This is a genomic window from Mesorhizobium sp. B2-4-14, assembly GCF_006442155.1.
Classification (GTDB): domain Bacteria; phylum Pseudomonadota; class Alphaproteobacteria; order Rhizobiales; family Rhizobiaceae; genus Mesorhizobium.
On sequence record NZ_VFVA01000002.1, the window covers coordinates 173015 to 230685 of the forward strand.

At 63.6% G+C, this 57671-nt stretch carries 51 protein-coding genes and 2 pseudogenes (2 of these 53 running past the window's edge); 30 read left to right on the plus strand and 23 right to left on the minus strand.

Annotation, left to right across the window (positions count from 1 at the left end; all coding sequences use genetic code 11):
* From FJ938_RS02500 to FJ938_RS02510, 3 genes are all read left to right on the plus strand, one after another.
* Positions 1–863, plus strand: the 3' portion of a protein-coding gene (locus tag FJ938_RS02500; protein WP_140606697.1) for an aromatic ring-hydroxylating dioxygenase subunit alpha. 385 nt of this gene lie to the left of the window's left edge; the window shows 863 of its 1248 coding nt (coding positions 386–1248); its start codon lies beyond the left edge, outside the window; its stop codon occupies positions 861–863.
* A 20-nt stretch (positions 864–883) separates the two neighbouring features.
* A complete protein-coding gene (locus FJ938_RS02505; protein WP_140606696.1) occupies positions 884–1984 on the plus strand; it encodes a hybrid-cluster NAD(P)-dependent oxidoreductase in 1101 nt (366 codons plus the stop codon).
* 412 nt (positions 1985–2396) lie between these two features.
* Positions 2397–4031, plus strand: coding sequence for a hypothetical protein (locus FJ938_RS02510; RefSeq protein WP_140606695.1), 1635 nt, complete (start codon positions 2397–2399; stop codon positions 4029–4031).
* Here the strand turns inward: FJ938_RS02510 and FJ938_RS02515 are convergent.
* From FJ938_RS02515 to FJ938_RS02525, 3 genes are all read right to left on the minus strand, one after another.
* Positions 3994–4611, minus strand: coding sequence for an alpha-ketoglutarate-dependent dioxygenase AlkB (locus FJ938_RS02515; RefSeq protein WP_140606694.1), 618 nt, complete (start codon positions 4609–4611; stop codon positions 3994–3996). The two genes, FJ938_RS02510 and FJ938_RS02515, sit on opposite strands and share 38 nt — an antisense overlap.
* Before the next feature lie 99 nt (positions 4612–4710).
* Positions 4711–5148 (minus strand): alternative ribosome rescue aminoacyl-tRNA hydrolase ArfB, encoded by a 438-nt coding sequence (gene arfB / locus FJ938_RS02520; protein WP_140606693.1) that lies wholly within the window; start codon positions 5146–5148, stop codon positions 4711–4713.
* A gap of 97 nt (positions 5149–5245) precedes the next feature.
* Positions 5246–6871, minus strand: a complete 1626-nt coding sequence (locus FJ938_RS02525; RefSeq protein WP_140690816.1) for a phosphoenolpyruvate carboxykinase — start codon at positions 6869–6871, stop codon at positions 5246–5248.
* A 337-nt stretch (positions 6872–7208) separates the two neighbouring features.
* On the opposite strand from FJ938_RS02525, the gene FJ938_RS02530 reads away from it, so the two are divergent.
* The 14 genes and pseudogenes from FJ938_RS02530 (at position 7209) to FJ938_RS02600 (ending at position 25636) form a co-directional block, all read left to right on the plus strand.
* A complete protein-coding gene (locus FJ938_RS02530) occupies positions 7209–7910 on the plus strand; it encodes a response regulator transcription factor (RefSeq protein ID WP_010912942.1) in 702 nt (233 codons plus the stop codon).
* A gap of 151 nt (positions 7911–8061) precedes the next feature.
* Positions 8062–9846, plus strand: coding sequence for a sensor histidine kinase (locus FJ938_RS02535; protein ID WP_140690819.1), 1785 nt, complete (start codon positions 8062–8064; stop codon positions 9844–9846).
* Between the two features lie 21 nt (positions 9847–9867).
* The gene (locus FJ938_RS02540; protein WP_181168923.1) at positions 9868–10314 is read left to right on the plus strand and encodes an HPr kinase/phosphorylase; all 447 of its coding nucleotides are present in this window, start codon (positions 9868–9870) and stop codon (positions 10312–10314) included.
* A gap of 163 nt (positions 10315–10477) precedes the next feature.
* Positions 10478–10879 (plus strand): PTS sugar transporter subunit IIA, encoded by a 402-nt coding sequence (locus FJ938_RS02550; RefSeq protein ID WP_140690825.1) that lies wholly within the window; start codon positions 10478–10480, stop codon positions 10877–10879.
* Positions 10876–11172: an HPr family phosphocarrier protein gene (locus FJ938_RS02555; protein WP_140606689.1), complete on the plus strand. Its 297-nt coding sequence runs from the start codon at positions 10876–10878 to the stop codon at positions 11170–11172. Before FJ938_RS02550 ends, FJ938_RS02555 begins: the two co-directional genes overlap by 4 nt.
* Positions 11173–11354: 182 nt before the next feature.
* Positions 11355–12755, plus strand: coding sequence for an adenosylhomocysteinase (ahcY, locus tag FJ938_RS02560; protein WP_140606688.1), 1401 nt, complete (start codon positions 11355–11357; stop codon positions 12753–12755).
* Between the two features lie 199 nt (positions 12756–12954).
* Positions 12955–15510, plus strand: a complete 2556-nt coding sequence (locus FJ938_RS02565; RefSeq protein ID WP_140606687.1) for a PAS domain-containing sensor histidine kinase — start codon at positions 12955–12957, stop codon at positions 15508–15510.
* 8 nt (positions 15511–15518) lie between these two features.
* Positions 15519–17030: a tRNA (adenosine(37)-N6)-threonylcarbamoyltransferase complex ATPase subunit type 1 TsaE gene (gene tsaE, locus FJ938_RS02570; protein WP_140690828.1), complete on the plus strand. Its 1512-nt coding sequence runs from the start codon at positions 15519–15521 to the stop codon at positions 17028–17030.
* A gap of 20 nt (positions 17031–17050) precedes the next feature.
* Positions 17051–17755: a nucleotidyltransferase family protein gene (locus tag FJ938_RS02575; RefSeq protein WP_246671398.1), complete on the plus strand. Its 705-nt coding sequence runs from the start codon at positions 17051–17053 to the stop codon at positions 17753–17755.
* Positions 17752–20886 (plus strand): double-strand break repair protein AddB, encoded by a 3135-nt coding sequence (gene addB, locus FJ938_RS02580; RefSeq protein ID WP_140690830.1) that lies wholly within the window; start codon positions 17752–17754, stop codon positions 20884–20886. The genes FJ938_RS02575 and addB overlap by 4 nt, the downstream gene beginning before the upstream one ends.
* Positions 20883–24389: a double-strand break repair helicase AddA gene (gene addA / locus FJ938_RS02585; protein WP_140690832.1), complete on the plus strand. Its 3507-nt coding sequence runs from the start codon at positions 20883–20885 to the stop codon at positions 24387–24389. Before addB ends, addA begins: the two co-directional genes overlap by 4 nt.
* Positions 24390–24467: 78 nt before the next feature.
* Entirely contained in the window at positions 24468–24794 is a 327-nt protein-coding gene (trxA, locus tag FJ938_RS02590; protein WP_140606682.1) for a thioredoxin, read from the plus strand.
* A 132-nt stretch (positions 24795–24926) separates the two neighbouring features.
* Positions 24927–25208, plus strand: coding sequence for a cupin domain-containing protein (locus FJ938_RS02595; protein ID WP_140606681.1), 282 nt, complete (start codon positions 24927–24929; stop codon positions 25206–25208).
* A 129-nt stretch (positions 25209–25337) separates the two neighbouring features.
* Positions 25338–25636: pseudogene (locus tag FJ938_RS02600) on the plus strand (plasmid stabilization protein).
* Here FJ938_RS02600 and FJ938_RS02605 read toward each other — a convergent pair.
* The 5 genes from FJ938_RS02605 to FJ938_RS02625 form a co-directional block, all read right to left on the minus strand.
* Positions 25588–26913, minus strand: coding sequence for a folylpolyglutamate synthase/dihydrofolate synthase family protein (locus FJ938_RS02605; RefSeq protein ID WP_140690835.1), 1326 nt, complete (start codon positions 26911–26913; stop codon positions 25588–25590). The pseudogene FJ938_RS02600 and the gene FJ938_RS02605 overlap by 49 nt on opposite strands.
* Before the next feature lie 120 nt (positions 26914–27033).
* Entirely contained in the window at positions 27034–27960 is a 927-nt protein-coding gene (gene accD, locus FJ938_RS02610) for an acetyl-CoA carboxylase, carboxyltransferase subunit beta (RefSeq protein ID WP_140690838.1), read from the minus strand.
* A 101-nt stretch (positions 27961–28061) separates the two neighbouring features.
* Positions 28062–28901 (minus strand): tryptophan synthase subunit alpha, encoded by an 840-nt coding sequence (trpA, locus tag FJ938_RS02615; protein WP_140606678.1) that lies wholly within the window; start codon positions 28899–28901, stop codon positions 28062–28064.
* A gap of 2 nt (positions 28902–28903) precedes the next feature.
* Positions 28904–30154, minus strand: coding sequence for a tryptophan synthase subunit beta (trpB, locus tag FJ938_RS02620; protein WP_140606677.1), 1251 nt, complete (start codon positions 30152–30154; stop codon positions 28904–28906).
* An 85-nt stretch (positions 30155–30239) separates the two neighbouring features.
* Positions 30240–30899 carry a phosphoribosylanthranilate isomerase gene (locus FJ938_RS02625; RefSeq protein WP_140606676.1) on the minus strand — a complete coding sequence of 220 codons (660 nt, stop codon included), beginning with the start codon at positions 30897–30899 and terminating at the stop codon, positions 30240–30242.
* Positions 30900–31026: 127 nt separating this feature from the next.
* Here FJ938_RS02625 and FJ938_RS02630 point away from each other — a divergent pair, with 127 nt between their 5' ends.
* Entirely contained in the window at positions 31027–31254 is a 228-nt protein-coding gene (locus tag FJ938_RS02630) for a hypothetical protein (protein WP_140606675.1), read from the plus strand.
* Between the two features lie 40 nt (positions 31255–31294).
* Here FJ938_RS02630 and FJ938_RS02635 read toward each other — a convergent pair whose 3' ends face one another.
* The 5 genes from FJ938_RS02635 to FJ938_RS02655 all read right to left on the minus strand — a co-directional run bounded on the left by FJ938_RS02635 (position 31295) and on the right by FJ938_RS02655 (position 35707).
* A complete protein-coding gene (locus FJ938_RS02635; RefSeq protein WP_140690841.1) occupies positions 31295–31930 on the minus strand; it encodes a macro domain-containing protein in 636 nt (211 codons plus the stop codon).
* 404 nt (positions 31931–32334) lie between these two features.
* The gene (locus FJ938_RS02640) at positions 32335–33093 is read right to left on the minus strand and encodes a M48 family metallopeptidase (protein ID WP_140606674.1); all 759 of its coding nucleotides are present in this window, start codon (positions 33091–33093) and stop codon (positions 32335–32337) included.
* A 98-nt stretch (positions 33094–33191) separates the two neighbouring features.
* Positions 33192–33674: a DUF2852 domain-containing protein gene (locus FJ938_RS02645; protein WP_140606673.1), complete on the minus strand. Its 483-nt coding sequence runs from the start codon at positions 33672–33674 to the stop codon at positions 33192–33194.
* 90 nt (positions 33675–33764) lie between these two features.
* Positions 33765–34934 carry a benzoate/H(+) symporter BenE family transporter gene (locus tag FJ938_RS02650; RefSeq protein WP_140691034.1) on the minus strand — a complete coding sequence of 390 codons (1170 nt, stop codon included), beginning with the start codon at positions 34932–34934 and terminating at the stop codon, positions 33765–33767.
* 2 nt (positions 34935–34936) lie between these two features.
* Positions 34937–35707: an alpha/beta hydrolase gene (locus tag FJ938_RS02655; protein WP_140606672.1), complete on the minus strand. Its 771-nt coding sequence runs from the start codon at positions 35705–35707 to the stop codon at positions 34937–34939.
* Between the two features lie 234 nt (positions 35708–35941).
* Between FJ938_RS02655 and infC the strand changes: the two genes are divergently transcribed.
* The 11 genes and pseudogenes from infC to FJ938_RS02715 all read left to right on the plus strand — a co-directional run bounded on the left by infC (position 35942) and on the right by FJ938_RS02715 (position 47080).
* On the plus strand, positions 35942–36478 hold the full coding sequence (gene infC / locus FJ938_RS02660; RefSeq protein WP_140606671.1) for a translation initiation factor IF-3: 537 nt from the start codon (positions 35942–35944) through the stop codon (positions 36476–36478).
* 296 nt (positions 36479–36774) lie between these two features.
* Positions 36775–37401 (plus strand): isoprenylcysteine carboxylmethyltransferase family protein, encoded by a 627-nt coding sequence (locus tag FJ938_RS02665; RefSeq protein ID WP_140606670.1) that lies wholly within the window; start codon positions 36775–36777, stop codon positions 37399–37401.
* 464 nt (positions 37402–37865) lie between these two features.
* A complete protein-coding gene (rpmI, locus tag FJ938_RS02675) occupies positions 37866–38069 on the plus strand; it encodes a 50S ribosomal protein L35 (protein ID WP_006201248.1) in 204 nt (67 codons plus the stop codon).
* A gap of 93 nt (positions 38070–38162) precedes the next feature.
* The gene (rplT, locus tag FJ938_RS02680) at positions 38163–38564 is read left to right on the plus strand and encodes a 50S ribosomal protein L20 (protein ID WP_006201247.1); all 402 of its coding nucleotides are present in this window, start codon (positions 38163–38165) and stop codon (positions 38562–38564) included.
* 125 nt (positions 38565–38689) lie between these two features.
* Positions 38690–39793: a phenylalanine--tRNA ligase subunit alpha gene (gene pheS / locus FJ938_RS02685; RefSeq protein ID WP_181168987.1), complete on the plus strand. Its 1104-nt coding sequence runs from the start codon at positions 38690–38692 to the stop codon at positions 39791–39793.
* Positions 39794–39836: 43 nt separating this feature from the next.
* Positions 39837–42245: a phenylalanine--tRNA ligase subunit beta gene (pheT, locus tag FJ938_RS02690; protein ID WP_140690843.1), complete on the plus strand. Its 2409-nt coding sequence runs from the start codon at positions 39837–39839 to the stop codon at positions 42243–42245.
* Positions 42246–42283: 38 nt separating this feature from the next.
* Positions 42284–42885: pseudogene (locus FJ938_RS02695) on the plus strand (nucleotidyltransferase family protein).
* Positions 42886–42968: 83 nt separating this feature from the next.
* Positions 42969–43541, plus strand: coding sequence for a cytochrome b (locus tag FJ938_RS02700; protein WP_140606667.1), 573 nt, complete (start codon positions 42969–42971; stop codon positions 43539–43541).
* A gap of 68 nt (positions 43542–43609) precedes the next feature.
* The gene (locus FJ938_RS02705) at positions 43610–44185 is read left to right on the plus strand and encodes a YceI family protein (protein WP_140606666.1); all 576 of its coding nucleotides are present in this window, start codon (positions 43610–43612) and stop codon (positions 44183–44185) included.
* 167 nt (positions 44186–44352) lie between these two features.
* Positions 44353–45339, plus strand: coding sequence for a Gfo/Idh/MocA family oxidoreductase (locus tag FJ938_RS02710; protein ID WP_140606665.1), 987 nt, complete (start codon positions 44353–44355; stop codon positions 45337–45339).
* Positions 45340–45421: 82 nt separating this feature from the next.
* On the plus strand, positions 45422–47080 hold the full coding sequence (locus FJ938_RS02715) for an FAD-binding dehydrogenase (RefSeq protein WP_140690846.1): 1659 nt from the start codon (positions 45422–45424) through the stop codon (positions 47078–47080).
* 64 nt (positions 47081–47144) lie between these two features.
* On the opposite strand, the gene FJ938_RS02720 is transcribed toward FJ938_RS02715, so the two are convergent.
* The 7 genes from FJ938_RS02720 to FJ938_RS02750 all read right to left on the minus strand — a co-directional run bounded on the left by FJ938_RS02720 (position 47145) and on the right by FJ938_RS02750 (position 55121).
* Entirely contained in the window at positions 47145–48086 is a 942-nt protein-coding gene (locus tag FJ938_RS02720) for an alpha/beta hydrolase (RefSeq protein ID WP_140690849.1), read from the minus strand.
* A gap of 209 nt (positions 48087–48295) precedes the next feature.
* Positions 48296–49078, minus strand: coding sequence for a carnitinyl-CoA dehydratase (locus tag FJ938_RS02725; RefSeq protein ID WP_140690852.1), 783 nt, complete (start codon positions 49076–49078; stop codon positions 48296–48298).
* Positions 49071–51149, minus strand: coding sequence for an acetate--CoA ligase family protein (locus FJ938_RS02730; RefSeq protein WP_140690855.1), 2079 nt, complete (start codon positions 51147–51149; stop codon positions 49071–49073). Before FJ938_RS02730 ends, FJ938_RS02725 begins: the two co-directional genes overlap by 8 nt.
* A gap of 86 nt (positions 51150–51235) precedes the next feature.
* Positions 51236–52399, minus strand: a complete 1164-nt coding sequence (locus tag FJ938_RS02735) for an acyl-CoA dehydrogenase (RefSeq protein ID WP_140491110.1) — start codon at positions 52397–52399, stop codon at positions 51236–51238.
* Between the two features lie 4 nt (positions 52400–52403).
* The gene (locus FJ938_RS02740; protein ID WP_140690857.1) at positions 52404–53498 is read right to left on the minus strand and encodes a carnitine 3-dehydrogenase; all 1095 of its coding nucleotides are present in this window, start codon (positions 53496–53498) and stop codon (positions 52404–52406) included.
* Complete coding sequence (locus FJ938_RS02745; RefSeq protein ID WP_140690859.1) at positions 53495–54124, minus strand: HD domain-containing protein; 630 nt, start codon at positions 54122–54124, stop codon at positions 53495–53497. Before FJ938_RS02745 ends, FJ938_RS02740 begins: the two co-directional genes overlap by 4 nt.
* A gap of 79 nt (positions 54125–54203) precedes the next feature.
* Positions 54204–55121, minus strand: a complete 918-nt coding sequence (locus FJ938_RS02750; RefSeq protein WP_140690861.1) for a 3-keto-5-aminohexanoate cleavage protein — start codon at positions 55119–55121, stop codon at positions 54204–54206.
* A gap of 78 nt (positions 55122–55199) precedes the next feature.
* Between FJ938_RS02750 and FJ938_RS02755 the strand changes: the two genes are divergently transcribed.
* Positions 55200–56180: a GlxA family transcriptional regulator gene (locus tag FJ938_RS02755; RefSeq protein WP_140690863.1), complete on the plus strand. Its 981-nt coding sequence runs from the start codon at positions 55200–55202 to the stop codon at positions 56178–56180.
* A 64-nt stretch (positions 56181–56244) separates the two neighbouring features.
* Here the strand turns inward: FJ938_RS02755 and FJ938_RS02760 are convergent, their stop codons facing one another.
* The 3 genes from FJ938_RS02760 to xylA form a co-directional block, all read right to left on the minus strand.
* A complete protein-coding gene (locus FJ938_RS02760) occupies positions 56245–57042 on the minus strand; it encodes a TIGR01458 family HAD-type hydrolase (RefSeq protein WP_140690865.1) in 798 nt (265 codons plus the stop codon).
* Between the two features lie 65 nt (positions 57043–57107).
* Complete coding sequence (locus FJ938_RS02765) at positions 57108–57311, minus strand: hypothetical protein (protein ID WP_140690867.1); 204 nt, start codon at positions 57309–57311, stop codon at positions 57108–57110.
* Positions 57312–57513: 202 nt separating this feature from the next.
* On the minus strand, positions 57514–57671 hold the 3' end of the coding sequence (gene xylA / locus FJ938_RS02770) for a xylose isomerase (RefSeq protein WP_140606652.1). It continues 1168 nt past the right edge of the window; 158 of the gene's 1326 nt are visible here — the last part of the coding sequence; its start codon lies off the right edge, out of view; the stop codon is at positions 57514–57516.

The window sequence follows — 57671 nt, forward strand, 5'->3', positions numbered from 1 at the left end:
ACAAAGGCCAGTTCGGCCTGAAGCCGGTCGCCTGCGAGAGCGTGGCCGGCTACGTCTTCATCTGCCTGGCCAGGGAGCCCGCCGACTTCGCACCGATGCGGGCGATGATCGAACCCTATCTCAAGCCGCACCGGCTGAGCGAAGCAAAGATCGCTTTCCAGAGCACCATCGTCGAGAAGGGCAACTGGAAGCTGGTCTGGGAAAACAACCGCGAGTGCTATCATTGCGCCGGCAGCCATCCGGAGCTTTGCAAGACCTTCCCGGAGGCGCCGACCGTGACCGGTGTACAGGGCGCCGACAGCGATCCTGAGATGATCGCGCACTGGGCGAAATGCGAGGCCGTTGGCCTGCCGAGCAAATTCCGCATCGATCCGGCCGGGCAATATCGCGCCACCCGCGCGCCGCTGCTGCGCGACGCGGTCAGCTACACGATGAGCGGCAAGCGGGCGGTGAAGAAGAACCTCTCCGACAGCGTCTCGGCCGACCGCATCGGCACCCTGATGCACTATCACTATCCGACCACCTGGAACCACATCCTGATCGATCACGCCGTTACCTTCCGCGTGCTGCCGATCAGTGCCACGGAAACGGCGGTAACGACGAAATGGCTGGTGCACAAGGATGCGGTCGAGGGCGTCGATTACGATCTCGCCGAACTCACCCATGTGTGGACCGAGACCAACGATCAGGATCGCCGTATCGTCGAGGAAAACGCCTTCGGCATCCTGTCGCCGGCCTACGAACCAGGCCCGTATTCGGAGCTGCATGAGGGTGGCGTCATCCAGTTCGTCGACTGGTATGCGCGTTTCATTGGTCCGCGCCTCGCCGAGGATGGTCGACCAGCGCTCCGCAGTGTCGCCTGAGAGGCCAAAGGATGAACGCGATGACTGATCTTGGCCTTTACCGCCATCTCGACCAGATGGCGCCCTGGAACGACCGGCTCCAGGTGCTGGAAGTGATTGGGGTCAGCGACGAGTCTCCTGACGTCAAGACCTTCACCTTCCGCTCCGACAACCAGACCTGGTTCCGCTACAAGCCGGGCCAGTTCGTGACGCTGGAACTGCCGACAGATGACGGGCCGCTGATGCGCACCTATACATTGTCATCGTCGCCATCGAGGCCGTTCTCGATCGCGGTGACGGTGAAGGCACAGGCCGGCAGCATTGGTACGCGCTGGATGTTCGATCATCTGGTGCCTGGCTCACACGTCAAGGCCTACGGGCCGGCCGGCGACTTCTCGCTGCACAGCCATCCGGCAGCCAAATATCTGTTCATCTCGGCAGGCTCGGGCGTGACGCCGATGATGTCGATGCTGCGCTGGCTGAACGACTGCGCGCCATGGACCGATGTCAGCTTCGTCAACTGCGCGCGCCGACCCGAAGAGATCATCTTCCGCAAGGAACTCGAACTGCTCGGCGGCCATATGCCCGGCCTGTCGCTCGGCTTCATGATCGAGGAGCGCTCAAGCCGTGAGGGCTGGTACGGCCATATGGGCCGTATCGACGCCATAAGGCTGCCGCTGCTGGCGCCCGATTTTCGCGAACGCGAGATCTTCTGCTGCGGTCCGGATCCTTTCATGCGGGCCGTGCGCGGCATGCTGGAAGCCGCCGGCTTCGACATGACGAAATACCACCAGGAGAGCTTCGCCGCGCCGGTGGTGGAGGAAATCCCGGCGCCGTTCGCAGCGCCCGCACAGGACGGCGCCCCTGTTCCCGCCGAAGCCGCGACAGCGATTCGCTTCGCGCTTTCGGACGTCGATGCCGAATGTGTCGCCGGCCAGACCGTGCTGCAGACGGCGCGCGCCTCGGGCGTGCGGATACCCGCGGCCTGCGAATTCGGCCTGTGTGGAACCTGCAAGGTCAAGAAGGTCTTCGGCGATGTCGAAATGAGCCACAATGGCGGCATCCTCGATCACGAGATCGATGACGGCTTCATCCTGGCCTGTTGCTCCAGGCCGCTGTCGGCGTTGGAAATCGAGGCATAATCGGTTCAAGGCCTCAACCGATCCGGGAAACAGTCGGTGCCTTGCCGGCCCTGGTTGCCTGCGACGCGGTGCCACCGAAAATCCGGCTGAACCGCGCAGACTGTAATGGCGCGATTAACCGCACTTTAGGCAATCCCGGCTAGCTTTCGGTGTCAGTTCCAGTGGCGGGAGCAGCCGGTGATCGATGTCAGCACTGCCGCTGGGCGAGCGGCGCGAGCACCGGTCGTGCCCATTTCGACGCTGCTCGACACAGTGGGCGCGCACGCACGATCGGCTTCTGCTTCCGACCATATTGGCTTGTATTCCTCAGAACCGGATCAACTGCCACCCTTGGCACTGAGGCCGGCACAGCTGTGTTCCCGTCCATGATTTCGTCATTCTGCGTAAAAGTCATCTTTGTTGGGGCGGTCCGATGAGCATGGGAAATGTAAGAAACATCAGTACTGCGACTGGCTTTGCGTCCGCGGTTGGAAGCTTGTCGCCGGTATGGCTTGTTGCGACCGTAGTGGTGTTCTCTTTTTTTATGCCGTGGACCGCCGGCGACAATACCGACGTCAGCTGGCTCATCGTTATCTGCGAAAAGGTTCTGGATGGTCAGAGGCTCTATGTCGACATTCTGGAAACCAATCCGCCTTTCTCCGTGGCCCTCTATATTGGGCCGGTATGGCTGTCCCACAGGCTCGGCATCTCGCCGGAATCCGCAATCGAGTGCTTCATCTATCTGATCTTCTTCGTTTCGATTGCGCTGTCGGCTGTCGTCATCGAGCGAAGTCGAATCTTCGTCGATCTGAAGACGCAATGGATCTATCCCGCATTAGCGGTTTTGCTTCTCATCATGCCTGGGAATGTTTTCGGCCAGCGCGAGCATATCGGTACGATGCTGTTCATGCCGATGCTGTTCCTGATGATGTGGCGGATCGACAACCGCGCAGATGCGCCGGTTCCTCTTGGCCTTGCCGCAGCGGTTGGCTTGGCTGGAAGCGTACTGCTTCTGGTCAAACCACATTGGGCAACTGGTATCATACTGCCCTATTTCTACATCGCTTGGCGCAAACGCTCGCTGACGGCGTGCCTGACGGCTGAAAACGTCGTCATCTTCACGGTTTGCACTGCCTATCTCGTCAGTGTGTATGTATGGTTTCCCGAGTTTTTCGGCACTTTCCTGCAATTGCTGATGCGCTACTATGTCAGCTTGCGAGCCAACATCAACATTTTCGCGGCATTGCCGACTTTCGCCGTCTTCGTCGTTTTCGTGGTTTTCCAGATGCGCAAATCTGTCTGGCGAGACGGCGTTGCGCTGGCGGTGGCGAGTGCCGCCGGCTTTTTTGTGTCCATGCTGTACCTCGGGAAATACTGGCCCAATCACCAGTATCCCTACCAGGCTACGATGCTGGTCGCGATGCTGCTGGCGGTGGCATCACGATGGCGAATAGCGGTTGGCCTCGCAAACCCACAGGCCGCCTCTGAGATCGCCAGTGTCAGGCTCCATGCGGCAGCCGCGCTGGCCGTGGTCGCCGCACTTTCGGTGACGCATCACCAGTTCTACCAGCTGCCTGAGAAAGGTCTGGTCGATGCCATCAACAGCCGTTACGCCTCGCCATCGATCGTTCAGGTCAGTTCCGACCTTTCCGTCGGCAATCCGCTGACGAGAATGGCCAATGGTCGCTGGCTATCGGCCTATGCCCATGATTGGCTTGGCACCTATGCGCTTTGGGGTTTGATGCGGGGTAAGTATCAAGGCGAAGACGAGCGCATCGCGCGGCAAGACCTTGATAATTATACTCGCTACGTCAATTCCCTGATCCGTGACAACAGGCCCGATATCATCCTGATGGACCGGATGAACAAGAAAAAGTCGACGTGGTCGCTCACGGCGGACTTTCCGCCAATTTGGATCGTGTGGATGCGTCGGAATGCGGATTTCCAAACCCTGATGGACGACTACGTGGAAATCGCGACTGGGGACTACATTGAAGTCTATGCGCGGCGCTCGGATGCCCGCAACTCGCTCACTGAGCTTTCGTCACCCGGCGCAGCGTCAGATTGATCCTGCCGCCGTTTTTGAGCAAAGCCGAGGTTGAAGGATAGATGCGGTCGACGCCGTGGAAGGCGAGGCGGCCCTCGCCGCCAAGCACGACGACGTCGCCGCTCTTCAGCCTGAACGATTTGGTGGCGCCGTCGCGTGTCGTCTGGCCGACCCTGAACAGGCAGTCGTCACCCAGCGAGACGGAGACGACGGGGGCGGAGAAATCGACCTCGTCGCGATCCTGGTGCAAACCCATCTTGGCTTCGGCCGTGTAGAAATTGATGAGGCAGGCCTGCGGCGGATGCGGATAGCCCGACACCTGCTGCCAGAGATCGAGCAAGCCTTCGGGGATCGGCGGCCATGGCTCTCCGGTCACCGGATGCATCGGCTGGTACCGATAGCCCCCTTCCTTGTCGGTGACCCAGCCGAGCGGGCCGCAATTGGTCATGCGCACGCTCATCTCCTTGCCGGTGCGCGGCATGGCCGGCACGAACAGCGGCGCCTGCTGGACGATGCGCCTGACATCCTCGACCAGCGCCTCCTGGGCGATGCGCGGCAGATAGGCCGGCATGTGGCGGACGCCCTTGGGCAGAACGAGCATGGGTTGCCTCGCATGGCGATGGTTGATCGCCGCAACATGCCACTCTCAAACGCGAACGGCGACCCGAAAGCGTCAAACAACGCGACCTTGGTGTGGTGCTTAATCGTTCTCCACCCGGCCGCGCAGTTTCTTGATCGTGCCGCGTCCGGCCTTGCTCTTCAGCCGCCGCTCGACCGCGCCTTTCGAGGGCCGCGTCTTCTTGCGCGGCGGCGGCGGCGGTTCCGCCGCTTTGGCGACCAGCGCCGTAAGCCTTGCCCTTGCATCCGCCCGGTTCTGCTCCTGCGTGCGGAAGCGCCCGGCCTCGATGACGATGACGCCGTCCTTGGTGGCGCGCTGGCCGGCGAGCTTGATTGTCCGCGCGCGCACGCGTTCCGATAGCCCCGCTGCGTTGGCCGCGTCGAAGCGCAGTTGCACCGCCGTCGCCACCTTGTTGACGTTCTGGCCGCCCGGACCGGACGAGCGGATGAAATCCTCGTGCAAGTCGCCCGGGTGGATCACGGCTTCGTCCGATATGATGATGTTGTCGTCGGTCGGCATGCCGCAGTCATGGCGCGGCGGACCGAAAAAGAAAAGGCCCGATCGAAACCGGGCCTTCAATGGTGCCGAGCGGCAATGATGCTCAGCGATTCGGCGGTTACTCCGCCGCTTCCTGCATGCGGGGCGCTGCCCCCATGACGGTTGCATCGACGTGCTGCTCGAATTTCTCGAAATTGATGGCGAACATGCCGACCAGCCTTGCCGCCTGCCGGTCATAGGCTGCCTTGTCCGCCCAGGTCGCCCGGGGGTCCAGAATCATCGGATCGAGAATGGCGCTGTCGACGCCAGGCACGGCTACCGGCACCTCGAAGCCGAAATTGGCGTCGGTGCGGAACACGCCTGTCTTCAGCGAGCCGTCGAGTGCCGCGGCAAGCAGGGCGCGCGTCGCCTTGATCGGCATACGCGTGCCGGTGCCGTAGGCGCCGCCGGTCCAGCCGGTGTTGACCAGCCAGCAATCGGCGCCGTGGCGGGCGATGAGCTCACGCAGCAGATTGCCGTATTCCGAGGGATGGCGTGGCATGAAGGGTGCGCCGAAGCAGGTCGAGAACGTCGCCTCGGGTTCGGTGACGCCCTTTTCGGTGCCTGCGACCTTGGCCGTATAGCCGGAGAGGAAATGGTACATCGCCTGCGCCGGGGTCAGCCGCGCGATCGGCGGCAGCACGCCGAAAGCGTCAGCGGTCAGCATGATGATGTTTCTGGGATGACTGGCGCGCCCGGTCTTCGAGGCGTTGGGGATGAAGTCGAGCGGGTAGGCGCAACGGGTGTTTTCGGTGAGCCGGCCGTCGTTGAAGTCCGGCACGGCGTCGGCATCGAGCACGACATTTTCCAGCACCGTGCCAAAGCGCTGCGTGGTGGCGAAGATCTCCGGCTCGGCTTCCGCCGACAGCTTGATCGTCTTGGCGTAGCAGCCGCCTTCGAAGTTGAAGATGCCGTGCGGACCCCAGCCATGCTCGTCGTCGCCGATCAGTGTACGCGACGGGTCGGCCGACAGCGTCGTCTTGCCGGTGCCCGACAGGCCGAAGAAGATGGCGGCATCGCCGGCGGGGCCCTCATTGGCCGAGCAGTGCATCGGCATCACGCCGTTTTCCGGCAACAGGTAGTTGAGCATGGTGAACACCGACTTCTTCATCTCGCCGGCATAGGAGGTGCCGCCGATCAGCACGATCTTGCGGGTGAGATCGACCGCGATCACAGTTTCGGTGCGGCTGCCGTGGCGAGCAGGGTCAGCGCGGAAGGACGGCAGGTCGATGATCGTCATCTCGGGTACGAACTGCTCGAGTTCGGCGCTGTCCGGGCGGATGAGCAGATTGCGGATGAACAGCGAGTGCCAGGCGAATTCGGTGATCACGCGGGTGGGCAGCTTCAGCTCCGTGTCGGCGCCGCCGACCAGGTCCTGCACGTAGAGATCCTTGTCCGCGGCATGGGCGCGGAAATCGGCGAGCAGCGCGTCGAACTGGGCCGGCGAAATCGCCTTGTTGTTGTCCCACCAGACTTCAGGTTCGGTGGCGCCGTCACGGACGACGAACTTGTCCTTGGGCGAGCGGCCGGTGTGCTGTCCGGTTTCGGCGACCAGCGCGCCATGGGCGGTCAGCCGGGCCTCGTTGCGCCTGATTGATTCCTCATAAAGGGCGGCCGCGCCGAAATTGTAGCGCACCACGCCGGAGGTTTTGAGACCGATACGATCGATCGCACAGGCAGGATTGCGTTTGCCGACTTCCGACATTGGTGACCCTTCTTCGATTTGCCGCATCTTTGCTGACGTGTTCCAGCATGCCCGCTGTCCGGGCAAGATGGAAAACCAGAAAAGCTAAATGATATCAAATCATTAATCGATTTAAAAAATTTGAAAGTTGTTTAAATCGTTTATATGTGCAAAAAGTTTCGTGGTTGCCCAAAGGATTGGCCGTGTTCGTTCTCCAATCCCTGTCGAGGTAGGATTGTGGCCGCCGGCCGCCGCCCGTGACACCGGACAAGGCCTATGCCACATTTTGTACCTAATTTGTCCTGCAAAAGCCCCTTCTCTGCGAAAGAAGGGACAGCTCATGAGGGAGCCGCTTGAAATGGCAACAATCGCGCTTGTCGATGACGACCGCAACATTCTGACGTCGGTGTCGATCGCCCTCGAATCCGAGGGGTATCGCGTCGAGACCTACACGGATGGTGCGTCCGCGCTGGAAGGCCTGGCGGCGCGACCGCCGAATCTTGCCATCCTCGACATCAAGATGCCGCGCATGGACGGCATGGAGCTTCTGCGCCGGATGCGCCAGAAATCCGACCTGCCGGTGATCTTCCTGACCTCCAAGGACGACGAGATCGATGAATTGTTCGGCCTCAAGATGGGCGCCGACGACTTCATCCGCAAACCGTTCTCGCAGCGCCTGCTGGTCGAGCGGGTGCGCGCCGTGCTGCGCCGCGCCAGTGCCCGCGAGGCTGCGGCAAAGGCGCCTAGCCAGCAGGCCCGCTCGCTCGAGCGCGGCCAGCTCGTCATGGACCAGGAACGCCACACCTGCACCTGGAAGGGCGAGCCGGTGACGCTCACCGTCACCGAATTCCTGATCCTGCATTCGCTGGCGCAGCGTCCCGGTGTCGTAAAAAGCCGTGATGCGCTGATGGATTCGGCCTATGATGAGCAGGTCTATGTCGACGACCGCACCATCGACAGCCACATCAAGCGGCTGCGCAAGAAGTTCAAGGCCGTCGACGATGACTTTGAAATGATCGAAACCCTTTACGGAGTCGGATACCGGTTCCGCGAAGCGTGAATAGGCGGTAGGCAGTAGGAAATAGGCGGTAGGCAGTAGGAAATAGCCGGTAGTCAGTTTCGAATGGTGCGAGCGGTCACGCGATCCCAGGCATCCATTTCTCCAATCCCTGCTGTCTACCCACCACTTGCTAAGCAGGATCTGCTATTCGATGGCAGTTGAAGCACAACGAAGCAGACCGACGGGCGCCACCAGGCGGCCGTCGCGTATCATGCCGTCCTTCGTTTCGAGGATCACGGTGCCGATGCGCCGCTTCCTCGGCCATCACATCTTTTCCAGCCTGACGCGGCGCATCCTCTTCCTCAACCTCGCCGGACTGGCTGTTCTCGTCACCGGCATCCTTTACCTCAACACCTTCCGCGACGGGCTGATCGACGCCCGTGTCGAAAGCCTGATGACGCAGGGCGAGATCATCGCCGGCGCGATCGCGGCGTCGGCGACCGTCGAGACGGATTCGATCAGCATCGATCCGGAAAAGCTGCTTGAGCTGCAGGCCGGCGAAAGCCTGGGGCCGGGCTCGGACCAGCTCGACAACCTCGACTTCCCGATCAATCCCGAGCGCGTCGCCCCGGTGCTGCGCCGGTTGATCTCGCCGACCCGCACCCGCGCCCGCATCTACGACCGCGACGCCAACCTGCTGCTGGATTCGCGCCATCTCTATTCGCGCGGCCAGATCCTGCGCTACGACCTGCCGCCGGTCGACGAGGAAGAGCCTGACCTTGTCGAGCGCATCCAGAAATTCATCTTCGACTTCTTCCGCAACACCGATCTGCCCGTTTACCACGAACAGCCGGGCGGCAATGGTGCCGCGTACCCGGAAGTGATCAAGGCGCTGACCGGCAGCCCCTCGACCATCGTGCGCGTCAGCGAACAGGGCGAGCAGATCGTATCGGTGGCCGTTCCGATCCAGCGCTTCCGCGCCGTACTCGGCGTGCTGATGCTGTCGACCGAGGGCGGCGACATCGACAAGATCGTCGCCGCCGAACGCAAGGCGATCCTGCGCGTCTTTGGCATCGCGGCGCTGGTCACCGCCATCCTGTCGATGCTTCTGGCCTCGACCATCGCCAACCCGCTGCGGCGGCTGTCGGCGGCGGCGGTGCGGGTGCGGCGCGGCGTCAAGAGCCGCGAGGAGATCCCGGATTTTTCCGACCGACAGGACGAGATCGGCAACCTTTCGGTCGCGGTGCGCGACATGACCAACGCGCTCTATGCGCGTATCGAGGCGATCGAAAGCTTCGCCGCCGATGTTTCACATGAGTTGAAGAACCCGCTGACCTCGCTGCGCAGTGCGGTGGAAACACTGCCCTTGGCGAAAAATGATACTTCACGCGCGCGGCTGATGGAGATCATCCAACACGACGTCAAACGGTTGGATCGCCTCATCACCGACATTTCCGACGCCTCCCGCCTCGACGCCGAGCTGGCGCGCGACGACGCCGGACCCGTGGACCTGAAGAAATTCGTCACCGACCTCGTCGCCGTGTCGCGCGAGACCACCCGAAACAAGAAGGCTGTCGAGATCGAACTTCGGGTCGCCAAGCTGCCGCTGGGAGTCAAAGGCTATTTCGTCGTCGGCCATGACCTGCGCATCGGCCAGGTCATCACCAACCTGATCGAGAATGCGCGCTCCTTCGTTCCCGAGGACCATGGCCACATCATCCTGTCGCTGGCGCGCGCCGGCAAGTTCAACATCCTGACCGTCGACGACAACGGTCCCGGCATCCGCGCCGACAACATCGACCGCATCTTCGAGCGCTTCTATACCGACCGGCCGGCCGGCGAGGCGTTCGGCCAGAATTCGGGCCTCGGCCTGTCCATATCCAGGCAGATCGTCGAGGCGCATGGTGGCACGCTGACCGCCGAGAACATCCCCGGCACCAAGCCCGGCGAGATCAAGGGCGCGCGCTTCGTCGTGACGCTGCCGGCCGAAGCGTGACGCCGATCAAAGATTCAATTCGTGAAACCTGAAAACATTCACGCAACGGCGGTCCTGATCGGCGAGCGCGGCGTGCTCGTCAGCGGCGCCTCCGGGTCGGGCAAGACGACGCTGGCGCTGGCGCTCATCGACCATTGCCGGCAGCGCGGAATGTTTTCGCGACTGGTCGGCGACGATCAGCTTTTCGTCGCGGCGCATGCCGGGCGGCTGGTGTGCCGCGCGCCCGCGACCATAGCAGGCTTGGCCGAAGTGCCGCGGCTGGGTCCACGGCCTCTGACGTTCGAAACGGCCTGCGTCGTCGACCTGCATCTGCGCCTGCTGCCGGCTGATGAAATCGCACGTTTCCAGGTGGACGCCAGCACCGACATCGCCGGCTGCGCGGTGCCGCGGATCGATGTGGCCGAGCGCAATATCGCTGCGGCCCTGCCTGCCGTGATGGCGCGGTTGTCGATCTCGCCTTTTTTATGATCCGTCCGGGTTTTTTTCTGCAATGCGTCAAAATGGCGTGGGCCGTCGCAATTTTGGGCTTGTCAACGGGCCGCGCGTCGACAAGATAGCGCTCCCGCCGCCCGGAATGGCTGGCGAGCATAAAATGCGCCTGTGAAGCGGCGATGACGGGAGCCACCAAAGAATGATCGGACTCGTGCTTGTAACGCACGGTCAACTGGCCACCGAGTTCCGACATGCCGTCGAACATGTCGTCGGGCCACAAGACAGTTTCGAAACCGTGGCGATCGGTGCCGACGACGATATGGAGCAGCGTCGCCGCGACATCGTCGATGCGGTGGCCCGGGTCGACACCGGCGCCGGCGTCATCGTGCTGACCGACATGTTCGGCGGCACGCCATCGAACCTCGCGATCTCGGTGATGGAGTCCGGCCGCACCGAGGTGATCGCCGGCATGAACCTGCCGATGCTGATCAAACTGTCCTCGATCCGCAAGGGCGACAACATGGCCGCCGCGCTCGATGAGGCGCAGGCCGCGGGCCGCAAATACATCAACGTCGCCAGCCAACTTCTGAGCAGCAAATGAGCATGGTTTCATCGGAAAAGGACCAGATCGTCCGCGAGTTTCCGATCGTCAACCAGCGCGGCCTGCACGCACGTGCCTCTGCGAAATTCGTCCAACTCGCCAGCGGCTTCAACGCATCCGTCCACGTCGAGAAAGACGGCGTCAAGGTCGGTGGCACCTCGATCATGGGTCTGATGATGCTGGCCGCAAGCCCTGGATTATCGATCCGCGTCACCGCCAGTGGGCCGGAGGCGCTCGAGGTCATGGACGCCTTGGAACAACTCGTTGCCTCCCGATTCGGCGAGGAATGCTGATCCCGTGCGCCGCCAAGGCATGTCCGAGAGACATGCAGGGATAAAGATTTCTTTATATCCCATTGTCGTCTGGATGCCGATCTGCTAGTCAGGCCGGCAATTCGCGCCCTTCGATGTGCCTGCCAGCGCGGGCGCATCCGCAACCAATTCGCAAGCATAACAATTCGCATCGGAGTACTGCCATGACGGGTAGCAAGGATTATGTGATCGCCGACATCTCGCTTGCCGGCTGGGGCCGCAAGGAACTCGATATAGCCGAAACCGAAATGCCAGGCCTGATGGCCTGCCGCGAGGAGTTCGGCGCCAAGCAGCCGCTCAAGGGTGCGCGCATCACCGGCTCCCTGCACATGACCATCCAGACCGCGGTGCTGATCGAAACGCTGAAGGCGCTTGGCGCCGATATCCGCTGGGCTTCCTGCAACATCTTCTCGACCCAGGATCACGCCGCGGCAGCTATCGCAGAGGCTGGCATTCCGGTCTTCGCCGTCAAGGGCGAGAGCCTCGAACAGTACTGGGACTACACCGACCGAATCTTCCAGTGGGCCGATGGCGGCCTCTCCAACATGATCCTCGACGATGGCGGCGACGCCACCATGTATATCCTGATCGGCGCCCGCGCCGAAGCCGGCGAGGACGTGCTGTCCAATCCGCAGAGCGAGGAAGAGGAATATTTCTACGCCCAGGTCAAGAAGCGCCTGAAGGCCTCGCCCGGCTTCTTCACCAAGCAGAGGGAAGCGATCCGTGGCGTCACCGAAGAGACGACCACCGGCGTCAACCGGCTGTATCAGCTGCAGAAGAAGGGCCTGCTGCCCTTCCCGGCCATCAACGTCAACGACTCGGTCACCAAGTCGAAGTTCGACAACAAATATGGCTGCAAGGAATCGCTGGTCGACGGCATCCGTCGCGGCACCGACACGATGATGGCCGGCAAGGTCGCGGTCGTCTGCGGCTATGGCGACGTCGGCAAGGGTTCGTCGGCCTCGCTCAAGGGCGCCGGCGCCCGCGTCAAGGTCACCGAAGTCGACCCGATCTGCGCCCTCCAGGCGGCGATGGACGGCTTTGAAGTCGTCACGCTGGAGGATGCGGCTCCGACCGCCGATATCGTCATCACCACCACCGGCAACAAGGATGTCGTCACCCTCGACCATATGCGGTCGATGAAGGACATGGTGATCGTCGGCAACATCGGTCACTTCGACAACGAGATCCAGGTGGCGTCGCTGCGCAATTTGAAATGGACCAACGTCAAGCCGCAGGTCGACATGATCACCTTCCCGGACGGCAAACGGATGATCCTCTTGTCGGAAGGCCGCCTGCTCAATCTCGGCAACGCGACCGGCCATCCGAGCTTCGTCATGTCGGCTTCCTTCACCAACCAGGTGCTGGCCCAGATCGAGCTGTTCACCAAGGGCGAGCAGTACCAGAACCAGGTCTATGTCCTGCCCAAGCATCTCGACGAAAAGGTCGCCCGCCTGCATCTCGACAAGCTCGGCGCCCGCCTGACCGAACTGTCGGGTGAGCAGGCCGCCTATATCGGCGTCACGCCGCAAGGTCCATTCAAGCCGGAACACTACCGCTATTAACCAAATCTAAATTTACTACCAGATATTGAGGCCGGGCGATTGACTTTTTGCCCGGCTTTATTTTTGCGCAAGACCAGCCTTCACGGCGATTCGGCGAGGGTTTATTGTCACGTGATTCGCGACGCTTCCAGCCCAAGAGGGGATCAGAGAGGCGCGTTTCAGGGCGGTCCTGCATTCAGGCGGCGGAGAGGACCAAGACATGCCGGGGCAATACCCGCACGGAGCGGGACGGGCCGTTTCCGGCGGCCATGACGATTCGGGGGCCACAGGCTCCGCAACACGGCGCGGGCGTCTTTCATGGCGTGGCCGCGCTGGACTGTTGCTTGCCGGCTCCACGCTTGCCTGTCCGTTGGCTAGCGCGGTGGCACGTGCCCAGGGTGCTGGCGTGTCGGCAGCGGGTCTATCGATCAGCACGATCGAGGTGATGCAGCTTGCCGTGTTCGTCGGCGTGACGGGCGCGGCCTTTCTGTCGGCCATCGTTCTCATCCGCGAACGGGCCCGCACCTCGGCGGAAAATGTCGAACTGAGAAGCCGCATCGCCGACGTCAACGCGGCGCTGCGCCGTTCGGAAGCGTTGCTCAATCTGCGCGACCAGCGTGTGGTCGTCTGGGCTGCCGAGAACAAGAAGCCCGAACTCATCGGCACCTTGCCGGTCGAAAGCGGCGCGCCCGAGGAACGGGCGGCATTCCTTGCCTTCGGCCGCTGGCTGATGCCGCGCTCGGCGGCAGCGCTCGAGCATGCCATCGCTGGTTTGCGCGAAAAGGCGAGGCCCTTCGACCTCATCATCGAATCCCAAGCCGGCGCTCCGCTCGAAGTGCACGGCCGCAAGAGCGCGGCGCACATACTGGTGCGGTTTGTCTCGCTTTCCGAGACACAGCGCAGCCAGGCCCGGCTGAAGATCGACAACCAGCGACTGGCCGCCGATCATGACACGATGATCGGTCTGCTCGAGGCGCTGAAGATGCCGGCATGGCTGCGCGACGAGCACGGGCGGCTGAAATGGGTCAACCGGGCCTATGCCGACGCGGTCGAAGCCGAGAGCCCGGAAGCCGCCGTCCGTGATGCCAAGGAGTTCCTCGGTGGCCAGGCACGTGAGACAATCGCCGCGCAACACAAATCGCACCCGGTTTTCGAGCAGTCGCTTTCGACGGTGATCGAGGGCGACCGCCGGGTGTTCACGGTGACCGACTTCGCCGGCGCCGACGGTTCGGCCGGCCTTGCTTGCGACACCAGCGCCATCGAGACCATTCGCGGCGAATATGAGCGCACGGTGCGCAGCCACGCCGACACGCTCGACCAGCTCAACACCGCGGTCGCCATCTTCGACACCGACGAGAAGCTGCGCTTCTTCAACCAGGCGTTCCAGAAACTGTGGGGGCTCGACAGCGGCTTCCTACACAGCGCGCCCGACAATGCCCTGCTGCTCGACCGGCTGCGCAGCGAGGGCAAGATCGCAGAACAGCCCGAATGGCGTCGCTGGAAGGAAGGCCTGCTCGGCGCCTACCGCGCCGTGGAATCGCAGGAACACTGGTGGCATCTGCCCGACGGCAAAACCATTCGCGTCGTCGCCAACCCGCAACCCAAGGGCGGCGTCACCTGGGTGTTCGAGAACCTGACCGAGAAGATGGACCTGGAGAGCCGCTACCGCACCGCGGTGCGTGTCCAAGGCGAAACGCTCGACAACCTCGCCGAAGGCGTGGCGGTGTTTGGCCCTGACGGCAGGCTTCGGCTGTCGAACCCGGCTTTTGCCGCGCTATGGGGACTGGAGGCAGACGCCGCCAAGCCCAATGTGCACGTCTCCACGATCCGTGACCTTTGCGACCGGCAGACGGCGGACAGCCCCTGGCCCGGTTTCGTCGCCGCCATCACCGGTTTCGACGACGAGCGCCGCGACCGCCATGGCCAGACCGAGCTCAACAACGGCACCGTGCTGCGGTACGCCATGATCCCCTTGCCCAACGGGCAAGTGATGATGACCTTTGTCGACGTCACCGACAGCGTCCATGTCGAACGCGCGCTCAAGGACAAGAACGAAGCCCTGGAAAAGTCGGACCAGCTCAAGAACGATTTCGTCCAGCACGTGTCCTACGAGTTGCGTTCGCCGCTGACCAACATTATCGGCTTCACCGAACTTCTGTCCTTGCCGACGACCGGCCCGCTCAATCAGAAGCAGCGCGAATATGTCGAGCATGTCGGCTCGTCCTCCTCGGTGCTGCTGACCATCGTCAACGACATACTGGATCTCGCAACCGTCGATGCCGGCATCATGCAACTCGATATTTCCGAGGTTCATGTCGACCGCACCATCGCGGCCGCCGCCGAACTGGTTTCCGACCGGTTGCAGGAGCATTCGATCCGTCTCGAGGTCAATGCCGCGGCGGCACCCAGGACGTTCCACGGCGATGAAACCCGCATCCGCCAGATCCTCTACAATTTGCTCAGCAACGCCGCGAATTACGCCCCGGAGGCCAGCACCATCCGGCTCGCCTGCCGCCAGCTTGCGGACGGGGTGGAATTCTCGGTTCATGACGACGGTCCCGGCATGCCGCCGGATGTGCTCGATTCGGTGTTTCGCCGCTTCGAACCGCGCACCAATGGCGGCCGCCGGCGCGGCGCCGGCCTCGGCCTGTCGATCGTGAAGAGCTTCGTCGAATTGCATGGCGGCGGCGTGCGCATCGAAACCGGCAAGGACAAGGGCACGACCGTCATCTGCACCTTCCCCGCCATGCCGGGCATCCGCGCCGCGGCCGAGTAGCGCGTTCGATGACGGAACCGGTGCTGGAGCGTTTGCTCGCCGACGAGACAGAGACAGCGCGGCTGGGCGAGGATCTGGCATTCGCGGTGCGTGCCGGCGACGTGCTGGCGCTCAAGGGCGATCTCGGCGCCGGCAAGTCGACGCTGGCGCGGGCGCTGATCCGGACGCTGGCGGACGATGCCCGCCTTGATGTGCCGAGCCCGACCTTCACGCTGGTGCAAAGCTACGACACGCGCATTCCGGTCCATCATTTCGACCTCTATCGCCTGTCGTCGGCAAATGAGCTCGACGAACTCGGCTTCGAGGAAGCCCTGACGCAAGGCGCGGCTCTTGTCGAATGGCCGGAACGGGCCGAAGGCGAGCTGCCGAAAACGACCGTTCTGATCGAACTCGTCCAGCATGGCGAAGGCCGCCTGGCGCTTCTGTCGGGGCAAGGGGCGGCCTTCGACCGCGCGGCGCGATCTCTGGCCATGCGCGGTTTCCTGGAAAGCGCCGGCTGGGGCGAAGCCCACCGCCGCCATTTCATCGGCGATGCCTCGGCCCGCTCCTACGAGATCGTGACGCTCGCCGGCCAGGAACCGCGAGTGCTGATGAATTCGCCGCGACTGCTGCTCGGCCCTCCGGTGCGTGACGGCAAACCCTATGCGGTGCTTGCCCATACTGCCCAGTCGGTGTCCGCTTTCGTCGCCATCGACCGCGCCTTGAAAGCCCGCGGTGTCAGTGTCCCCGAAATCCTTGCCGAGGACCTGGACCAGGGCTTCCTCCTGCTCGAACATCTCGGCTCGGAAGGGTTTCTCGGCAAGGACGGCGAACCGGTGGCCGCGCGCTACGCCGCAGCGGCCGAACTGCTGGCCATGATGCATGGCAAGAGCTGGCCGCGGCGTCTGGAAGCGGGACCGGGCCGCTTTCACGAGGTGCCGCCCTTCGACCGTGACGCCATGATGATCGAAGCCGACCTGCTGGTCGACTGGTATGTGCCGGCAATATCGGGCGGCCCGGCCAGCGACGATCTGACGACGGGCTACACCAGGGAATGGAACGCGCTTTTCGACCGGCTGCGGGGCAGCGAATACACGCTGATGCTGCGCGACTTCCATTCGCCCAACATCATCTGGCGCGGCGACCGTTCCGGGCATGACCGGCTGGGCATCGTCGATTTCCAGGACGCGTTGATCGGGCCTGCAGCCTATGACGTCGCCTCGCTCGCCATGGATGCCCGCGTCACTGTCTCGCCCGACATCGAGAGACAAACATTGGATGCCTATGTCGCGGCGCGCCTGGCCGCCGGTCCATTCGACACGGACGCTTTCCGCGAAGCCTACGCAATCATGGCAGCGCAGCGCAATTCCAAGATCCTCGGCATTTTCGTGCGCCTCGAAAAGCGCGACAGCAAACCCTATTATCTCAGACACCTGCCGCGCATCCGCGACTATCTGCGCCGGGCGCTGTCCCACCCGGCGCTCGCCAGCCTGAAGGATTTCTACGACACGCATGGGCTGCTGGAGGAACGCGCGCTGTGACAGCAACACCGGATACTGCCATGGTCCTTGCCGCAGGGCTCGGCAAGCGCATGCGGCCGATCACCGACACGATCCCCAAGCCGCTGGTCAGGATCGCCGGCAAGACGCTGCTTGATTGGGGCCTCGACAGCCTGGCCGCCGCCGGCGTCGCCAAGGCCGTGGTCAACGTCCATTATCTTCCCGAGCAGATCGTCGCCCATGTCGCCGCGCGTCGCGCGCCACGGATCATCATCTCCGATGAGAGCGAACGGCTGCTCGATTCAGCCGGCGGTATCGTCAAGGCATTGCCGGAATTGGGACAAAATCCCTTCTACATCCTCAACGCCGACACATTCTGGATCGACCACGGTCCGCTCAATCTCGGCCGGCTCGCCCTTGCATGGGACGCGGCGAAAATGGATATTCTGCTGATGCTGGCGGACCACCATCAGGCGACAGGACACTGTGGCAGCACCGATTTCCTGGTGGCGCCGGATGGTGCCTTGCGGCGTTCAAAAGGCGATCCGGCAGGCCTGATCTATGCCGGCGCCGCGATCATCCATCCGCGCCTGCTCAAGGACGCACCCGCCGAACCGCATTCGCTCAACGCCTATTTCGACAAGGCCATTGCCGCCCACCGCCTGTTCGGCATGCCGATGCAGGGCCGCTGGATCACCGTCGGCACACCCGATGCCATCGCGCTGGCCGAAACGGCGGTCGCGGGCGCGCTAACCGAGCCGCAATGAGCGGCCCAAGCCGCGTTTTCTCGATCCCCCCTGGAGCGCCGTTTCTGCCGACGCTGGCCGAGGCGCTGCTTGCCGGCCGGCTGATTCCGGGGTTCCGTTTCGGTGGCGATCCGCTCGCCTTGGCCGATGTCACCATCTATGTGCCGACGCGCCGCGCCGCGCGGGCTTTGCGTGGTGTCTTCGTCGACAGCTTGAAGGCACGCGGTGGTGGCGGTTCGGCGATCCTGCCGGTCATCCGTCCGCTCGGCGAGTTCGACGAGGACGAGGCCGCGTTCGACGCCGAGCCGTCGGCTGCAATCGATCTTGCGCCACCGATCGCCGCTACCGAGCGCCTGTTGCTGCTGACGCCGCTTGTGCGGGCATGGAAACGCAGGCTGCCCGCTCATGTCGCGGCCCTCTTCGCCGAGGAAATCGTCATCCCGGCCTCGACCGCCGATGCGATCTGGCTGGCGCGCGATCTCGCTGCATTGATGGACGAGATCGAGACGGAAGGCACCGACTGGAGCAAGCTCGCCGATCTGGTGACCGGCAACCTTGCCGGATGGTGGCAGGTGACGCTCGAATTTCTCGGCATCGTCACCGATGCCTGGCCGAAATTTCTTAAAGAGAGCGACCGCTCCAATCCGGCCGCGCACCGCAGCGCGCTGATCCGCACCGAGGCAGCGCGGCTGCGGCGCAATCCGCCGGCCGGGCCGGTCATCGCCGCTGGGTCCACCGGCTCGATACCCGCCACGGCCGAATTGCTTGCCGCGATAGCTGGCTTGCCGGGCGGCGCCATCGTGCTGCCCGGGCTCGACCGGACGCTGGACGAAGCGTCCTTCCAGGCGCTTGTCGCCCGTGGCGCGCGCCCGGCCGTGCTTGGCCATCCGCAATATGGCCTGGCCAGGCTGATCGGCAAGATCGGCATGCTGCGCTCGGATGTCGAGGAGATCGGCACGGCCGAGCCGCAGCTTGCGCTTCGCGCCGCCCTCGTCGGCGAGGCGCTGCGGCCGGCCGAGACCACCGAATTGTGGGCCGAGACCCGCAACAGGTTTTCGGCAACCGAGATTGCCGGCGCCTTTGCCGATGTGACGCTGCTCGAAGCGGCCAGCGAACGCGACGAAGCCATTGCCATCGCCGTTGCGCTCAAGCACGCGGTCGAGGCGCCGGGCCAGAGGGCGGCTCTCGTCACCGGCGATCGCGCGCTGGCGCGGCGCGTCTCGGTCGAGCTCAAACGCTTCGGCGTCGTCGCCGACGATTCCGGCGGCACGCCGCTCGCCAACACGCCCGCGGCCAGCCTGCTCCGGCTGACGCTTGAGGCGGTATTCCGGCCGGGGGACCCGGTCGGCCTGCTGTCGTTGCTCAAGCATCCGCTGCTCGGCCTCGGTCTCGAACGCGCTACTGTGCGCCATGCGGCGGAACTGGTCGAACTGGTGGCGCTGCGCGGCGGCACGGGCCGCCCCGACATTGCCTTGCTGCCGGACTTGTTCGAGGCCCGCCTCACAGGCCTCGGCGATGACAGCCGGCCGCCCTTCTGGTTTGCCCGTCTCACCGTGCGCTCCATCGAGGATGCACGAACCCTCCTCGCACGGCTGGCGCAGGCGCTGGCGCCGCTTTCGGCCTTTCGCGGCCAGCCGGATGCCGATCTTGCGGCGCTGGTCAAAGCCAGCGTGGTGGCCCTCGAGGCTCTCGGCCGCTCCGCCGATGGCGGTCTTGGAGACCTCTACGCCGGCGATGCCGGCGACAAGCTTGCCGAGCTGCTGCGCGGGCTTGTGTCGGCTTCGGCGTCGCTGTCGTTCGTCGCGAGCGAATGGCCCGATGTCATGGACGCGCTGATCGCGCCCGAGACGGTCAAGCCGGCGCAGGGTACCGACAGGAACATCGCGATCTGGGGCGCGCTCGAAGCGCGGCTGCAGGATGTCGACACGATGGTCATCGGCGGCCTCAATGAAGGCGTTTGGCCGCGCAAACCCGAGAGCGACCGCTTCATGTCGCGGCTGATGAAAACCGGCATCGATCTCGAGCCGCCCGAACGGCGCATCGGCCTCGCCGCGCATGATTTCCAGATGGCCATGGGCGCTAAGAAAGTGGTGCTGGCGCGCTCGGCCCGCGCCGGCGACGCGCCCGCCGTGCCATCGCGCTGGCTGCAGCGGCTGCTGACCTTCATCGGCAACGACCAGGCGGCAACACTGCGCCGGCGCGGCGACGAGTTGCTCGCCTGGGCGCGCGCACTCGATACCGGCCCGAAGCTGGATTTCGCGCCGCGACCGCAGCCGAAGCCGCCGCTGCCGGTGCGCCCAAGCCATTTCTCGGTCACCGAGATCGAAACCCTGCGCCGCGATCCCTATGCCGTCTATGCAAGGCGGATACTCGGCCTGATGCCGCTCGATCCGCTCATCCGCGACCCTGGTGCTGCCGAACGCGGTACACTGTTCCATGCCATCCTGCATCTGTTCTCGTCGCGCGTGGCCGATCCACGGGCGCCAGACGCGCTCGCCGGCCTCATCGCCGCCGGCCGCGCCTGTTTTGCCGAGGCTGCCCTTCCGGCCGATGTCGAGGCGGTGTGGTGGCCGCGCTTCGAGAAGCTCGCCGCCAACATCATCGAGTGGGAGCGCACGCGCGCCGATGCGGTGGTCCGGCGCCATGCCGAGGAGCGAGCCGGCAAGACCATCGTCGACCAGTCCGGCGTGACACTGTCCGGCTACGCCGACCGTATCGATCTGCTGGCCGGTGGCATGGCCGACATACTGGATTACAAGACCGGCTCCTCGCCATCAAAGGCGCAGGCGCATATGCTGCTGGCCCCGCAACTGGCGCTGGAGGGCGCGCTGCTCAGGCGCGGCGCCTTCAAGGATCTGGGCGCGCGCGAGCCCTCGCAGCTGGCCTTCGTGCGGCTGAAGCCCAATGGCGAGGTCTTCGAGGAGTCCATACTCGAACACAACCGTCAGCCGCGGAGCGCGACCGACCTCGCCGAAGGGGCTTGGGCGCGGCTGGAAAAGCTGCTGATCCACTATGCCGACCCGGAGACCGGCTACCTGTCGCGCGCGCTGCCGTTTCGCGAAGGTGAGACGGATGGCGACTACGACCATCTCGCCCGCGTGCTCGAATGGTCGGCCGGCGGCGATGCCGGTGACGAGGGAGGAGAGGCATGAAGAAGGCCTATCCCATCCCGAGCGACACCGCTTCAAGCCAGGCTCGCGCCGCCGATCCCGGTAATTCCGCCTGGGTGTCGGCCAATGCGGGATCGGGCAAGACCCATGTGCTGGCCCAACGCGTCATCCGGCTGCTGCTCAATGGCACCGATCCGTCGAAGATCCTGTGCCTGACCTATACGCGCGCCGCCGCCGCCAACATGTCGAACCGGGTCTTTTCCACGCTGTCGGACTGGACGGCGCTCGGCGACGCCGAGCTGGCCGTGAAGATCGAGGCGCTCGAAGGGCGCCGGCCCGACCGCGACACGATGCGCCGCGCGCGCCGCCTGTTCGCCGAGGCATTGGAAACCCCCGGCGGACTGAAAATCCAGACCATCCACGCCTTCTGCGAATCCGTGCTCCACCAGTTCCCGCTGGAAGCCAATATCCCCGCCCATTTCGAAATGCTCGACAGCCAGATGGAGGCATCGCTTTTCGCCACCGCGCGCCGCGAGATGATTTCGGCCGCCGGCGACAGGGACCTGGCCGACGCCTTCGCCACCGTGCTGGAACGCGGCGGTGAAGCCGGCCTCGATGCCCTGCTCGGCGAGATCGTGCGCAAGCGTGACGGGCTGCGGCCTTTCCTCGATGCGGTCGGGCTTGATGGCTTCCAGCCCTTGTTCGATGAATTCCATTTCCGCCCCGGCCAGACCGCCGAGGGCATAGCGGCCTCGGTGTGGCCGCTGCCGGGCTTCCTGCCCGACTATTTTGCCGGCTTTGTCCAGGCCGCCGAATCCACCGACGCCAGATCGGTGCTGAACAACATCCTGCCCTATGCGCGCCAGGCCTTCGCCGAGAGCGATCCGATTCGCCGGCTGCAATTGCTTGCCAGAGCCTTCCTCAAGACCGATGGCGCGCCCTACGATCCGGCAAATGCCTTCAAGAAAGCGCTGACCGACCTGTTGCCGGACCTCGCCGATCGATATCGCTCGGCGTCGGGCGCCATCATCGAAACCGTCGACCGGCTGGCGCTGTTCCGGATGCTGGAAGGCACGCGCGCGGCGCTCACCATCGCCGACTGGCTGATCGCCCGCTATGAAGTGCTGAAGCGTGGGCGCGGCTTTCTCGACTTCAACGACCTGATCACCCGCACGGTCAACCTGTTGGCGCGGCCCGATGCCGGTCCGTGGGTGCAGTACAAGCTCGATCAAGGCATAGACCACATCCTGCTCGACGAGGCGCAGGACACCAGTCCTGACCAGTGGGAGGTGGTGAAGCGGCTGGCCGAGGAATTCTTTGCCGGCTTCGGAGCGCGCGACAGGATCCACCGCACTGTGTTTGCCGTCGGCGACGAGAAGCAGTCGATCTATTCCTTCCAGGGTGCGGCGCCCGACTCCTTCGCCGATAGCCGGTTGTTGTTCGCCGGCCGGGTGCGCGACGCCGAAGCGGCGTTCGCCGACCTCAAGCTAACCTGGTCGTTCCGTTCGACCGATGACGTGCTGGCCGCCGTCGACCGCGTCTTTGCCGATCCTGTCGTTCGGCGCGGCATCAGCCACGATCCCGATCCGCTGAGCCACAAGGCCATCCGCACCGATGCGCCGGGCTATGTCGAGGTGTGGCCGTCGATCGGCGCCGATATCGTCGACGAGCCCGACGACTGGACGCAGGCTATCGACCATGCCCATGCCCCCGCGGTGCGCGTTGCCGAGAATGTCGCGGCCACCATCGCCGGCTGGATCGGCAGCGGCGAGATCATCGAAGGCCGCGGCAAGCGGCTGCGGCCCGGCGACGTGCTGGTGCTGGTGCGCAAGCGCGACAGTTTCGTCCACGCCCTGACGCGGGCGCTCAAACGCCGCGACATTCCGGTTGCTGGCGCCGACCGGCTGAGCCTGCCCGGCCATATCGCGGTCAAGGACCTGATCGCGCTCGGCCATCTCCTGATCCAGCCGCAGGACGATTTGTCGCTGGCCGCAATCCTGCGCAGCCCGGTCTTCGACCTGCCGGAGGAGGCGCTTTTCACGCTCGCCGCGCAGAGGCCGCCCGGCCTCTCACTGGCCGCGTCGCTGCGCCAGCACGCCGGCGAAAGCGACGCCCTCGCAGCGGTCGTCGAACAGCTCGACATCTGGGCCAACGAGGCGGCCTTCAAACCGGTGTTCGAGTTCTATGCCGGCCTGCTGGCACGCGATGGCGTGCGCCGGAAGATGATCGCCCGGCTCGGGCCGGAAGCCGGCGATATTCTCGACGAGTTCCTGAGTTTCTGTCTTGCCGAGGAGCGGACTGGCCTGCCAGGGCTGGAGGCCTTCCTGTCGACGCTCGAGAATGCCGGGCCCGAGATCAAGCGCGAGATGGACCAGACCCGCGACGAGGTCCGCGTCATGACTGTGCATGCGGCCAAGGGCCTGGAAGCGCCGGTCGTGTTCCTGGTCGATGGCGGCTCCGCCCCGTTCAGCGACCAGCATTTGCCGCGCCTGATGCCTTTCGACGGCTCAGGCCGACATTGGCCCGGCAAGGGCTATCTCTGGCGGTCGGCCAGCGATGTCGCCAACGGCTTTTCGAAAACGGCCGCCGCTCGCGCCCGAGAGCTCGCCGACGACGAGTATCGCCGGTTGCTCTATGTCGGCATGACCCGCGCCGAGGACCGGCTGATCGTCTGTGGCTATCACGGCAAGCGGGCACCGAATGCCGGCACCTGGCATTCGATCGTTAGCCGCGCGCTGACCGGCGCGCCCGAAAGCGAACAGCGTGCGCATCCCGCCAGCGGCGAGCCGGTGCATCGTTTTCATGTCACCAATCTGCCACCGGTCGCGACGAGCTCCGGTGAGCAGGCGCGGCAGGCCGATGCGTTCGGCCCGTTGCCATCGACCTTGTTCCGTGCCTTGCCGCCCTTCGAGGACCTGCCGCGTCCCCTGTCCCCGTCGGGCGCCTCGGCGCTGATCGATGAGGGCAAGGAAGCCGTCGTCAACAAGGCTTCGCCGGTGCTGGACGGCGACGCCGAGCCCGGTTTTGCCGTGCTGCGCGGGCTCGCGCTGCACAAGCTGCTGCAGATGTTGCCTGGCATGGCCGAGGACGGACGCAAGGGCGCGGCCGAGCGCTACCTGGCGCGCGTCGGTGCAGGCTGGCCCTCGTCAGAGCGGGAAAAAGCCCTGGCATCGGTTATTGCCATACTTGCCGATCCTAGCCTCGGTCAGCTGTTCGCGCCCTCCTCTCGAGCCGAGGTCGCAATCATGGGCAGTCTGGAGGTAAGGGGAAAAAAGCGCTCCATTTCCGGCAAGATCGACCGTTTGGCGGTCACCGCGGACACGGTCTCGATCGTCGACTACAAGACCAACCGGCCCGCACCCGCCTCTCTCGCCGAAGTCCCGCCGGCCTATCTGCTGCAGCTCGCGCTCTATCGCGCCCTGCTGCAGCCGCTTTATCCCGGGCGGGAGGTCAAGGCGGCCCTCCTGTTTACCGAAGCGCCAAGGCTGATCGAACTGCCGGCCCGGTCCATGGATGACGACCTTGCCCGACTCACGGGAGCGTGACACAAGACCTGCTTGAAGAAGGGCGCGACAACCACCACATTTGGGTGCGACAAAGAACTCTCGAAAGGATTTTTCCGCATGGGTGCCACCGTCAAGGTCGACAAGAGCAATTTCCAGGCCGATGTGCTCAACGCCAAGGAGCCGGTCGTGGTCGATTTCTGGGCGGAATGGTGCGGCCCGTGCAAGATGATCGCGCCGGCGCTCGAAGACATCGCAGTCGAACTCGGCAGCAAGGTGAAGGTCGCCAAGCTGAACATTGACGAGAATCCCGAGCTTGCCGCGCAATTCGGCGTGCGCTCGATCCCGACACTGATGATCTTCAAGGGCGGCGAAGTGGCCGACATGAAGGTCGGTGCCGCGCCCAAGACCGCGCTGTCGCACTGGATCAACGGCAACCTCGCCTGAGGTTCTTAAAAACCGGATCGATAAGCCCGGCCTCGCGCCGGGCTTTTTTGTTGGCGTCATCGGTGAACTGCTCTGGCCCTCACACAAGGGCTTTCCATGTCTTCTGTTGTGAGCAGAAGCAGGGAGAGAAAAATGACCGGATCCGCCAAGGCCACCGTCTTCATCGACAATGAGCGCGTCATCGTCACCGAATACCGCTTCCAGCCCGGTGACAACACCGGTTGGCACCGCCATGGCCACGACTATGTCGTCGTGCCGCTGATGGACGGCAAGGTGAAACTATTGACCAAGGACGGTGAATCCTTCGCCGAGATGAAGAAGGGCGCGCCCTATTTCCGCAAGGAAGGCGTCGAGCACGACGTCATCAACGCCAATGAGGGCGAATACGCCTTTATCGAGATCGAGCTGAAGTAACCGGCGTCTCGACGGCTGATTGCACATGGGAAATCTGGAAATCCCATGCGCACGGATGCGCATGCCATCAGCAGCCGTCTTGATGGCTGGAGCGGATTGGCACATATCTCTTTCAAACCGGAGTTTGAAATGGCCGAATCACAGCTCTCAGTCCGCAGTGCAAAAGCACGCGATCTGGCTCATCGCCTTGCCGTCGCGAGAATCGCTCTATAGCCGATGTGGTCGAACGCGCGCTCGAAGCCTACGAGATACGAGAAGCGGGCCGAGAACCCGCATCCACCTTCTATGCCCGCCTGACTGCAAGCAGCGGCGCCGACATTGATCTGGAGAAAGTCATCCGCGAAGGCCACGGGCGACGAAGCAGTTCAGGAGACAGCACTCAGGTCGGCGGCGTGCCGTTTTCGGCCAGCACCGCGCCGGCCAGATAGAGCGAGCCGCCGATCAGGATGCGCGGCGGCGGGCCGTCCCAGGTGTCGCGCAGCAGCATCAGCGCGCTGGCGACGGAACTGACCGGCTCTGCCGACAACCCGGCTTCCGTGGCGCGGATCGCCAGTTCGTCGTTCGGCACGCCGGCGTCGCTCATGCTCACCGGCACGGTGTAGACATGCCGGACCAGGCCTTTGAAGGCGCGGAAATAGCCACTCTGGTCCTTGGTGTTGATCATGCCCGAGATGAGGAAGAGCGGGCGCGGGTTCTTTTCTTCCTGCTCGGCCAAGGCTTCGGCGACGACCACCCCGGCGCCCGGATTGTGGCCGCCGTCGAGCCAGATGTCGGCGCCCTTTGGCGCGAGCTCCGCCAGCCGGCCTTGCATCAGCTTCTGCATGCGGCCGGGCCAGGCGACACTGGTCATCGCTTTTTCGGCGGCGCGATGGCTGATCTCGAAGCCGGCCGCCTTGATCGCGGCGATCGCCGCGGCCGCATTGGCGAACTGGTGACGACCCGGCAGCCGCGGCGACGGCAGGTCCATCAGGCCGTCCTCGTCCTGGTAGACCATGCGGCCGTTTTCCTCGAAGGCCAGGAAATCCTGGCCGTAGACGAAGGTCGGGCATTCCAGCCGCTCGGCGGTTTCGATCAACACCTGCAGCGCCGTCTCGCTTTCCTGCGCGCCGATCACCACGGGGCAGCCGCGTTTCATGATGCCGGCCTTTTCAGCCGCGATCAGTTCGACACGGTCGCCGAGATAGGCCTCGTGGTCCATCGAGACAGGCATGATCACCGACACGGCCGGCCTGGCGATGACATTGGTGGCATCGAAGCGGCCGCCGAGACCGACCTCGATGATGGCGGCTTCGGCGGGATGCTCCGAAAACAGGATGAAGGTGACGGCGGTGAGGATCTCGAAGACGGTGATCTTCTGGCCTTCGTTGGCCATGGCGACGCGGCCAATGGCCTCGGCGAAGACATCATCGTCGACCAGCCTGCCACCGCCTTCGGCGGCAAGCCGGTAGCGCTCGTGCCAGTTGACCAGATGCGGCGACGTGTGCACGTGCACGAGACGCCCGGAAGCCTCCAGCAATGCCCGTGAGAAGGCGGCGCAGGAGCCCTTGCCGTTGGTGCCGGCGATATGGATGACCGGCGGCAGCAAGTCCTGCGGATTGCCCAGCCGCTCCAAGAGCCGCGTGATGCGTTCGAGCGAAAGGTCGAAGCCTTTCGGGTGAAGCGCCATGAGGGCTTCGATTTCGCGGTCGGCGGCGAGCGTCGTCATGACAGAATCCTGGCGCATGGCCCGAGAACCAGAATCAATCCCGGAATAGCCATGGCAATCAAAAGGCTACAGCGCGCCATGGACATGACGCAATCATTGTTCGCGGCGGCTGGTGTCGCGTCAGGCCTGCGGCCTGGATTCGCCGGCAACCACGGCTGGCGGCAAGATTTCCGGTTCCAGCGGGTTTTCAGCCTCCGGCATCTTGAGCAGCATCTTCAACAATCGTGCGATGGTTTCGCGCAGTTCGAGCCGCGACACCACCATGTCGACCATGCCGTGCTCCATCAGATATTCGGAGCGCTGGAAGCCGTCCGGCAGTTTCTCGCGGATGGTCTGTTCGATGACGCGCGGCCCGGCAAAGCCGATCAACGCGCCGGGCTCGGCGATGTGCACATCGCCAAGCATGGCGTAGGAGGCGGTGACGCCGCCGGTGGTCGGATTGGTCAGCACGACGATGTAGGGAAGGCCGGCTTCCTTGAGCCGGTCGACGCCGACCGTTGTGCGCGGCAATTGCATCAGCGACAGGATGCCTTCCTGCATACGGGCGCCGCCCGAAGCAGCGAACAGGATCAGCGGCCGCTTGCGCTGCAGGGCGACCTCGAAAGCGTGCACGATGGCATCGCCGGCCGCCATGCCGAGCGAGCCGCCCATGAAAGCGAAATCCTGCACCGTCACCACCACCGGCAGGCCGTCGATGGTGCCGAGCGCGTTGACAATCGCATCTTCCAGGCCGGTCTTGGCCTTGGCGTCCTTAAGCCGGTCGGTGTAGCGCTTCTCGTCGCGGAACTTCAGCGGATCCTGCACGACCTTCGGGTTCTCGAGCTGCTCGTACTTGCCGTCGTCGAGGAAGTATTTCAGCCGCTCCTTGGCCGAGATCTTCATATGATGGCCGGAGGACGGGATGACGAACTGGTTGGATTCCAGATCCTTGTGGAACACCATCTCGCCGGTCTCGGGATCCTTGATCCAGAGATTCTCGGGCATGTCTGTGCGCCGGCCGAGCATCGAATTGATCTTCGGGCGAACGTAATTGGTGATCCAGTTCATCGCTTCGGCTCCTGTCCTGACGAAGAGTTGTTAATGCATGCCGCCCAAAAGTGGGAACCGGTTTTGGGATATCGGCATGCACGAAACCAGAGGTAGGAGAACTATTCGGCGGCAGCAAGGCGGGCCGAACGCACGCCTTGTGCAAGGCCGCTGACCAGCGTGGCGACGGCCTCGGCCGGATCGGCGGTCTTTTCACCCTTCGGCCCCAGCACATTGGCGACCGCATTGACAATCGCGGTGCCGACGACGACGCCATCGGCATTGGCGCCGATCACGCGCGCCTGCTCGGCGGTCTTGACGCCAAAGCCGACGCAGACCGGCAGGTCGGTATGGCTCTTGATGCGCTTCACCGCCGACGCCACCTTGCCGGTATCAGCCAGCGCCGAGCCGGTGATGCCGGTCATGGAGACGTAGTAGACGAAGCCGGATGTGTTCTGCAGCACCTTGGGCAGCCGCTTGTCGTCGGTGGTCGGCGTCGCCAGGCGGATGAAGTTGATGCCCGCCTTCAGCGCCGGAATGCAGAGTTCCTCGTCCATCTCGGGCGGCAGGTCGACGACGATCAGCCCGTCGATGCCGCTGGCCAGCGCGTCTTTGAGGAAACGGTCGACGCCGTAGATGTAGATCGGGTTGTAGTAACCCATCAGCACGATCGGCGTTTCATTGTCGCCTGCTCGGAACTCTGCCGCCATCTTCAGGGTCTTGACCAACGTCTGGCCGCCTTTCAGCGCGCGCAGGCCCGCCGCCTGGATCGCTGGGCCGTCGGCCATCGGATCGGAAAACGGCATGCCGAGCTCGATGATGTCGGCGCCGGCCGTGGGCAGCGCCTTCATGATCGACAGCGAGGTGTCGTAGTCCGGGTCGCCGCCCATGAAATAGGTGACGAGCGCCGGGCGGCCTTCGGTCTTCAGCTTCGCCATGCGGCGGTCGATGCGGGTCGTCATGATCAGATCTCCATGCCCAGCATCGAGGCCACCGTGTGCACGTCCTTGTCGCCACGGCCCGAAAGGTTGACGATGACGATCTGGTCCTTGCCCATGGCAGGCACGATCTTCACCGCATGCGCGATGGCGTGCGCGGATTCCAGCGCCGGAATGATGCCTTCGACGCGCGTGGTCAACTTGAAGGCTTCCAGCGCCTCGTCATCGAGGATCGGCACATATTCGACGCGGCCGGAATCGCGCAGCCACGAATGCTCCGGCCCGACGCCGGGATAATCCAATCCGGCCGAGATCGAATGCCCATCCATGATCTGGCCATCCGCGTTCTGCAGGAGATAGGTGCGGTTGCCGTGCAGCACTCCGGGCGAACCGGCATTCATCGAGGCGCAATGCTCGATGCCGTCGAGACCGCGACCGCCGGCCTCGATACCGATGATGCGCACATCCTTGTCATCCAGGAAGGGGTGGAACAGGCCGATGGCGTTGGAGCCGCCGCCGACAGCGGCGATGATGGTGTCCGGCAGCCGGCCTTCCTGTTCGAGGATTTGCGCGCGCGCCTCCGAACCGATCACCGACTGGAAGTCGCGCACCAGCTCCGGATAGGGATGCGGGCCCGCCGCGGTGCCGATCAGGTAATAGGTGTCCTCGACATTGGTCACCCAGTCGCGCAAGGCTTCGTTCATGGCGTCCTTGAGCGTGCCGTGGCCAGCAGTGACCGGCCGCACTTCGGCGCCGAGCAGCTTCATGCGGAAGACATTGGGGCTTTGGCGGGCAACGTCGGTGGCGCCCATATAGACCACGCAGGGAAAGCCGAAGCGGGCCGCGACGGTGGCCGACGCCACGCCATGCTGGCCGGCGCCGGTTTCGGCGATGATGCGCTTCTTGCCCATGCGCTTGGCGAGCAGGATCTGGCCGAGGCAGTTGTTGATCTTGTGCGAACCGGTATGATTCAGGTCCTCACGCTTGAAATAGACCTTGGCGCCGCCCCCGAGGCCCTTCGCCGAAGAAATCTCACGAAGATGCTTGGTCAGCCCTTCCGCGAAATAGAGCTTCGACGGCCGCCCGGCATAGTGGGTCGAAAGATCGGTCAGCTCGGCTCTGAAATCCGGATCGTTCTTGACCTCGTTCCAGTTCTTTTCCAGATCGAGGATCAGCGGCATCAGCGTTTCGGCGACGAAACGGCCGCCGAAAATGCCGAACATGCCCTGCTCGTCGGGTCCGGTGCGGAAGGAATTTGGTGTCGCCGGCTTGTTCATCGCCGATCTCCTGGCATCTTGTTGAGCATGTCCTTGTCGGAAAACCGGGTTCCACTTTTCCGGGACATGCTCTGGTTTGAGCCGGTCAGGCGGCGCGGTCGTCGCGTGCTGCCCGGACGGCCCGGAAAAACTGTTCGATCAGCCCCGGATCCTTGACGCCCGGCGCGCTTTCCACGCCCGACGAAATGTCTATTCCGGGCGGGTTTGCAAGCCGAAGGGCATCGCCGATATTGGCGGCGTTGAGCCCACCGGAAAGCATGTAATCGACGCCGGCGTCAAGGCCGGCGAGAATGCGCCAGTCGAAGGCCACACCATTGCCGCCCGGCAGTTCGGAGCCTTTCGGCGGTTTGGCATCGAACAGCAAGCGGTCGGCAACGCCGATGAACGGCCCTATGCGGCCGAGGTCGGCGGCCTCGCTGAGCGGCAACGCCTTGATCACCGGCAAGCCATGGCGGGCCTTCAGTTCGGCCACCCGTCCGGGTGTTTCCGAGCCGTGCAACTGCAGCATGTCGGGCTGCATCGCCGTGACGATCTCGTCCAGGAAGGCGTCGCTGGCATCGACCGTGACGGCGACCGCCAAAGCCTTGCCGCGCGCCGTTTCGCGCAGGCGGCCGGCTTCAGCCGGCCCGACATAGCGAGGGCTTCTAGCGAAGAAAATAAAGCCGACATGGCTGGCGCCGCCGGCCAGGGCCGCGGCCATAGCCTGGTCGGTCTTCAAACCGCAGATCTTGATGTCGAGCGCCATGGCGCGGGAATTGGCACGAAAAGCGATGAGAGTCGAGAAAAAGCATGCTGTTTGCCGGCAAGGCCAAAGGCGCTACCTATTGATGGAGGGCACGTTGATGAACAGCATGCCGGGCGGGAGAACAACCATGAGCGATACAACCGACCCAACCGTTGCCGAACTGAAGCAGAAGATCGCGCAAGCGCGTGAGGTCATTGCCCACCTGATGGACAAGGCCGCCTTCAACGGCGCCGAAGCACACCGCGCGCTGGAGTATTTCGGCAGCGACGCCTTCGACCGCAATTTCCTGCCCTGGCCGCATCATGGAAATGAGGGGCTGAGGCCGGAGGAGCTCAATGCGGCGAATGACGATTGAGGCCGTCCATATCGGTGTGGGTAAGCTTGCGAAACTCGAACTACTGCAATCCGCGGGGCCGATCCGTGTAAAGAAGCTGGTGTTCCTCACTAGCCTCGGCCCAACTGGAGGGCAAAACGATTGATTCTTGCCGCGCCTGGTCGAATGCTGCCCGCATCTGCCTGGCACACCGCGCGGCGGGAACGCGGCCAACGCCGGTTCCCATCCCGGGGAAGGCAATCGTCCGGACATGCTCCCGCACCTTCGCCCCGGAAAGGGCCTCGGTATGGAACGTCCCATGCCGGACCAGTAGCAAGGTCGCCCGGGTGGCGAGGAACGGGTTGACGGTGTTTTGATCGAGCACCATCGGCACCCGCATGGTCGGTGCTGCGATTAGATAGGGATGGTTGTGATTTCCCGTCGAGACGATTTCCGCGGCTCCAACCAGGAGCTCCCCATAGTGATGGTCGACAATGACTCGGCGCAGTCGAAGCTGGAGATCCCAGCCAAAAACGCGAGAGTACTGAGCATCAATGCCACCATCCATAAAGCCGTAGCTGTTGGCTGGGCTGACAAGCGCGTCCGCCTCAACGTCGAAAATAGACCCCCTATGAATTTGCACATTGGCTACGCCACGAAATTCCTTCGCCCAGGCGTCAGCTAGGTTCGGTTCCATCGCCGTCAGGATCAATTTCAAAACAATCCTCCCTTCATGAGCGAGCGCCAACTTTCCTTATGCGGATCGATCCCGTAGGTTAGCTAGCCGCAGGCGCAGGCAAACTTCATGTCACGAAAATCAAGTCGCGCATTGCCTCCGCCAAATTATTGTCCCCGAAACCCTCGTCAAACTCTATGTAAAACGGCCTAAATTCCGGCGCTGGCTGCGGCAATGGAAGATCGAGTTAATCGAAAGGCCAACACGGAGTGGTTTGAGCTCTTTCCTGGAACCGGGTGCGCTCCGTTTCCTGCACCGCTGGAGCATAAGCATCAGCGTCGCGGCATGGATCCTAGGGTCTGCGCCGCGTCGCTTCGCTCCTTGCTTCGCCCTAGGATGACGAAATTGAGATGGGTTCGCCAATCCCGAACGCTTGCGCTAGCGCCCTATTCGAACACGATCGCCTGCAGGGCGCCGCCATTGCGCTTCAGCCAATCCTTGCAACGGTCAGTATCGGGGCAAAGTTTTTCGCAAAGTTTCCAGAATTTCGGGCCGTGGTTCATCTCTTTCAGATGCGCCACCTCGTGCGCGACGAGGTAGTTTATGACTGGTGGCGGCGCCATCATGATACGCCAGGAGAAGGACAGATTGCCTTCCGAGGTGCAGGAACCCCAGCGGCTTGACGTATCCTTGTAGCGGATCGCCTTGGCGCGCTTGCCAAGCGCCTCGGTGTGCCTGACCACTAGCTTTTCGATCTCCTTCTTGGCCTCGCGCTTCAAGAAATCGGCGATACGGCGCGGGAGGTGCACACGCTCGCCATGCACGATCAGCAGCGGGCCGCGCTCGTCGCGCGACACGGTGACGGTGCCGCGCTTTGACGGTTCATGGACGATGCGGTGCGGCACGCCCCGAACTGGGATCTTGATGCCGGGCCGTACCTGAGGCCGCGTCGGCACCTTGGCCAGCCGCTGCTCCAGCCAGTCCTGATGGCGGTCGAGGAACCGCTCCACCTCGCCACGGCGCAAGCCAGGCGGAACGGTGATGCGCAGGCCCTGGCCACCGGAATCGATGCGCAGCGTCAGACGTCGCGCCCTGGCACTCTCGACGATCTTGAGCGGCAATGTGCGGCCGGCGACGCAATATTCACGCTCGACGACGGGCGTCGGCTTGGGCTTTGTCAGATTGCGAAAGAATCCGAGGGTCATGGCGGGACGATACGCGATTCGGGAAAAACGAATAGAACAAAAAAGAAACGGCGCCGCTTGCGCGACGCCGTCATCATACCTCAGCCTGTCGCGCGGCTTCAGTCGTCGAGCAGGTTCGAGCCCTTGCCACGCTTGGCGGTCGACGTTCCGGCGCTCGGGTCGGCCTTGGTCGGAGCAGTCGACTTGTTGCGGTTCGCCATGAAGCGATCGAACTCGTCCTGATCCTTGGCACGACGCAATTCGCGGGCATAATCGTCGAATTCGGTCAGCATGTCGTCGAGCTTGCGGCGTTCCTCGGCGAGGCGCTCAAGCTCCTTTTCGCGCCAGTCGTCGAAGGCGACATTGCCGGTGCGGGCGGAGCCATTGCCCCAGCGCGCGGCCTTGTCGGAGCCGCGGCGGCAACCGGCGAAGATGCCGTCGGTCGCGCGGTTGACGTCACGCTTGAAGCCTTCAAGCCGGTCGCCCCAGATGATGTAGGCGAGCATGGCGAAGCCGAGCGGCCAGAACACCATGAAGCCGATCACCATCAACGCGATGGTTGCCGGCGTCCAGGCCGGGCGGATCAATGCAGATGTGTTCATTTTCTCCCATTCCTTCGGTTGGAGACAGCCAGGACCGGCTGCGTGGAATCGAAATGGGAAGGCAAAAACAGCGATTCAAGACAATGTCCGCTAAAACCGGACAAACTTCTGAAATGATTGTCGCTTTTTGAGCATATCGAGGAAAAGCACGGTCAGCCCCGCGATCAGCCCCCAGAAAGCAGCACCTACGCCAAACAATGTCAGCCCGGAAGCGGTGACGGCAAAGGTGACGGTGGCGGCCATGCGCTCGCCCTCATCCTTGAGCGCGATCGCCAGCGCGTTGGCGAGCGAGGCCATCAGCGCGAGACCCGCCACCAACACGATCAGGCTTTGCGGCAGGACGGCGAAGATCGCCACCAGCGACGCGCCAAAAATCGCGAAGATGAGATAGGCAAGCGCGTAGAACGGGCCGGTCTTCCAGCGCTCAGCGGGGTCGGGATGGACATCCGGCCCGGTGCAGATCGCCGCCGAGATCGCGGCCAGATTGGTGGTCGAACCGCCGAACGGCGCCGACAGAAGCGAAAACAGACCGGTGACGCCGATCAGCGGACCGGGTTCGGGATGGTAGCCGGCGGCGCGCAGCACGGCGAGACCCGACAGGTTCTGCGAGGCCATGGTGACAAGGTAGAGCGGCAGTGCCAGACCTATCATCGCCTTGACGGTGAAATCAGGCGCGATCAGCGTCAGTGTGGACAGCTCTGGGGTGGGCAGGCCGCCGACACGGCCAGTGAGAAAAGCACCTAGTCCGCCGCCGATCAGCACCGCCAGAACCGACAGCGCCGGGTTGAACAGGCGGATGATGAAAAAGGCCGCGATCAACGGCAGGATCAGCCACGGATCCACCGGAATAGTCTTGACCGCGTTGAGGGCGAAGGTGACGACGATGCCGGCCAACATTCCGGAAGCGACCGAGGGCGGTATCCTGGAGATCAGCTGCGTCAACGGCCGGAACAGGCCGGTGGCGATCAACAGGATGCCGGCGACGATGAAGGCGGCGACGGCCTCGCCGATCGAAAAGCCGCTCGATGCCGCCATTAGCGCCAGGCCTGGCGTCGACCAGGCGGTGATCACAGGCATTTTCGTGCGCCACGACAGCCACAGGCTTTCGATCGCCATGGCGAGGCAAATGGTCGTCACCCAGCTCGCCGTCTGAACCTGCGTCGCGCCGACCGCCTTGGCGGCGGCAATGACGATGGCCAGTGTGCCGCCGAAGCCGACGATTGCCGCGACCAAGGCGGAGACCGGGATGGAAAGGCGCATCGTCATTTGCCTCGTCCGGCTATGTCACCCACCGCCCGGACCAGCATGTCGAGGTCCTGCGGCCGCGACAGGCGGTGGTCGCCGTCGGGAATGAGCGACAGCGTGACATCGTCGGCCGGCAGCAGCCCGACCAGTTTCAGCGCATGGCTCGACGGTACGTCGGGATCGGCAAGGCCCTGCAAGATATGGACCGGGCAATGCGTGTCGATCGGCCCGGTCATGACCCGGTTGTCGCGCCCGTCCTCGATCAGAGCCCTGGTGTAGATGTAGGGCTCGGTGGAGTAGTCGGACGGCTCGGCGAAGAAACCTTTTTCGGCGAGGTCGCGTTTTTGGACCTCGGTCAGCACCGGCTCGACCAGCTCACTGGTAAAATCCGGCGCCGGCGCCAAAAGCACCAAGCCGACGATATTTGTGTCCCCGGCCTTGCGCAGTTCCTGCACCATGCGCAGCGCGATCCAGGCGCCCATCGACGAGCCGACCAGGATCTGATTGCTTTTGGTGAAATGCCGAAATACGGCAAGGCTTTGCGACAGCCATTTCGAAATCGTGCCGTCGGCAAAGGCGCCGCCGGATTCGCCATGGCCCGAATAATCGTGGCGCAAAAACGCACGGCCTTCCCTCGCCGCCCAGCCGGCCAGCGTCTCGGCTTTCGTGCCCAGCATGTCGGACTTGTAGCCGCCGAGCCAGACAATGCCGGGTGTGGCGCCGGATGTATGGCGGACCGCGATGCGCGATCCATCGACGTCCAGAAAAGTGGGGGCGGTGGCGGTCATGGGTTATCGATCGGTCCTGGTTGACTGACCCGGCGTCTGGGCTCCGGTCTTTTGGCACAGCCACAGGTGAGGCGGAAAGTGCTCGCGATGCTTCTTTGCTTGGTACAGGCTCTTGATCAGGTGATTTCCTGAGAACGCTGTGCTATTGACTCCGCCCGCGCGCTTCCCACATTGGCGCGTTCACAATACAGATTTGTACGAACCCTGAACGAAACGGCCAAGGAGACCACGACCATTCGCAGACCTTTCAAAGCAGCGGCGCCCACCAAGGATGGCCCGCGCTCCAACCGTGACATCCGGGTTCCCCGGGTCCAGCTTATCGACGCCGAAGGCCAGAACCGTGGCGACGTTTCCATCAACGACGCATTGCTGCTCGCCGAAGAGGCAGGGCTCGATCTCGTCGAAATATCGCCCAACGCACAGCCGCCCGTCGTCAAGATTCTCGATCTCGGCAAATTGAAATACGCCAACCAGAAGAAGGCGGCCGAGGCGCGCAAGAATCAGAAGGTCATCGAGATCAAGGAGATCAAGATGCGCCCGAACATCGACAGCCATGACTACGAGACCAAGATGAAGGCGGTGCGCCGCTTCTTCGAGGAAGGCGACAAGGTCAAGCTGACGCTGCGCTTCCGTGGCCGCGAGATGGCGCATATGGAACTCGGCATGCAGCTTCTGAACAAGGTGCGCGAGGAAGTCGCTGCTATCGCCAAGGTCGAGGCGGAACCGAAGCTTGAAGGCCGCCAGATGATGATGGTGCTGGCGCCACGCTAAGCAGGCTCCGCTCGCTTCGCCGGACGTCGTCTGCTCAGGTTTCTTTGGTTGTCGCAGGTCCTCATCGCACCGTGCGACACTTTGCGGAACCCGGCTCAGATCACGTTAAGGTTAGGCGTGGCCGTCGCGCTCCAAATTCGCCTGAATTGTGCTACAGGCGTCCCGACGATCGGCGGGACGCCTGTTTCTTGGCCACAGCCGCGATCGCCGGCTTTGTTTTTATGCCTGTCGTTCTCCCAAAAGCCAGGTCATTTTGGGCGGCAGGCGATAGGCTCCTCGACGATCGGATACCTCCCTTGGACAATGAACCGAAATACGGGCTGGGCAACTACCAGCAGATGCGCAGGCTGGTGCTTGCCGTGCTGGTGGTGGTGCTGTTTCTTGCGCTGCTGTTTGGTCAGTCGACCTTCCCGCCCGACACGCCGGTGCATGAATCGATCGAAATGTTCGGCGTGCTGCTGATTTTCCTCGGCATTGTCGGGCGCCTTTGGGCGACGCTCTATATAGGCGGGCGCAAATCTTCCGAGGTGGTGACCGGCGGGCCCTACTCGATCACCCGCAATCCACTCTATGTGTTCTCGACCGTGGCTGCGGCCGGCGTCGGCGCGCAGATCGGCTCGTTCTCCGGCGTCATCCTGTTCGCGGTTCTGTGCGCGGGTGTCTTCCACATCGTCATCCTGCGCGAGGAGAAATTCCTCAAGGAAGCACTTGGAGCGCCCTACCAGGCCTATCTGGAAAAGGTGCCACGCTTCTTCCCGAACCTTTCCCTCTATCAGGAGGGCGATACCGGCAGCTTCAAGCCGCGCCTGCTGCTGACCACGCTGCTCGATGGGCTGGTGTTTCTGATTGCCTTGCCAGCCTTCGAACTGATCGACGGCGCCCAGCAGTCGGGCATGCTGCCGGTGTGGTTCACTCTTCCCTGATTTCTAGGGCATTTCGGTCTCAATCGTGGTCGGCAAGCAGAATTGTCACGACCCGGGACTACTATCGCCGAAGCTGACGCTGCCCCTCATTGCCCTGCCGGGCATTTCTCCCCGTATAGTGACGGGGAGAAAGAGCAGTTGTGGCGTCGCGCTTATTCCGCAGCGTAGAAGATTAGCGAAAACATCGGCGAGGGCGCCCCCTCTCCCCGTCACTATACGGGAGAGGACGCCGGCAGGCAGGTGAGGGGCAGCGCCAGCGCTCGGAAGGGATCCAAACTGAAGCGATAGCTTTGGCGAGTGAATGTGTCGGGTGTTGCGCACGGGCCTTCTTTGACGTATAGGACCGCCGTTCAAGAAAACCGCCCGGCAGGGCATGCCGTGGCGGTTTCATTTGCTTTTCGGGCTTTGGTCGGCCCGGAGCGAACAAGAAGCGCGATAGTGCGCCAACAATACGGAGTAGCAAAATGCCCAAGATGAAGACCAAATCGGCCGCCAAAAAGCGGTTCAAGATCACAGGTACGGGTAAAGTCCTGTCGGCTGCGGCCGGCAAGCGTCACGGCATGATCAAGCGTTCCAACAAGTTCATTCGAAATGCCCGCGGCACGATGGTTCTGGCTGAACCGGATGGCAAGAAGGTCATCAAGAATTTTCTGCCGAACGGCCTCTAAGGCATTCGGTCTGGACACGCATTTGTTTGACGCAATTCCGAACGGAAAACCGCAACACACTTTTCCTGGAATTGCTTTTAAGGAGATCATGACATGGCACGCGTAAAGAGAGGCGTCACCTCGCACGCCAAGCACAAGAAGGTCCTGAAAGCCGCCAAGGGTTTCTACGGCCGCCGCAAGAACACCATCCGCATTGCCAAGCAGGCGGTGGAAAAGTCGCTGCAGTACGCCTACCGCGACCGCAAGAACCGCAAGCGCTCGTTCCGCGCGCTGTGGATCCAGCGCATCAACGCGGCGACCCATGAGCACGGCCTGACCTATGGCCGCTTCATCGACGGTCTCAACAAGGCCGGCATCGAGATCGATCGCAAGATCCTGTCGGACATGGCCATCCACGAGCCGCAGGCGTTCGCGGCCCTGGTCGCCAAGGCCAAGGTCGCGCTCGAATATCTGAAGAACACCACGCCGAACGCTTTTGAAAGCGCTGTCGCTTAAGATCAGCGCTTCCCAAGCACTTTCGACACTTGGTTTGGGGAACCCGCGCTGGCACGGCTGGCGCGGGTTTTTCTTTGGATCGCGACGTAAGTCAGTATTTACTTATCTTTCAATTGGTAATCCCGATGAACACCACACTGAACGATCGCACTATCGACGCTCTCGAAGGCACGTTGATGGCCGACATTGCGGCCTCAGCAGACGAGCAAGCAATTGAAGCCGTCCGTGTCGCGGCGTTGGGCAAGAAGGGCTCGGTCTCGGAATTGTTGAAGTCATTGGGCGGAATGTCGCAGGAGCAGCGGCAAATTTTCGGACCTGAGATCAATGGCCTGAAAAACCGTATCACCGAGGCGCTGACCGCACGCAAGGCCGAGTTGAAGGATGCGGCGATCGCCGCCCGCCTCGCCGCCGAAAAGGTCGACGTGACGCTGCCGGTGCGGCAGTCGCCGGCCGAGCGCGGCCGCATCCATCCGATCAGCCAGGTCATCGACGAGATCGCGGCGATCTTCGGCGATCTCGGCTTCGCCATCGCCGAAGGTCCCGATATCGAGACCGACTACTACAATTTCACCGCGCTGAATTTCCCCGAAGGCCATCCGGCGCGCGAGATGCACGACACCTTCTTCTTCCAGCCGGACGAGAAGGGCGAGCGCAAGCTTTTGCGCACGCACACCTCGCCCGTGCAGATCCGCACCATGGAGCGGCAGAAGCCGCCGATCCGCATCGTCATTCCGGGCAAGACCTATCGCCAGGATTCCGATGCCACCCACTCGCCGATGTTCCATCAGGTCGAGGGGCTGGTGATCGACAGATCAGCCAACGTCGCCAACATGAAGTGGGTGCTGGAGGAGTTCTGCAAGGCCTTCTTCGAGGTACCGAGCGTGAAGATGCGTTTCCGGCCGTCCTTCTTCCCGTTCACCGAACCAAGCCTCGAGGTCGACATCCAGTGCGACCGCTCGCGGCCCGGCGAAGTGCGCTTCGGCGAAGGCTCCGACTGGATGGAGATCCTGGGCTGCGGCATGGTGCACCCCAACGTGCTGCGCGCCGGCGGGCTCGATCCGGACGAGTATCAGGGCTTTGCCTGGGGCATGGGCATCGACCGCATCGCCATGCTGAAATACGGCATGCCGGACCTGCGCGCCTTCTTCGACGCCGATGTGCGCTGGCTATCGCATTATGGCTTCCGGCCGCTCGACATGCCGACGCTGTTCGGGGGCCTGAGCCCGTGACGAGCCAAGAAATCCCTGCTGCCAAAGCTTACGGAACAGTACAATGAAATTCACCCTCTCCTGGCTCAAGGATCACCTCGAGACCGACGCCTCGCTCAATGAGATCGTCGAGCGGCTGACGTCGATCGGCCTCGAAGTCGAGCATGTCGACGACAAATCCAGCCTGAAGCCATTCGTCATCGCCAGGGTGTTGAGCGCGGTGCAGCATCCCGACGCCGACCGGCTGCGGGTGCTGACCGTCGATACGGGCGACGGCAAGGCCCCTGTCCAAGTGGTCTGTGGCGCGCCCAATGCGCGCGCGGGCCTGATCGGCGCCTTCGCCGCGCCCGGCACCTATGTGCCCGGCATCGACGTGACGCTGACCGTCGGCAAGATCAGAGGCGTCGAAAGCCATGGCATGATGTGTTCCGAACGCGAGCTGGAACTGTCCGACGAGCACAACGGCATCATCGACCTGCCCGGGGATGCGCCGGTCGGCACCAGCTTCGCCGCCTATGCGCATCTCGACGATCCGGTCATCGAGATCAATCTGACGCCGAACCGGCCGGACGCCACCAGCGTCTACGGAATCGCGCGCGATCTCGCCGCGAGCGGGCTCGGACGGCTCGTGGGTGGCGCGATCATGCCGCATGTCGGCGAGGGCCTGTGCCCGGTGAAGGTGACGATCGAGGCGCCGGAACTCTGCCCCGGCTTCGCACTGACGATGGTGAGGGGCGTCAAGAACGGCCCGTCGCCGAAATGGCTGCAGCAGCGCCTGATCGCCATTGGCCTCCGACCGATCAGCGCGCTGGTCGATATCACCAACTATGTCACTTTCGACCGCGGCCGGCCGCTGCATGTGTTCGACGCGGCGAAGGTGGCTGGCAATCTCGTCGTGCGCCGGGCGAAGGACGGCGAAAAGGTGCTGGCGCTGGACGGCCGCGAATACACGCTGACGCCGGAGATGTGCGTGATCGCCGACGACAATGGCGTCGAATCGATCGCCGGCATCATGGGCGGCGAGCATTCCGGCTGCGACGAGAACACCACCGACGTGCTGATCGAGTCCGCGCTCTGGGACCCGATCGCCACCGCCCGCACCGGCCGCACGCTCGGCATCATCTCCGACGCCCGCTACCGCTTCGAGCGCGGCGTCGATCCCGAATTCATGGTGCCTGGCATCGAGCTGGCGACCAGGCTGGTGCTCGATTTCTGTGGCGGCACGCCGACGGAAATGGAAGTGGCCGGCTATGCCGGGCACAAGCCGAAGATCCTGTCGTTCCCGCTGTCGGAAGTGAAGCGCCTGACGGGCATCGAGGTGCCGAAGGCGGAAAGCCTCGACATCCTGACCCGCCTTGGTTTCCAGCCGCAGGGCTCGGGCGACGTCGTCAAGGTCAAGGTGCCGTCATGGCGGCCGGATGTCGACGGCAAGGCCGACCTTGTCGAGGAAGTGATGCGCATCCACGGTGTCGACAACATCGCGCCGCAGCCGCTCGGCGCGCATGACGCGGTCAACGCAAAGATCCTGACCATGCTGCAGGTTCGCACCCGCACCGCCAAGCGGGCGCTTGCCGTGCGCGGCATGATGGAGGCCGTCACCTGGTCGTTCATTCCGGCCAAGCATGCCGAGCTGTTCGGCGGCGGCCAGACGGCGCTGAAACTCGCCAACCCGATCGCCGCCGACATGTCCGACATGCGGCCATCGCTGCTGCCGGGGCTGATTACGGCCGCACAGCGCAATGCCGACAGGGGTATTGGCGACGTCGCGTTGTTCGAGGTGTCGGGCACCTATAAGGGCGACGGCGCCGAACAGCAGCGGCGCGTGGCCGCCGGCGTGCGGCGCGGCACCGCCAAGCTCGACGGCTCGGGCCGCAACTGGGCCGGCAATTCCGGCCCGGTCGGCGTGTTCGACGCCAAGGCCGATGCGATCGCGGCACTCGAAGCCTGCGGTGCGCCGATCGAGCGGCTGCAGATCGAGCCCGGCGGTCCGGCCTGGTACCATCCCGGCCGCTCCGGCACGATCAAGCTCGGACCGAAGACCGTGCTCGGCACGTTCGGCGAGTTCCATCCCAAGACGATGGAAGGTCTGGATGTCTCCGGGCCGCTCTGCGGCTTCGAAGTGTTCGTCGACGCCGTTCCCGAGCCCAAGGCCAAGCCGACGAAGACCAAGCCGAAGCTCGAGCTTTCCGCCTTCCAGACGGTGAAGCGCGACTTCGCCTTCGTCGTCGACAGAGGAGTAGAGGCCGGCACGCTGGTGCGCGCGGCACTCGCCGCCGACAAGAAGCTGATCTCAGGTGTCTCGGTATTCGACATCTTCGAGGGCGCGTCGCTCGGCGAGGGCAAGAAGTCGATTGCCATCGAGGTGTCGATCCAGCCGGTCGAAAAGACGCTGACCGACGAGGATTTCGAGACGCTGGCCAAGCGCATCGTCGAGAATGTCGGCAAGCAGACGGGCGGCGTGCTGCGGGGGTGAGACTTGCGGGCAGATGGCGAATCGCCCTCCAAAGGGCGATGGACCATCTGCGCTATTCCGGGCTGCCGTTCGAGAAACAACGCACGGCTTTTTTCGCCATCATAGCGGCTGATCCGCTGCTGGCCAAAACGCTGGCGCAGTGTGCACGCTTGTGCTGCCGGACTGGCTGGTGGTTTCTGGGGCGCTTTACAACAGCGTCTGGAACCATCTGACCGGCATGCCGTCCGGCTACGGGATAAGGGATGTCGACCTGTTCTATTTCGAAGACAGCGACCTGTCCTACGAAGCCGAGGACGCGGTCATTCGCCGAGCGGCACGGCATTTCGAAGGGCTGGCGCTGCCGGTGGAGGTGCGCAATCAGGCGCGGGTGCATCTGTGGTATCCGCAGAAATTCGGCCAGCTTTGCCCGCGCTACACGAGCTCAAGTGAATCGGTCAGCTACTTCGCCTCGAAGACGCATGCGGTGGGTGTGCGCTTTGATGCGGACGGGCAACTCGATCTCGTGGCGCCATTCGGTCTCGACGACATCTTCTCGTTCCGCATCACACCGAACAAGGTGATGGACAACCAGCGAACGCATGAGGCTAAGGGCAAACGGGCGCGGGAGATGTGGCCGGAGATTGAGGTGGTGCCGTGGTGACCACCCTTCCCCCTTGTAGGCCCCTTGTGGGGACGGTGAAGGGCGGGCTGGAAGAAACGCACACTGCTATTCGTTTATGTCCCATGCAGTTTTCAATCACCAACAGCGCGACCCGATATGGCTGGACAACGATCATCCTCCACTGGCTGATCGGGATCATCTTCATCGGCCAGTTCGTGCTCGGCTTCGTGATGGTGAGGACCCAGAGCCAGCGAACGGCCTTCGAACTCATCCAGTTGCACAAATCCCTGGGCTTCCTGCTGCTGGGCCTCGTCATCCTGCGCATCGGCTGGCGGCTCGGCAATGCGGCACCGCCCTTGCCGCCTTCGGTCGGCGCCCTGGAGCGGCGCACGGCGCCGCTCGCGCATTTCGCGCTCTATGCCTTCCAGATCGCCTTGCCCCTGTCGGGCTGGGCGCTGGTTTCGGTCTCGACGCTGGAAATCCCGACCATGCCGTTCAACCTGTTCGTGATGCCCGATCTGCCTTTGGCGGAGTCCGACGCTGCGGAGAGCTTCTGGGCGGCAACGCACTGGTATCTCGCTTATGCCGGCATCGCGCTGGTGGCACTGCATGTCGCCGCCGCCCTGCGCCACCACTTCCTGCTGCGCGACAGTGTGCTCACGCGCATGATCACACCTTCGTCAGGCAGGGAATAGTACGGGCGGTTCGCGCGTTTGTGGGGTGAGGACGCGAAACGCGTAACCTCCAGGAAAGGAACAATCCCATGCATGCGCGCATCCTTGGATTCGCGGCTTTTGCCGCATGCCTAGCCGTGCCCGCCACTGCCGCGGTGGCGCTGAGCGACGCCGCGGGCAGCTACACGATCGTTCCGGCAGGCTCCAGCATCCGCTTCACCATAGGCAAGGCCGGTGGCGGCGGCTTCGATGGCGCCTTCGCCCGCTTCAAAGGCACGATCCGCATCGACAATGGTGACGTCGGGCGCTCGAAAGTCGACCTCATCATCTATCCGGAAAGCGTCGGCACCGGCCAGGGCCGCATCGATGCCTTCCTGCGCTCCGACGCGGTGTTCGATGCGGCCAACAGCCCGGAGATCCAGTTCCACTCGACCAGCGTGACCCGCACCGGCGACACATCAGCCCTTGTCACAGGCAGGCTGACGGCGCGCGGCAAGACGTTTCCGGAAAAGTTCACCGCCGAACTCGATGGGTTGAAGGCCGGTACGATAAAATTCCATGTCACCGGCAAGGTGCTGAGGTCGCGCTACGGCATGGATGTCGGCACGCCGCTCTACTCCAACGTCGTCGATTTCAACATGACGCTGACGGGCAAGAGAGGCTAGTTCCAAGCCCGCCTGCTTGGGTTCATCATCCTAGGGCGAAGCAAGGAGCGAAGCGACGCGGCGCAGACCCGAGGATGACGAAGGCGCTTTGTGACCCGCGTCTGCGATTGGCTTTTCTCCGGAATTGGGGCACACCTCCGTCGATGTAACCGATAGGGAGAAGCGCGATGTTCCGATGGGGTGTGTTGTCGACGGCCAAGATCGGCCGCGAGCAGTTGTTGCCGGCAATCGTCGAGGCGGAGAATGGCGTGTTGTCGGCGATTGCGAGCCGCGACCTGTCAAGGGCCAAGGCATTGGGCGAGCGTTTCGGCGCGCGGCATGCGTTTGGCTCTTATGAGGAACTGCTCGCCTCCAATGAGGTCGACGGCGTCTACATCCCGCTGCCGACATCGCAGCATGTCGAATGGACGGCCAAGGCCATCGAAGCCGGCAAGCATGTGCTGGTCGAAAAGCCGCTGGCACTCGACGCCAAGGACATCCTGCCGCTGATCAAGCTGCGCGACCAGAAGAAGGTGCTGGTCTGCGAGGCCTTCATGGTCATCTACCATCCGCAGTGGATCAAGGTTCGCGATCTCATCGCCGGCGGTGCCATCGGCCGGCTGCGCCACGTGCAGGGCGCGTTTTCCTATTACAATGTCGACCCCAACAACATGCGCAACCAGCTCGATCTCGGCGGCGGCGCGCTGCCCGATATCGGCGTCTATCCGACGGTGTCGACGCGCTTCTCAACCGGCAAGGAGCCGCTGCGCGTGCAGGCGACGATCGAACGCGACAAAAAATTCGGCACCGACATCTATTCCTCGATCCGTGCCGATTTCGGTGACTTCGAACTGTCCTTCTATCTGTCGACGCAGATGGCTGCGCGCCAGGTGATGGTATTTCACGGCGAGAAAGGCTTCATCGAAGTGTTTTCCCCGTTCAACGCCGGGCTCTACGACCATCACCGCGTCGAGCTGCACAACCAGAACCACACCGAGGCACAGGTGTTCCGCTTCCCCGGCACGCAGCAGTACAGGCTGGAGGTCGAGACCTTCGCGCGCGCAGCGCTTGGCGGCAAGGAGCGTGTCTTCACGCTGGAGGAATCGGTGCTCAACCAGAAGGTCATCGACGCCATCTTCCGCGCCGGCGGCAAGGATGGCTGGGAGACCGTCTGACTCTTTGTTCGACGCAATTCCGGACGGAAAACCGCTTATACTTTTCCTGGAATTGCGTTAGCCGGCTAATTCTGGAGGGAAAATGGCTGACGACGCGGACGTGATCATTGTCGGCGCCGGCCTTGCCGGGCTGGTTGCCGCCGCCGAGCTTGCCGAGGCCGGCAAGAAAGTCATCATCGTCGACCAGGAGCCGGAGCAGTCGCTGGGCGGGCAGGCATTCTGGTCTTTCGGCGGGCTTTTCCTGGTCGACTCGCCCGAACAGCGGCGCATGCGCATCCGTGATTCCCATGACCTCGCGCTCGAGGACTGGATGGGCACCGCCGCTTTCGACCGGCCGGAAGATTTCTGGCCGCGCAAATGGGCCGAGGCGTATATCGGCTTCGCTGCTGGTGAAAAGCGCTCCTGGCTGATTGAGCGCGGTCTGAAGTTTTTTCCCGTGGTTGGCTGGGCCGAACGCGGCGGCGGCAATGCCATCGGCCACGGCAATTCCGTGCCGCGCTTTCACATCACCTGGGGCACCGGCCCCGGCGTGCTCGAACCGTTCGTACAGCGCGTGCGCGAGGCGCAGAAGCGTGGATTGATCAGCCTCAAGTTCCGTCACCGGGTCAACGAACTGACCCGCACCGGCGCGGTTGTCGACGGCGTGCGCGGCGACATCCTCGAGCCGAGCACCGTCGAGCGCGGCCACAAGAGTTCGCGCGAAATATCAGGCGATTTCGAGCTTCACGCGCAAGCGGTGATCGTCGCTTCCGGCGGCATCGGCGGTAACCATCAGCTGGTGCGGGAAAACTGGCCGCAGCGGCTGGGCTCGGCGCCGAAGCGCATGATCACCGGCGTGCCCGACCATGTCGATGGCCGCATGCTGGCGATCACGGAACAGGCGGGCGGCTCGATCATCAACGGCGACCGCATGTGGCACTATGTCGAGGGCATCAGGAATTGGGCGCCGATCTGGACCGATCATGCGATCCGCATCCTGCCCGGCCCGTCCTCGCTGTGGCTCGATGCGCGCGGCAAGCGCCTGCCGGTGCCGCTCTATCCCGGCTTCGATACGCTGGGCACGCTCAGCCACATCATGAGCACCGGCTTCGACTATTCCTGGTTCATACTGACCAGGAAGATCATCCAGAAGGAGTTCGCGCTGTCGGGTTCCGAACAGAACCCGGACCTGACCGGAAAAAGTTGGCGCCAGGTGCTTGGCCGCGCGACCTCAGGCATTCCGGGGCCGGTGAAAGCCTTCATGGAGAAGGGCGAGGATTTCATCGTCGAAGCCGACCTTTCGAAACTGGTGGCGCGCATGAATGTGCTGGCCGGCGGCGAGCCGCTGCTGGACGCCGCGCAAGTCGAGCGCGAGATCCGTGCCCGCGACCGGCAACTCGACAACCCGTTCTCCAAGGATATGCAGGTCACCGCGCTGCGCGCCGCCCGCGCCTATCTCGGCGACCGGCTGATCCGCACGGCCAAGCCGCACAAGATGCTCGACCCTGCGAATGGCCCGCTGATCGCGGTGCGTCTCAATATCCTGACCCGTAAGACGCTTGGCGGCCTGCAGACCGATCTCGACAGCCGGGTGCTTGGCGCCGACGGCCAGCCAGTTGCGGGACTTTATGCCGTGGGCGAGGCCGCCGGCTTCGGCGGCGGCGGCATGCATGGCTATGCGGCGCTCGAAGGCACATTTCTCGGCGGCTGCATCTTTTCCGGCCGCAGTGCTGGCCGGGCGGCGGGACGTTCGGTGGCATAGGGCGGGGCGATGGCGGCCTGGCGCATATGTCCTGCCGGACAATGCCTCGGCGGACGAAAATCGCTCACCAGGGCCAGGCACCCTCCCCGAGGGCAGCTGCCGCGTCGACAATGCGGGTGAAGCTGGCGCGGGCGCGCCCCACCGTGTGCCGGGCTCTGAGATAGCCGTGTACCAGACCCTTTTCCTCGATCCAGACGGCCCGTCCGCCTGCTGCGATGACCCGGTCGCGATAGGCCTCGCCGTCCGACGACAGCGGGTCGCACTCAGCGGTAATCAGCACCGTCGGCGGCAGGTTGGCGAAGTCGGCGTCTGCCAGCGGCGACAGCGTTATGTCGCCGGTCTGGTCCCCGCCGCCGGTGCGGATATGCTTGTAGAATTCGAGATCGCGCATGGTCAGCATCGGCGCTTCTGCGTGCGTGACATAGGAACCGTGCGAGCGGTCGCCGCCGAGCCCGGGATAGATCAGCACCTGGCCGACCGGCCTTTTCGCGTGGCCGCGCGTGGCATGGCTGACCGCGGCACAGAGATTGCCACCGGCGCTGTCGCCGCAAAGCAGGATAGGACTGACATAGGTGGCGGCAGCCCATTCGAAGGCACTCATGGCGTCGTCGAAGGCAGCCGGATGCAGGTGCTCCGGCGCCAGCCGGTAATCGACGGAGACAACCTCGTAGCCGGTGCGGGCGCAAAGCTCGGCGCAGACATCGTCATGGCTGTCCAGCCCGCCGAGGATGAAGCCGCCGCCATGGATGTAGAGCACCGTCGCTGTCTTCTGCGGGGCTCCATTGCGATAGATGCGGATCGAGATATTGTGCTCGGGCGTTGTAATGGCCAATGTTTCGGCCGTGACGCCCTCTGGATAGCCGGCAAAGAATTCCCGGCACATGCGATCATAGATCTCGCGCTGCTGCGCGATAGTGTAGTCGATCGTATCGGGCGGGTAGTAGGAATTGGTCCGCTCGATGAAGGCCCAGGTCTCGGCGTCGATGAGGGCTTTGTAATCGGTCATGTCAGCTCAACCGACTTCGAAGGTCGAGCCCAGACACCCGCCTCTGTCCTGCCGGACATCTCCCCCAGGGGGGAGATCAGATGACGCGACGGCTTTTGCCAGTTTTCTACGTTGCCGAAAGAGTGCTGAACCCGAAGCTGCCAATCTCCCCTCTTGAGGGGGAGATGCCCGGTAGGGCAGAGGGGGGGTGCGACCGGGCGCCATTTCAACTACCTCCCCTTCCACACCGGCTCCCGCTTCTCGGCAAATGCGCGGAAACCTTCCATATTGTCTTCCGAACCGTAAAGCGCGTCGACTGTCGCCAATTGCCGGCGCGTCACTTTGTTCATCGCGTCCTGGAAGGTCAGGGCTTCCGCCACCCGTGCCGTTTCCTTGATCGCGGCGAAGACCAGCGGCGGGCCGCTGGCCAGCAGCCGCGCGATCTCCCAGACGCGATCCTCGAGCTTCTCCTTGGGCAGCACCTCGTTGACCAGACCCCAGCGATGCGCCTCGGCGACATCCATCCAGCGACCGGTGAGCAGCAGGTCCATGGCGACATGATAGGGGATGCGCTTCGGCAGCTTGATCGTCGCCGCGTCGGCCAGCGTGCCGGCACGGATCTCGGGCAGCGCGAAAGACGAATAGTCGGAGGCATAGATGAGGTCGCAGGACAGCGCCAGTTCGAAGCCGCCGCCCACCGCCATGCCGTTGACGCAGGCGATGACCGGCTTGTTGAGGTCGCGCAATTCCTGCAAGCCGGCAAAGCCGCCGACGCCATAATCGCCGTCGACCGCATCGCCGCCGGCAGCCGCCTTCAGATCCCAGCCGGCGCAAAAGAACTTGTCGCCGGCTGTCTTGACGATGGCGACGCGCAAGCTGGGATCGTCGCGGAACGCCTTGAAGGTCTCGCCCATCAGCCGCGAGGTTTTCAGGTCGATGGCGTTGGCCTTGGGCCGGTCAAGCGTGACCTCGAGGATCGAGCCTTCGCGGCGGGTCGAAATGACGTCAGACATTCCTGCTTTCTCCCAGTACCAGCAGCGCGTCGGCGATCCAGGTGCCCTTGCCTTCGACGCAGACGATCAGCGGGTTGATATCGAGTTCCTCGATCTCGCCGGCATTCTTCTGCACGAAGTCGGCGATACCCGCGATGGCATCGATGGCAGCCACGACATCGGCTTTCGGCCGGCCGCGATAGCCTTCGAGCAGCGGGAACAGTTTGAGGCCGCGCAACGCCGCCTCGATGTCGTCGCGGGTCGCGGGCAGCATCAGCGTGACGCTGTCACGCAACAGTTCGACCAGCACGCCGCCGGTGCCCAGCGTCATCACCGCGCCGAACATCGGATCACGGGTGAAGCCGACGATCAGTTCGGCGACGCCGTCGCGCACCATGCGTTCGACATAGAGGCCGGTGCCGAGCGGCAGCAGGTCGTGCGCCGCCGTGCTGACGGATTCGGCGTCCCTGAGGTTGAGGCGGACCGCACCCACTTCAGATTTGTGGGTGACGCCAAGCGCCTTCAGCGCCACGGGGAAGCCGAGCGCCATGGAGGAAATCACCGCCTCGACGGCATTGCCGGCGCGTTCGCCCTTGGGCACTGGAAGCCCGGCCCTGATCAGCCTCGCCTTCGCCTCGGCCTCGTCCGGCGTAACATGCTCGCCCTCGGAGGCGCCCGCCGCCGATGTGTCGACCGGCTGCGCCTGCGGCTCCCGCCATGCCCAGCCAATGAAGGCCGCCGCCTGAGCGGCATCCATGGCTTCGGAAATACCGAACAACGGCACCATGCCGCGCGCCATCAGCTCGGCGGTGTATTCCTCCGGCAGATTTTCCGGCAGCGAGGAAACGATCGCGCCATGCGCCTTGTTGGTCTTCAGCGCCGATTCGAAGGCGCGCAGCGTCGCCCACCAGTCCGTAACCGAGCAGCGGTCGGGGCGCGGGAAGTCCAGCACCAGCATGTTCAAGTCGAAACCGCCCGACACCATGGCGGTGAAGGTGGCGGTCATCGCCGGCTCGTTATTCCAGATGAAGGTGTGATAATCCAACGGATTGGCGACCGCGACCAACGGCCCGAGCGTCGATTTCACATGGGCCCGATGCTGCTCCGTCAGAACCGGAAAGTTGACCCAGCGCCCTTCGGCGCTGTCGGCCATGACCGACGCCTCGCCGCCCGAGCAGCTCATCGACGACAGACGATAACCGGGCAGCGGCCCGGTGATGTGCAGCAGCTTCAGCGCCTCGATGAAGGCGGGGATGGAATCGACGCGGGCGATGCCGAGGCGCTTCAGGAAGGCGCCGGATGCCGCATCCGAGCCGGCCAGCGACGCGGTGTGCGACACGGTTGCCTGCCGCGCCTGTTCGGAGCGGCCGACCTTCATGGCGATGATCGGTTTTTTCAATTCCCGCGCCCGGGCGGCCAGCTTCTCGAAGCCGGCTACCGAATCGAAAGCCTCGATGTGCAGGCCGAGCGAGGTGACGCGCTCGTCCTCGATCAGGCCGAGCGCCATTTCCGAAAGGCCTGTCTGCGCCTGGTTGCCGGCTGTCATCAGGAAAGCGATCGGCAGGCCGCGCTTCTGCATCGTCATGTTGATGGCGATGTTGGATGACTGGGTGATGATGGCGACGCCCTTGCCACCCTCGGCCAGCCTGATGCCGCCATGCTGGTCGGGCCACAGCAGTGCGCCGTCGGCATAATTAATCAGGCCATAGCAATTCGGGCCGATGATCGGCATGTGGCCTGCTGCGGCGACCAGTTCGGCCTGCAGCCGCTCGCCGTCCTCGTCATAGGCCTCGGTTTCGAGGAAGCCGGCGGCAAAGCAGACGGCGCCGCCAGCGCCGCGCTCGGCCAGTGCCTTGACCACCTCGATGGTCAGGTGCCGGTTGACGCCGACAAAGGCGGCGTCCGGCGCGCCGGGCAGGTCCGCCACCGAACGATATGCCTTGCGTCCGGCAACCTCGTCCTTGGTCGGGTGCACCGGCCAGATTTCGCCGGCAAAACCCATCTTGATCGATTGCGCCACGACGGCGGCGGCCTGCACGCCGCCGAACACGGCGATCGATCTTGGGCGCAGGAGACGTTCGAGTTTATGCATGGTCATCTTTTCGTTTGAGCGCGATCCCAGGACAAACGATCTCGTTTGTCAGCCAAAACCGAATCTCGGCTTTGGACGATCATGCTCTAAGCGCCGAACGGACGCAGCAGCGCCCGCGAAATAATATGTCGCTGAATCTCCGACGTGCCTTCCCAGATGCGCTCGACGCGGGCATCGCGCCAGATGCGTTCCAGCGGCAAATCGTCCATCAGCCCCATGCCACCATGGATCTGGATCGCCTCGTCGGCAACATAGGCCAGCATTTCAGTGGCTTTCAGTTTGGCCATGGCCATGTCCTGATCGGTGACAGTGCCCTGATCGTACTTCCAGCCAGCCTCGAACACCATAAGGTCGGCGGCCTTCAGTTCGGTCGCCATGTCGGCGAGCTTGAACGACACGCCCTGGAACTTGCCGATCTGCTGACCGAACTGCTGGCGCTGCGCGGCGTACTCGACCGCGTGGCCAAGCGCCCGCTCGGCACGGCCGAGACAGGTGGCGCCGACCTGCAAACGCGTGGCGCCCAGCCAGGAATTAGCAACGTCGAAGCCTTTATGCACCTCTCCCAGCACCTGGCTCGCCGGCAGCCGGCAATCGTCGAATTCGAGAATGGCGTTGGTGTAGCCGCGATGCGAGACGTTGCGGTAGCCGTCGCGCACCGTGAAACCCTTGGTGCCCTTGTCGACGAAGAATGCGGTGATCTTCTTGCGCTTGCCGCGCGGCGAGTCCTCTTCACCCGAGGCCATGAAGACGATGGCGAAATCGGCAAGATCGGCGTGGCTGATAAAATGCTTAGTGCCGTTCAGCACCCAGTCGTCGCCATCCTGCACCGCAGTCGCCTTCATCCCGCGCAAATCCGAGCCGGCGCCGGGCTCGGTCATCGCCAGACAGTCCCATTTCTCGCCACGGATGCAAGGGAAGAGATATTTTTCGCGCTGTTCGGGCGTGCCGGCGAGCAGGATGTTGGAGGGGCGCGCCACGCAGGTCCAGTGCAGCGCATAGTTGGCACGGCCGAGCTCTTTCTCGTAGAGCAGCCAGGTCACCGTATCCAAGCCCGCGCCGCCGACATCGGCCGGCATGTTGGCGGCATAGAGCCCGGCTTCGATCGCCTTGGCCTTCAGCTCCTCTATGAGCTCGCGGCGCAGAACGCCGGTGCGCTCGACCTCGCGCTCATGCGGGTAAAGCTCATTCTCGACGAAGGCACGCGTCGTCTCGACGATGAGCTTCTGCTCTTCCGATAGACCAAAATCCATGGCCTCAGCCCTTCTTCTTGTTCTTCGGCTTGTCCGCCTTCTTCACCGGCTTGGAGGCCTTGGCCTTCTCGGCCGCTTTTGAAGCGGTCGGCTTCTTCGCCGCCAGCTTGGCGAGCTGCGTGGTGTAGTCCTTATGCAACGCGCCGGCGCCCCAGCCCTTGCCCTTGTTCTGCTTCGACAGCGCATCCATGATGGCGACCAGATTGTCGTCGCGAATCTTTTCCAGCTCGCGGATCGAGAGGCCATGCGCCTGGTCGTCCGACTGGGTGGCGATCATATCGACCAGCTCGTCGTTGAACTCCGGCACGTCCATCAGCTTGGTCCATGGCCATTTCAGGCAGGGCCCGAACTGGGCCATGAAGTGGCGCATGCCGGCTTCGCCGCCGGCGACACGGTAGACCTGGAACATGCCCATCTGCGCCCAGCGCAAGCCGAAGCCGTAGCGCATGATGTCATCGAGTTCCTCGACGGTGCAGATGCCATCCTTGATCAGCCACAGCGCCTCGCGCCAGGCGGCCTCGAGCAGGCGGTCGCCGACGAAGGCCTCAATCTCCTTGCGGATGACGACAGGCTTCATGCCGATCGAAGCATAGATCTCCTTGGCGACCTCGATCGCCTCGGGGAAGGTCTGGTCGCCGCCGACGATCTCGACCAGCGGCAGGAGGTAGACCGGGTTGAACGGGTGGCCGACGACCAGCCGTTCCGGATGCTTCTTCATCGCCACCTGCATGTCGGTCGGCTTGATGCCGGAGGTGGAGGAGCCGACAATAGCATTGGCCGGCGCATGGGTGTCGATCTCGGCCAGCACCTTGTGCTTGAGGTCGAGCCGTTCCGGCACGCTTTCCTGGATGAAATCGGCGTCTGCCACCGCCTCGGCGATGGTCTTGGCGAAGGTCAGCTTGCCTTCCTTGGGCAAGCCACCGGGCACCATCTGCTTGTAGGCGCGGCGCGCGCCCTTCATCACTTCGCTGACCTTGCGCGACGCCTCGGGATCGGGATCGAAGATCGCCACGTCGATGCCGTTGAGCAGCAGGCGCGCGACCCAGCCGGCGCCGATGACACCGCCGCCGATGGCGGCCGCCTTGTTGATGATGCTCATAGGGAGGCTCCGGTTCTTGTCCTGGCTGTTTCGGGATCGATGAGCGGCACGCGCTGGCCGGCGCGTATCACTGATGGGGCGTAGGCCTTGCGGGCGAAGACTTCGAGCACGAAGGGCCGGAAGAAGTCGATCGGCAGCGTCTCGTAATCGGGGTCGAAGCTCGACTGGTCCCAGCGCTCGCAGAACTGGTCGCAGTCGTCGAAATAGGCATGGCCGGCGAAACGGTCGCGGGCATGGCGGTTGCCGCCAAGATGATGGGCATAATAGAGCCGCTGGAAATCGCCGTGCTTTTCCACCACCCAGGTGCATTGCTCGCGCACGAAGGGTTTCAGGATCGACGCGGCATATTCGTCATGATTGTAGGGCGCATAGATGTCGCCGATGTCGTGCAGCAGCGCGCAAGTGATCCAATCAGTGTCGGCGCCGTCGCGCCAGGCGCGTGTCGCCGCCTGCAGCGAATGGCCGAGCCGGGTGATCTTGTAGCCCGAAAGGCCCTCATCGAGTTGCACCAGCACGTCGAGCAGCCGCTCGCCGGTCTTGGCGGCATAGTCGATCTCATGCGCGGTCAGGAACTCGTAGTCATCCCTGTCGCCATCCTTCATCGCGGTGAATTTAACGGTCGTCATCTGCGCCTCCCCGGTTGGCTTGCTGGGAGCATGGTCTTTTCCGAAAGCCGGCTACGGCTTTTCGGGATCAGGCTCTGGCTCACGCCGCGATCGGCGCCCGCTTGGTCAGGTTGAGCTTCTTGCGCACGTCCTCGGGCCCGAGGATCGTGGCGCCGAGATTGGTGACGATGCTGGCGGCGCGCTCGACCAGCTGCGCGTTGGTCGCCAGCACGCCCTTGTCGAGCCACAGATTGTCTTCCAGGCCGACGCGGACGTTGCCGCCGGCCAGCACGGCGGCGGCGGCATAGGCCATCTGGTTGCGGCCGATGGAAAAGGCCGACCAGGTCCAGGTCGACGGCACGTTGTTGACCATCGCCATGAAAGTGTTGAGGTCGTCTGGCGCGCCCCACGGCACGCCCATGCACAGTTGCACCAGCGCGTCGGGGTTCAGCACCTTTTCCTCGACCAGCTGCTTGGCGAACCAAAGATGGCCGGTGTCGAAGGCCTCGATCTCGGGCTTCACGCCGAGCGCCGTCATCATGCCGCCCATGGCGCGCAGCATGCCGGGCGTGTTGGTCATGACATAGTCGGCCTCGGCGAAATTCATGGTGCCGCAGTCGAGCGTGCAGATCTCCGGCAGGCACTGGCGCACATGTTCCATGCGGTTGGTGGCGCCGCCCATGTCGGTGCCCTTTTCGTTGAGCGGCAGCGGCGCTTCCGGCGAGCCGAAGACCATGTCGCCGCCCATGCCGGCGGTGAGGTTCAGCACCACGTCGACATTGGCCTCGCGGATGCGCTCGGTGACCTCACGATAGAGATGCACGTCGCGCCTGGGCTTGCCGGTTTCGGGATCGCGGACATGGCAATGGACGATGGCAGCACCCGCCTTGGCCGCGTCGATGGCCGAATCGGCGATCTGCTTGGGCGAACGCGGCACATGCGGGCTGCGATCCTGCGAACCGCCGGACCCGGTCACGGCACAGGTAATGAAGACCTCACGGTTCATCGCGAGCGGCATGGAATTTCTCCTCCCATAGAAACAGACCACAACAATGACCGACTTGCCGGAAACTGTTTTGCGTTTTACGAAGCTTCCATGATCAAAAGCGAAAAACCCGATATCTTTCGTGCCGAACGCTCGCCGCTCAAGGTGACGCTGCTGGTGTTTTCCGGCTCGTCCATCATGTGCGTCGCGTCGGCTGTCGATCCGCTGCGCGCCGCAAACCGCATCTCAGGCGAGACATTGTTCGATTTCAAGCTGGTCTCGGTGACCGGCGAGGCTCCGGTCACCACGTGCGGCCTGCCGGTGGCGGTCAGCGGCCGCTTCGATGCAAACGAACCAACCGACGTTCTTGTCGTCGTCGCTGGCTTCGGCACCCAGAACTACGCGACATCGGCGCTGCTCTCGGGCTTGCGCCGCGCGGCGCGGACGGCCCGCGCCTGCGGCGGCGTCGAGGCCGGCACATGGCTGGTGGCGCGTGCCGGCCTGCTGGAAGGGCGCAGCGCCACCACCCATTGGGAAGATATGGAAGATTTTTCATCGGCCTTCCCCGGCGTCGATGTCCGTCCGGACCGCTATGTCATCGACGGGCCGGTCTTCACCTCGGGCGGCGCCTCGCCAACCTTCGACCTGATGCTGCATCTCATTCGCACGCGCCTAGGCATGGCCGTGGCGCTCGATGTCGCCAGCGTCTTCATCTACGATCAGGCGCGCGCCGCGACCGATGCCCAACCGCTGGTCTCGCTCGGCCGGCTCGACGGCTACGATCCCCGTCTGGCGCAAGCCATCCGGCTGATGGAAGCGCATGTCGACCAGCCGCTGACCATAGAGGCGGTCGCCAAGCGCGCCGGCGTGACCGCACGGACACTGGAAAGCATCTTTCGCAAGTCGATCGGCGAGACGCCGGGCGCTTACTATCTCAGGCTGCGCCTGGGTGCCGCACGACGGCTGGTGGTCGACACGCGGATCGCGATGGCAGACATTGCCGGGCGGACCGGCTTTTCGTCCGCAGCCGCATTTTCCAGGGCGTTTTCCAGGGCTTTCGGTGAAGCGCCGGTCAGGCTGCGGCGCGGCTGACAATGCATGTCGCCCAAAACTGCCCAGCGGTTTAGGGCGACATGCATCAAAACAAAACAAAGACTTAAAGCGCGTCGCCTGAATCCGTTTCAGCGCGGCGCGCTTTAAGTATCCAGTCTGTCGCGGCGGCGAGGTCGTCGACCAGTGCCGTCGGCGCCGGGTCGAAGCGCGTTTCGTCGCCAGGACGGTACTTGCCCGTTCGCACGAGCAGCGCCGCGCCAAGCCCGGCGCGCAGGGCGCCGGCGACATCACTCTCCGCATCGTCGCCAACCATGATCGCATCGGCGGCCGGGCAATTCAAGCCGGCAAGCGCCGAGAGGAAGAAATCGGGTGACGGTTTGCCGAGCACGACAGGACTTCGCCCGCTGGCGAATTCGAGGGCCGCGACGAAGGCCCCGGCATCGAGGCTGAGCAGGCCGTCGGCATCCTTGAAGGTGCGGTTGGTGGCAAGAGCCAGAAAATCGGCGCCGGCAACGAGTTCGCGAAACGCCCGGTTGAGGCTTGCATGGTCGAAGGCATCGCCGGCGTCACCGACGACGACAGCGCGGCCATTGCCGCCGTCCAGGCCTGAAAACTCGGCTTCGAGGTCTGGATGGACGAGCAGATGAGGCTGGCGGTCGTGCCTGCGCAACCATTCGACCGCGGCACGCGCCGGCGTCAGCAGTTCCTCGTCCTTCACGCGGACGCCCAGAGCGGCAAGCTGTGCGAGGATTCTGTCGCGCGGCGAACGTGTCGTGTTGCTGACAAAGCGAAGCGGCAGGCCAGCCTTGCGCAGGTGTTCGACGGCGGCCACGGCGCCCGCGATCTGGGTGTCGCCATCGTAGACGACACCCAGAATATCCAGGAGCACCGCGCGTATCATCGATGCAGGATGGAGAAAGCGTCTCCATTCGTCAAACCGCGGAAGAATCTGAAATAACCGAAGAATCAGGCGGCGTCGCGGCCTTCGCTGACGATGCGCGAGCGCATGCTCTTGGCCAGTGCCGTTTCGAGCCGCGCGGCGACCGCGCGATCCCATTCATTTGTCTCGCGGGCGCTGTCTTTCGAATGCGGCAGCGCCATCAGCCGATCGATGATCGAACCAGCCTCGCCAGGTGAGAGTAGGGCGTCGATTTCACGTTCGTGCTGCATATCGTTTCGCCTCCTTTCCTTCCCGCCACGAGCCACTCTTATACGAGATTCGTGACGACCATTTGAAGGCAGGAGCGGGGCGATTAAGGGGCGGTGCGGGGCAAAAGATTGTCCCTGATTTCGGCATGGCGCGCAGAAGATTTCCGCGCGCCAACTTTCGAACGGATCGGTTGCCGGCCTGGATTGCTGGCTGGCAAACGTCTCAAACGTAGCGGTTGACGATGTTCTCCAGCAGCTCCTGGCGGCCGGAGCGCGGCTGCGGCTCGATCTTCTTCTTCACCACACGCTCGGCGATGTCCTCAAGCGTGCGCTTTCCCGACAGCATCGCCTTGGCCTCGGCGCTGTTCCAGCCGGCGTAGC

Bases quoted from the DNA above. Each gene is read 5' to 3' on its own strand.
- FJ938_RS02505 (WP_140606696.1), top strand. From the start codon at position 884: ATGACTGATCTTGGCCTTTACCGCCATCTCGACCAGATGGCGCCCTGG.
- FJ938_RS02510 (WP_140606695.1), top strand. From the start codon at position 2,397: ATGAGCATGGGAAATGTAAGAAACATCAGTACTGCGACTGGCTTTGCG.
- FJ938_RS02515 (WP_140606694.1), bottom strand. From the start codon at position 4,611: ATGCTCGTTCTGCCCAAGGGCGTCCGCCACATGCCGGCCTATCTGCCG.
- arfB (WP_140606693.1), bottom strand. From the start codon at position 5,148: ATGCCGACCGACGACAACATCATCATATCGGACGAAGCCGTGATCCAC.
- FJ938_RS02525 (WP_140690816.1), bottom strand. From the start codon at position 6,871: ATGTCGGAAGTCGGCAAACGCAATCCTGCCTGTGCGATCGATCGTATC.
- FJ938_RS02530 (WP_010912942.1), top strand. From the start codon at position 7,209: ATGGCAACAATCGCGCTTGTCGATGACGACCGCAACATTCTGACGTCG.
- FJ938_RS02535 (WP_140690819.1), top strand. From the start codon at position 8,062: ATGGCAGTTGAAGCACAACGAAGCAGACCGACGGGCGCCACCAGGCGG.
- FJ938_RS02550 (WP_140690825.1), top strand. From the start codon at position 10,478: ATGATCGGACTCGTGCTTGTAACGCACGGTCAACTGGCCACCGAGTTC.
- FJ938_RS02555 (WP_140606689.1), top strand. From the start codon at position 10,876: ATGAGCATGGTTTCATCGGAAAAGGACCAGATCGTCCGCGAGTTTCCG.
- ahcY (WP_140606688.1), top strand. From the start codon at position 11,355: ATGACGGGTAGCAAGGATTATGTGATCGCCGACATCTCGCTTGCCGGC.
- FJ938_RS02565 (WP_140606687.1), top strand. From the start codon at position 12,955: ATGCCGGGGCAATACCCGCACGGAGCGGGACGGGCCGTTTCCGGCGGC.
- tsaE (WP_140690828.1), top strand. From the start codon at position 15,519: ATGACGGAACCGGTGCTGGAGCGTTTGCTCGCCGACGAGACAGAGACA.
- FJ938_RS02575 (WP_246671398.1), top strand. From the start codon at position 17,051: ATGGTCCTTGCCGCAGGGCTCGGCAAGCGCATGCGGCCGATCACCGAC.
- addB (WP_140690830.1), top strand. From the start codon at position 17,752: ATGAGCGGCCCAAGCCGCGTTTTCTCGATCCCCCCTGGAGCGCCGTTT.
- addA (WP_140690832.1), top strand. From the start codon at position 20,883: ATGAAGAAGGCCTATCCCATCCCGAGCGACACCGCTTCAAGCCAGGCT.
- trxA (WP_140606682.1), top strand. From the start codon at position 24,468: ATGGGTGCCACCGTCAAGGTCGACAAGAGCAATTTCCAGGCCGATGTG.
- FJ938_RS02595 (WP_140606681.1), top strand. From the start codon at position 24,927: ATGACCGGATCCGCCAAGGCCACCGTCTTCATCGACAATGAGCGCGTC.
- FJ938_RS02605 (WP_140690835.1), bottom strand. From the start codon at position 26,913: ATGACGACGCTCGCCGCCGACCGCGAAATCGAAGCCCTCATGGCGCTT.
- accD (WP_140690838.1), bottom strand. From the start codon at position 27,960: ATGAACTGGATCACCAATTACGTTCGCCCGAAGATCAATTCGATGCTC.
- trpA (WP_140606678.1), bottom strand. From the start codon at position 28,901: ATGACGACCCGCATCGACCGCCGCATGGCGAAGCTGAAGACCGAAGGC.
- trpB (WP_140606677.1), bottom strand. From the start codon at position 30,154: ATGAACAAGCCGGCGACACCAAATTCCTTCCGCACCGGACCCGACGAG.
- FJ938_RS02625 (WP_140606676.1), bottom strand. From the start codon at position 30,899: ATGGCGCTCGACATCAAGATCTGCGGTTTGAAGACCGACCAGGCTATG.
- FJ938_RS02630 (WP_140606675.1), top strand. From the start codon at position 31,027: ATGAGCGATACAACCGACCCAACCGTTGCCGAACTGAAGCAGAAGATC.
- FJ938_RS02640 (WP_140606674.1), bottom strand. From the start codon at position 33,093: ATGACCCTCGGATTCTTTCGCAATCTGACAAAGCCCAAGCCGACGCCC.
- FJ938_RS02645 (WP_140606673.1), bottom strand. From the start codon at position 33,674: ATGAACACATCTGCATTGATCCGCCCGGCCTGGACGCCGGCAACCATC.
- FJ938_RS02650 (WP_140691034.1), bottom strand. From the start codon at position 34,934: ATGCGCCTTTCCATCCCGGTCTCCGCCTTGGTCGCGGCAATCGTCGGC.
- FJ938_RS02655 (WP_140606672.1), bottom strand. From the start codon at position 35,707: ATGACCGCCACCGCCCCCACTTTTCTGGACGTCGATGGATCGCGCATC.
- rpmI (WP_006201248.1), top strand. From the start codon at position 37,866: ATGCCCAAGATGAAGACCAAATCGGCCGCCAAAAAGCGGTTCAAGATC.
- rplT (WP_006201247.1), top strand. From the start codon at position 38,163: ATGGCACGCGTAAAGAGAGGCGTCACCTCGCACGCCAAGCACAAGAAG.
- pheS (WP_181168987.1), top strand. From the start codon at position 38,690: ATGAACACCACACTGAACGATCGCACTATCGACGCTCTCGAAGGCACG.
- pheT (WP_140690843.1), top strand. From the start codon at position 39,837: ATGAAATTCACCCTCTCCTGGCTCAAGGATCACCTCGAGACCGACGCC.
- FJ938_RS02700 (WP_140606667.1), top strand. From the start codon at position 42,969: ATGCAGTTTTCAATCACCAACAGCGCGACCCGATATGGCTGGACAACG.
- FJ938_RS02705 (WP_140606666.1), top strand. From the start codon at position 43,610: ATGCATGCGCGCATCCTTGGATTCGCGGCTTTTGCCGCATGCCTAGCC.
- FJ938_RS02710 (WP_140606665.1), top strand. From the start codon at position 44,353: ATGTTCCGATGGGGTGTGTTGTCGACGGCCAAGATCGGCCGCGAGCAG.
- FJ938_RS02715 (WP_140690846.1), top strand. From the start codon at position 45,422: ATGGCTGACGACGCGGACGTGATCATTGTCGGCGCCGGCCTTGCCGGG.
- FJ938_RS02720 (WP_140690849.1), bottom strand. From the start codon at position 48,086: ATGACCGATTACAAAGCCCTCATCGACGCCGAGACCTGGGCCTTCATC.
- FJ938_RS02725 (WP_140690852.1), bottom strand. From the start codon at position 49,078: ATGTCTGACGTCATTTCGACCCGCCGCGAAGGCTCGATCCTCGAGGTC.
- FJ938_RS02730 (WP_140690855.1), bottom strand. From the start codon at position 51,149: ATGCATAAACTCGAACGTCTCCTGCGCCCAAGATCGATCGCCGTGTTC.
- FJ938_RS02735 (WP_140491110.1), bottom strand. From the start codon at position 52,399: ATGGATTTTGGTCTATCGGAAGAGCAGAAGCTCATCGTCGAGACGACG.
- FJ938_RS02740 (WP_140690857.1), bottom strand. From the start codon at position 53,498: ATGAGCATCATCAACAAGGCGGCCGCCATCGGCGGCGGTGTCATCGGC.
- FJ938_RS02745 (WP_140690859.1), bottom strand. From the start codon at position 54,124: ATGACGACCGTTAAATTCACCGCGATGAAGGATGGCGACAGGGATGAC.
- FJ938_RS02750 (WP_140690861.1), bottom strand. From the start codon at position 55,121: ATGCCGCTCGCGATGAACCGTGAGGTCTTCATTACCTGTGCCGTGACC.
- FJ938_RS02755 (WP_140690863.1), top strand. From the start codon at position 55,200: ATGATCAAAAGCGAAAAACCCGATATCTTTCGTGCCGAACGCTCGCCG.
- FJ938_RS02760 (WP_140690865.1), bottom strand. From the start codon at position 57,042: ATGATACGCGCGGTGCTCCTGGATATTCTGGGTGTCGTCTACGATGGC.
- FJ938_RS02765 (WP_140690867.1), bottom strand. From the start codon at position 57,311: ATGCAGCACGAACGTGAAATCGACGCCCTACTCTCACCTGGCGAGGCT.